At 43.5% G+C, this 50700-nt stretch carries 36 protein-coding genes; 9 read left to right on the top strand and 27 right to left on the bottom strand.

Annotation, left to right across the window (positions count from 1 at the left end):
* The 7 genes from L1D50_RS03190 to rppH form a co-directional block, all read right to left on the bottom strand.
* Positions 1–507: hypothetical protein (locus tag L1D50_RS03190; RefSeq protein WP_239965500.1), on the bottom strand; the 507-nt coding region annotated here is incomplete at its 3' end.
* A gap of 104 nt (positions 508–611) precedes the next feature.
* Positions 612–1502: a UTP--glucose-1-phosphate uridylyltransferase GalU gene (gene galU, locus L1D50_RS03185; RefSeq protein WP_239965498.1), complete on the bottom strand. Its 891-nt coding sequence runs from the start codon at positions 1500–1502 to the stop codon at positions 612–614.
* An 8-nt stretch (positions 1503–1510) separates the two neighbouring features.
* Positions 1511–2344, bottom strand: a complete 834-nt coding sequence (locus tag L1D50_RS03180; protein WP_128727923.1) for a thymidylate synthase — start codon at positions 2342–2344, stop codon at positions 1511–1513.
* Positions 2345–2357: 13 nt separating this feature from the next.
* The gene (gene lgt / locus L1D50_RS03175; protein WP_239965497.1) at positions 2358–3170 is read right to left on the bottom strand and encodes a prolipoprotein diacylglyceryl transferase; all 813 of its coding nucleotides are present in this window, start codon (positions 3168–3170) and stop codon (positions 2358–2360) included.
* A gap of 9 nt (positions 3171–3179) precedes the next feature.
* A complete protein-coding gene (locus L1D50_RS03170; protein ID WP_128727925.1) occupies positions 3180–3989 on the bottom strand; it encodes a sulfite exporter TauE/SafE family protein in 810 nt (269 codons plus the stop codon).
* A 47-nt stretch (positions 3990–4036) separates the two neighbouring features.
* On the bottom strand, positions 4037–6325 hold the full coding sequence (ptsP, locus tag L1D50_RS03165; RefSeq protein ID WP_239965495.1) for a phosphoenolpyruvate--protein phosphotransferase: 2289 nt from the start codon (positions 6323–6325) through the stop codon (positions 4037–4039).
* 15 nt (positions 6326–6340) lie between these two features.
* The gene (rppH, locus tag L1D50_RS03160) at positions 6341–6865 is read right to left on the bottom strand and encodes an RNA pyrophosphohydrolase (protein WP_010369331.1); all 525 of its coding nucleotides are present in this window, start codon (positions 6863–6865) and stop codon (positions 6341–6343) included.
* 439 nt (positions 6866–7304) lie between these two features.
* On the opposite strand from rppH, the gene mutH reads away from it, so the two are divergent.
* A complete protein-coding gene (mutH, locus tag L1D50_RS03155) occupies positions 7305–7979 on the top strand; it encodes a DNA mismatch repair endonuclease MutH (protein WP_128727927.1) in 675 nt (224 codons plus the stop codon).
* Positions 7980–8111: 132 nt separating this feature from the next.
* Positions 8112–8261, top strand: coding sequence for a hypothetical protein (locus tag L1D50_RS03150; RefSeq protein ID WP_161568699.1), 150 nt, complete (start codon positions 8112–8114; stop codon positions 8259–8261).
* 57 nt (positions 8262–8318) lie between these two features.
* Here the strand turns inward: L1D50_RS03150 and eno are convergent, their stop codons facing one another.
* From eno to rlmD, 5 genes are all read right to left on the bottom strand, one after another.
* Positions 8319–9611, bottom strand: a complete 1293-nt coding sequence (eno, locus tag L1D50_RS03145) for a phosphopyruvate hydratase (RefSeq protein WP_239965493.1) — start codon at positions 9609–9611, stop codon at positions 8319–8321.
* Between the two features lie 242 nt (positions 9612–9853).
* Entirely contained in the window at positions 9854–11488 is a 1635-nt protein-coding gene (locus L1D50_RS03140; RefSeq protein WP_128727930.1) for a CTP synthase, read from the bottom strand.
* A gap of 163 nt (positions 11489–11651) precedes the next feature.
* On the bottom strand, positions 11652–12470 hold the full coding sequence (gene mazG, locus L1D50_RS03135; protein ID WP_128727931.1) for a nucleoside triphosphate pyrophosphohydrolase: 819 nt from the start codon (positions 12468–12470) through the stop codon (positions 11652–11654).
* Positions 12454–14607 carry a GTP diphosphokinase gene (gene relA, locus L1D50_RS03130; RefSeq protein ID WP_128727932.1) on the bottom strand — a complete coding sequence of 718 codons (2154 nt, stop codon included), beginning with the start codon at positions 14605–14607 and terminating at the stop codon, positions 12454–12456. Before relA ends, mazG begins: the two co-directional genes overlap by 17 nt.
* 91 nt (positions 14608–14698) lie before the next feature.
* Complete coding sequence (gene rlmD / locus L1D50_RS03125; protein ID WP_239965492.1) at positions 14699–16018, bottom strand: 23S rRNA (uracil(1939)-C(5))-methyltransferase RlmD; 1320 nt, start codon at positions 16016–16018, stop codon at positions 14699–14701.
* A gap of 78 nt (positions 16019–16096) precedes the next feature.
* Here rlmD and barA point away from each other — a divergent pair, with 78 nt between their 5' ends.
* On the top strand, positions 16097–18862 hold the full coding sequence (barA, locus tag L1D50_RS03120; RefSeq protein ID WP_128727934.1) for a two-component sensor histidine kinase BarA: 2766 nt from the start codon (positions 16097–16099) through the stop codon (positions 18860–18862).
* Positions 18863–19522: 660 nt separating this feature from the next.
* On the opposite strand, the gene purF is transcribed toward barA, so the two are convergent.
* From purF to L1D50_RS03070, 10 genes are all read right to left on the bottom strand, one after another.
* Positions 19523–21055: an amidophosphoribosyltransferase gene (gene purF / locus L1D50_RS03115; RefSeq protein WP_128727935.1), complete on the bottom strand. Its 1533-nt coding sequence runs from the start codon at positions 21053–21055 to the stop codon at positions 19523–19525.
* An 18-nt stretch (positions 21056–21073) separates the two neighbouring features.
* Entirely contained in the window at positions 21074–21568 is a 495-nt protein-coding gene (locus L1D50_RS03110) for a CvpA family protein (protein WP_239965490.1), read from the bottom strand.
* A 61-nt stretch (positions 21569–21629) separates the two neighbouring features.
* Positions 21630–22256: an SPOR domain-containing protein gene (locus L1D50_RS03105; protein ID WP_138524462.1), complete on the bottom strand. Its 627-nt coding sequence runs from the start codon at positions 22254–22256 to the stop codon at positions 21630–21632.
* Between the two features lie 36 nt (positions 22257–22292).
* Positions 22293–23549 carry a bifunctional tetrahydrofolate synthase/dihydrofolate synthase gene (gene folC / locus L1D50_RS03100; RefSeq protein WP_128727937.1) on the bottom strand — a complete coding sequence of 419 codons (1257 nt, stop codon included), beginning with the start codon at positions 23547–23549 and terminating at the stop codon, positions 22293–22295.
* Between the two features lie 26 nt (positions 23550–23575).
* Complete coding sequence (gene accD, locus L1D50_RS03095) at positions 23576–24451, bottom strand: acetyl-CoA carboxylase, carboxyltransferase subunit beta (protein ID WP_010606271.1); 876 nt, start codon at positions 24449–24451, stop codon at positions 23576–23578.
* Positions 24452–24585: 134 nt separating this feature from the next.
* Positions 24586–25380: a tRNA pseudouridine(38-40) synthase TruA gene (truA, locus tag L1D50_RS03090; RefSeq protein ID WP_128727938.1), complete on the bottom strand. Its 795-nt coding sequence runs from the start codon at positions 25378–25380 to the stop codon at positions 24586–24588.
* A 142-nt stretch (positions 25381–25522) separates the two neighbouring features.
* A complete protein-coding gene (locus L1D50_RS03085) occupies positions 25523–30556 on the bottom strand; it encodes a FimV/HubP family polar landmark protein (RefSeq protein WP_239965489.1) in 5034 nt (1677 codons plus the stop codon).
* A gap of 289 nt (positions 30557–30845) precedes the next feature.
* Positions 30846–31862 carry an aspartate-semialdehyde dehydrogenase gene (locus tag L1D50_RS03080; RefSeq protein ID WP_239965487.1) on the bottom strand — a complete coding sequence of 339 codons (1017 nt, stop codon included), beginning with the start codon at positions 31860–31862 and terminating at the stop codon, positions 30846–30848.
* A 37-nt stretch (positions 31863–31899) separates the two neighbouring features.
* Entirely contained in the window at positions 31900–33024 is a 1125-nt protein-coding gene (locus tag L1D50_RS03075) for a 4-phosphoerythronate dehydrogenase (protein WP_239965485.1), read from the bottom strand.
* A gap of 83 nt (positions 33025–33107) precedes the next feature.
* The gene (locus L1D50_RS03070) at positions 33108–33428 is read right to left on the bottom strand and encodes a DUF6419 family natural product biosynthesis protein (protein WP_128727941.1); all 321 of its coding nucleotides are present in this window, start codon (positions 33426–33428) and stop codon (positions 33108–33110) included.
* A 532-nt stretch (positions 33429–33960) separates the two neighbouring features.
* Here L1D50_RS03070 and fadE point away from each other — a divergent pair.
* On the top strand, positions 33961–36414 hold the full coding sequence (fadE, locus tag L1D50_RS03065; RefSeq protein ID WP_239965483.1) for an acyl-CoA dehydrogenase FadE: 2454 nt from the start codon (positions 33961–33963) through the stop codon (positions 36412–36414).
* Positions 36415–36534: 120 nt separating this feature from the next.
* On the opposite strand, the gene L1D50_RS03060 is transcribed toward fadE, so the two are convergent.
* A complete protein-coding gene (locus L1D50_RS03060; RefSeq protein ID WP_239965482.1) occupies positions 36535–38793 on the bottom strand; it encodes a DUF5916 domain-containing protein in 2259 nt (752 codons plus the stop codon).
* A gap of 168 nt (positions 38794–38961) precedes the next feature.
* On the opposite strand from L1D50_RS03060, the gene L1D50_RS03055 reads away from it, so the two are divergent.
* Positions 38962–40950 carry a winged helix-turn-helix domain-containing protein gene (locus L1D50_RS03055; RefSeq protein WP_239965481.1) on the top strand — a complete coding sequence of 663 codons (1989 nt, stop codon included), beginning with the start codon at positions 38962–38964 and terminating at the stop codon, positions 40948–40950.
* Positions 40951–40959: 9 nt separating this feature from the next.
* Here the strand turns inward: L1D50_RS03055 and L1D50_RS03050 are convergent, their stop codons facing one another.
* Positions 40960–42033 (bottom strand): DUF6136 family protein, encoded by a 1074-nt coding sequence (locus tag L1D50_RS03050; protein WP_239965480.1) that lies wholly within the window; start codon positions 42031–42033, stop codon positions 40960–40962.
* Position 42034: 1 nt separating this feature from the next.
* The gene (locus L1D50_RS03045; RefSeq protein ID WP_128727946.1) at positions 42035–42628 is read right to left on the bottom strand and encodes an ATP-binding cassette domain-containing protein; all 594 of its coding nucleotides are present in this window, start codon (positions 42626–42628) and stop codon (positions 42035–42037) included.
* A gap of 274 nt (positions 42629–42902) precedes the next feature.
* Between L1D50_RS03045 and L1D50_RS03040 the strand changes: the two genes are divergently transcribed.
* Positions 42903–43562 (top strand): hypothetical protein, encoded by a 660-nt coding sequence (locus L1D50_RS03040; protein WP_128727947.1) that lies wholly within the window; start codon positions 42903–42905, stop codon positions 43560–43562.
* Positions 43563–44075: 513 nt separating this feature from the next.
* On the opposite strand, the gene L1D50_RS03035 is transcribed toward L1D50_RS03040, so the two are convergent.
* On the bottom strand, positions 44076–45311 hold the full coding sequence (locus L1D50_RS03035) for an MFS transporter (RefSeq protein WP_128727948.1): 1236 nt from the start codon (positions 45309–45311) through the stop codon (positions 44076–44078).
* A 169-nt stretch (positions 45312–45480) separates the two neighbouring features.
* Positions 45481–45996 carry an acyloxyacyl hydrolase gene (locus L1D50_RS03030; protein ID WP_128727949.1) on the bottom strand — a complete coding sequence of 172 codons (516 nt, stop codon included), beginning with the start codon at positions 45994–45996 and terminating at the stop codon, positions 45481–45483.
* Between the two features lie 180 nt (positions 45997–46176).
* Here L1D50_RS03030 and L1D50_RS03025 point away from each other — a divergent pair, with 180 nt between their 5' ends.
* The 3 genes from L1D50_RS03025 to L1D50_RS03015 all read left to right on the top strand — a co-directional run bounded on the left by L1D50_RS03025 (position 46177) and on the right by L1D50_RS03015 (position 50636).
* Positions 46177–46923 carry a transporter substrate-binding domain-containing protein gene (locus L1D50_RS03025; protein WP_128727950.1) on the top strand — a complete coding sequence of 249 codons (747 nt, stop codon included), beginning with the start codon at positions 46177–46179 and terminating at the stop codon, positions 46921–46923.
* Between the two features lie 105 nt (positions 46924–47028).
* Positions 47029–49356, top strand: coding sequence for an alpha-glucosidase (ygjK, locus tag L1D50_RS03020; protein ID WP_235956521.1), 2328 nt, complete (start codon positions 47029–47031; stop codon positions 49354–49356).
* A gap of 77 nt (positions 49357–49433) precedes the next feature.
* Positions 49434–50636 (top strand): iron-containing alcohol dehydrogenase, encoded by a 1203-nt coding sequence (locus L1D50_RS03015; protein WP_239965479.1) that lies wholly within the window; start codon positions 49434–49436, stop codon positions 50634–50636.
* The last annotated feature ends 64 nt before the right edge of the window (positions 50637–50700 follow it).

Genomic DNA, 50700 nt, shown 5'->3' with positions numbered 1-50700 from the left:
CAATAATCTACTACAATCAACACTTTGTATAGAAAAAAAGCGACAGTAAGCTTTTGCTTCTTGCGTTGATTTCAACCCTGAGATAGTTGCCCAGCTTCTATTATTAAAATCTTTTACAGCTATCTCAGCATCAGAAAATAGACTCGGAAGTCGGGTCTTGATGGTAGATAATAATGCTTGATGCCTTTTTAATTGCGTTGCGGAGTGCTTAAAAATAGGAAAAAGCTTGAGTTGTATGCTATCTATCGACTGCGATTGCTCATGTTGCGTTGCAGAGTAACGCTTAACTTTTTGTGCCGGACGAATAGCGCTTTGAACGTCCACAACATTTGCCTGTTGCTCTAATAGATTCAACAAGGTAGATAAGTCACTCTCTAAAAGACTAAGGCGCTCAACACTCTCCAGTTGTTGCTCGTCGAGCTGCATAACTGAGTGCTGATGACTACTACAACCCGATAGCATAGGAAATAGAGTGAGCAAGGAAAGAATAAAAAAGTGAATACGCACAGCGAGTTACAACTAAAATCCATTTAGTACCCAATACTACCTAAGCTAACTTGAATAGCCAAATGCTTTTATCGCAAAAATTCACCTTTTTAACTAAAGGTAATTCATTTACTTTTTGAAATAATTGATTTAATGAAAGAAGATAGTTCTTCACTAAATGCTTCTCGCCGTAAAGCATGCTCAACTATGGCTTTTAAATAGCCGATTTTACTTCCGCAGTCATGACTTTTTCCACATAGAGCGTACGCTTGTACTTCTTCTGCCTCCATCATCATTGCGATAGCGTCTGTTAATTGGATCTCACCACCTGCTCCCTCTGGCGTTTTTGCCAACATCGGCCAAATGGACTTACTTAATACATAACGTCCTACAATAGCCAAATTAGAGGGTGCAGCGCCCTCAGGTGGCTTTTCAACCATACTATACATTGACTTGGATGCACCAGGGGGAAGTGTTTCACCGTGTAGATCAACAACTCCAAATTGAGAGGTTAAGTGTTCTGGCACAGGCTCTACCATGACTTGACTAAAGCCACCCTGTTCGAAGCGCTCTATCATCTGAGCTAAGTTTTCTGTACGTAAGTCACTGGCAGCGGCATCAATCAACACATCGGGCAACATTACAACAAATGGCTCATCTCCGATCACCGGAGCGGCACAATTGATTGCGTGTCCAAGCCCCTTAGCCTCCCCCTGACGAACTTGAATAATAGTCGTATTTTTGGGGCAAATTGATTGTACTTCTTCTAGTAGCTGTCGCTTAACCCTCTGCTCAAGGGTTGCCTCTAACTCAAAGCTTTTATCGAAATGATTTTCAATCGAATTCTTACTTGAATGAGTAACTAAAACAATTTCTCGAATTCCAGCTGCCACAGCCTCGTCGACTACGTATTGGATAAGCGGTTTATCGACAATCGGTAGCATTTCTTTTGGTATAGCTTTAGTGGCAGGCAGCATCCTTGTACCCAAACCTGCAACTGGAATAACGGCTTTCATGTTAACTCCTAAATAGCGACTGGTGCTTTGATATGAGGGTGACATTGATAGTCTACCAACTCAAAGTCCTCAAATTTAAAGTCGAATATATCCTTTACTTCAGGGTTAATTCGCATTGTAGGTTTTGCATACGGTTCACGGCTTAATTGTTCTTCAACCTGTTCCATATGATTTAAATATAGATGAGCATCACCGAAAGTGTGAACAAAATCGCCAACTTCTAAGTCGCAAACTTGTGCAATCATCATTGTTAACAGTGCATAGCTTGCGATGTTAAAGGGCACACCTAAGAAAATATCTGCACTGCGTTGATAAAGCTGGCAAGAAAGCTTGCCATCTAGTACATAAAATTGGAATAACGTGTGGCAAGGTGGTAACGCTTGTTTGCCCATTGCTGCGTTTTCTTTTGGTGAATAGCTAGTATCAGGCAGAAGCGCAGGGTTCCATGCACTCACAATCAAGCGACGAGAGTCTGGATTGGTTTTGATTTGCTCAACAACATCTTTGATTTGGTCAACCACTTCACCATTTGGCCCCGTCCAAGAGCGCCACTGGCTGCCATAAACTGGCCCCAAGTCTCCTTCATCGGTTGCCCAGCCATCCCAAATGCTAACGCCATTTTCCTTAAGATATTTGATATTAGTATCGCCTTGCAAGAACCAAAGTAGCTCGTGAATAATCGAGCGTAGATGACACTTTTTCGTCGTTACAAGCGGAAAGCCTTCTTGCAGGTTGAAGCGCATCTGGTACCCAAAAACACTCACTGTACCTGTGCCCGTGCGGTCTTCTTTTTTTGTGCCATTATCACGCACATGGCGCATCAATTCTAAATATTGCTTCATTGTTCGCTACTCTTTAACTTTTAACTTGCCCAGTAGATGGGTTGCTACCTTCTCGCTTATATGCCCACACCATAAGGATAGTGCCTGCAATCACCATAGGGAGAGATAAGATCTGACCTTGAGAAATAAGGCCACCATACAAGCCTATATGTGCATCTGGCTCTCGGAAATACTCGATTGAAAAGCGAAAGACACCGTAACCTGCTAAAAATAAACCTGCTACACTGCCCGCTGGGCGCGGTTTTTGCCTAAACCATACCAGCATCACAAACAATACCAACCCTTCAAAAAACGCTTCATAAAGTTGTGATGGGTGGCGCGGCTGTGGACCGCCCGTAGGGAAAATAAATGCCCAAGGAACATCTGTTACACGACCCCATAACTCACCATTAATGAAGTTACCGATACGACCGGCAAACAGCCCAACAGGCACCATAGGAACGACAAAGTCGCCTACCGATAAAATCGAACGTTTATTTTTAAGCGCATACACGATAATCGCCGTGATAACGCCCAATGCGCCGCCATGAAAAGACATACCGCCTTGGTCCACCCTAAACAAATAAAGCGGGTTTTCAATAAAATGAGAGAATTGATAAAACAACACGTAACCAATTCGCCCGCCCAAGATCACCCCGAGCATACAGTAAAAAACTAGGTCGCCAACTTGGTCTTTATTCCAACCAGAGTTTGGTTTTTTTGCTTCTTTCCCTGCCCACCACATAGCGAACATAAAGCCGATTAAATACATAAATCCATACCAACGAACACTTAACGGTCCGATGGAAAAAATCACAGGGTCTATCTGTGGAAACTGCAAAGCCATAGCCTTTCCTTAATTCATTAACATATTGCCAGCGATAACAATGAGTAACGCCGCAAACACTTTCTTAATCGTTGTGACTGGTAAGTGGTGCGTAGCTTTAGCACCAATAGGCGCCATAAACCATGAAGTTGCCACTATACCAAACAAAGCCGGTAAATAGACAAAACCTAAAAATCCATGTTCAATATCCACATGTTGGCTGCCAGAGGCGATATAGCCAAAGGAGCCAAAGATTGCGATAACGATACCACTGGCAGACGCACATCCTATCGCTTTTTTCATATCAACAGAGAAAAATGTCAGTAGTGGGACGATTAATGCCCCCCCGCCAATACCAATCATTGCAGACAGCGCCCCCGTTACCGAGGTTAACATTGCTAATATCGGTCCTTGCGGTATAGCTCTGGTTGATTGTGGCGGTTTTCTGGAGCTCCACGCCATTTTCAATGCAATACCCACAACACTAACCACAAAAATAATTCTGACCAGTTTTTCTGGCAACATCACTGCGGCAAAACCACTCCCCAACGCGCCGACTGCCACACCTAACATCACCCATGGAGCAATGTGCCATGGAACATTGTCATTTTTATGATGCGCTTTTGCTGAAGATGTCGAAGTGAAAATAATGGAGGCGAGAGACGTCGCAATTGCAACTAACACCACTTGATCTGTGGGTATAACATTAAATTTGGTCAAGATAACAGATAAAATAGGGACTATCAGCAGCCCGCCGCCGATACCAAGCAGACCTGCCAAAAAGCCAACTGCACAGCCGAGCAAAGCGCAAAGTACAACGATGAGTATAATAGTTTCCATCAACAAGCTCTTATTCTTATAGCGCCGTAATGGTAGCGTAAATAGCCTTAAGAAGCACCCTTTGCTTGGTGGCTGGTATAGAGTAATTCTGCAAAATGATGCTCTATCATAAATTCTTTAATAATACGGCGCACTTGCTTAGATGAAGGTTGTGCTAAACAACTTTCAAGTAGAGCTTCCATATCCGTTACTTTGAGTCTACGTAGCACCCATTTCACTTTGTTCAGTGAAGAAATATTCATACTCAAACGGCGATACCCCATTGCAATAAGCAAGATTGCTCCCTCAGGCTCACCGCCTAACTCTCCACACAAGCTAAAAGGCAGTTCGTGTAATTCACACTGTTGTGCAATCTGATTTAACACTCGTAATACACTGGGATGATAAGGGTCAAAAAGATCCGCAACTTGTGCATTGGTCCTATCAACTGCTAATAAATACTGCGTCAAATCGTTACTGCCCACAGAACAAAAATCGACTTTTTTCGACCACTCAGGCAACAAGTACACGCTAGATGGTACTTCAAGCATTACGCCAATTTCTGGCCGGTCGATGGTGTAAAAAGGGTCAGCCCATTCGTCTTGCAACTCAAAACAAGCCTGCTCAATAAGCCCCATCGCTTCATCTATTTCCTCACTGTGGCCCACCATAGGCAACATAATCTGTAAGTTGCCAAGACCCGCGTTTGCTTTGATCATCGCTTTGATTTGATCTAAGAAAAGCTCGGGATGATCCAACGATACACGAATGCCCCGCCACCCTAAAAATGGGTTTTCTTCTTTGATATCAAAGTAATCTAGAATTTTGTCGCCACCGATATCTAAAGTCCGCATCACTACGGGCTCAGGGTGATAACGTGATAGCACCTCGCGATACCAGATTTCTTGCTCCGATTGTGTTGGGAATTGGCCTTTTTGCATAAACCAAGACTCAGTACGATAAAGACCAACCCCGTCGCAATAACTGGCACTTAATGTTTCAGTCGATAGATCAAGCCCAGCATTTAAGAGTAAATTTATACGCTCACCATCGAGTGTAATAGGCAGCAAATCATGTTCCGCTTCAAACTTATCATGCAGAATATTGTCTTTACGTTTAATTTCAACATACTCATTGACCAACATTTGCGAAGGCGAAATATAAAGCCGTCCAGAATACGCATCCATGATCATAGACTTACCATCAAACTGTAATAATGGAATGTCTTCTATGCCCCAAATAGCGGGGACGCCCATCGCGCGAGTGAGAATGGAGGCATGAGAGTTGGCCGAGCCATGCACACTGACTACCCCTTTGAGCTTTTCTTTTGGTACCTGCGCTAACATAGTTGGGGTCAAGGTATGGGCGATTAGAATCGTATTGTCTGGATAGTGTTTAACCGCTTGTTCAGTCGAGACTAAATGCTGGAGCACGCGAAGGCCAATATCATTAACATCAATCGCGCGCTCTTTGATATAAGGGTCACTCATCATATCAAACTGAGCCACAAGCTTTTCGATAACAAGCTTTAGCGCTGTTTTTGCGTTCCAGCCTTGTTGTATCTCAGATTCCACTTGTTTACCTAAACTCTTGGCATCCAAAAGTTGTTGGTAAACCTCAAACACAGCTACCGCTTCCTTTGGAATATCATCACTCAAGGTTTTGGCTAAAATATGGAACTCTTGCCGAGTCGCAGCCACTGCTTGATGAAACAGCTGAATTTGCTGTTGAATATTGTCACTATGCTGCGGTTCAATACTCGCAAAATCAATATGGGGCAACACCACATAACCATCACCTAAGGCAATACCAGGTGCACTCGATACCCCTTTTAACACCGAGGTTCTATGGCTGCTTGCATCTTGTTGAAGTAAAGTTTGGATCTCAGTGTTGGCAAGTTGTGAAGCCAATTGCGCTGAAAGCGTAATGAGAAAGGACTCTTCGTCATGGCTAAATACACGAGCAACCTTTTGCTGCACCACAATAACCCCAAGCACTTTTCGCTGGTGTACAACAGGCACTGATAAGAAAGCATTGTAGCCTTCTTCATTGACCTCGGGTGACAGTTTGAATCTTGGGTGTGATTGGGCGTGGGCAACGTTAATCGGCTCTTCACGCTGGGCAACAAGACCGACTAGACCTTCAGTAAATCCCATTCGGAATTTCCCGATTGCTTCAGGGTTTAAGCCATCTGTTGCCATCAGGATAAAATTATCTTGACTGTAATCGGCAAAGTAAACTGAGCAGCATTCAGTGTGCATGGCATCTTTAACCATAGTAACAAAGCAATTTAACGCGCTTTGTAGGTCACTTTGCTGTGCCACTGACTCAGCAATCGATCTTAACGTTGCTAACACCTGCTGCTCCTTTTTTTATCGTTTTGTGCGCCAGAAATCCTTCTGCCCTTGCTGTTCACGTTTACCAAATGGCATCGCAAACGGAGCGAATTCCTTCATCACTCGACGATAGACATCACGCTTAAACGATACAACTTGACGTACTGGATACCAATAGCTAACCCAGCGCCAATCATCAAACTCAGGGTGATGCGTACGTAATAAGTCTACATCTTCATCTTTACACCTAAGTTTCAATAAAAACCATTTCTGCTTTTGCCCGATACAAACTGGGCTTGAATCTCGTCTAATTAACCTTTTTGGTAGTTTGTAACGTAACCAATGTTTAGAACTTGCTACTATTTCAACATCTTCTGGCCTAAGTCCAACTTCTTCATGAAGTTCACGATACATCGTTTGCTCAGGTGTTTCCCCTTGATCTATTCCGCCTTGAGGAAATTGCCAAGAGTGTTGTCCGTAACGACGGGCCCAAAAAACCTGCCCCTGATTATTACAAATCACTATTCCGACATTGGCACGAAACCCTTCGGCATCAATCACCTTAGTGCCTCATTTATAAGTCGATTTTTAATGATTGTTCCACAACTCCCGCGTCACGGCAAATTTAATTCCATTCTATACCTAAATTATCTCAGCATACTCTCAAGTTACCCACAACTTGTGCATAACTAAGTATTTACCAGTTCAAATTACGAACAAATCCACAGATACGCACTTCAAACCTCAGGTTTTCCACATATTCTGTGGATAATTATGTTTATAGTCTTGTATTTATCCAAAGCCATAAGAATTCCAAGGCACACTGACTGTAGCAAAGAAAAAATAACTTCATATTTATCATATAGATAATGGAGTTATTGCTTTATTCAAAGGTTGAAATAATAAGCCGCACTTAAATTGAGTGTAAAATAACCAACTTACTTAGCTACATGATTTCTTTTATAATCGTGTTTTTAAGGAATAGACTCAGGAGTATCGCTTGCCATCAGTTACACCACCACGCTCTGTAGGCGAACTTATGCAGCGTGTTGAAAACATAGCCGGTTTAACATTGGGTGAACTCGCTCAGCAGCTCTCGTTTAAAACACCACAAGACTTGCTCAAAGAAAAAGGCTGGGTAGGACAACTCATAGAAGCAGCCTTAGGTGCTACCGCGGGCTCAAAGCCTGTGCCTGATTTTGAGCATATTGGCGTTGAACTCAAGACTTTGCCAATAGGCTATCAAGGCAAACCGCTAGAGACTACCTATGTTTCTGTCGTACCGCTGACTCAGTTAACGGGATTAACATGGGAAGCATCGAGTGTTAAAAAGAAATTAGCTCATGTTCTTTGGCTACCCATATTAGCCGAACGAGAAATTCCTTTAATAGATAGGGTTATTGGACACGGCTTCTTATGGCGGCCGGACGCGCATCAAGAACAGTTGTTACGAAGGGACTGGGAAGAGCAAATCGAGTTAATCGCTACGGGTCATGTAGAGCAAATCTCAGGGCATCTTGGAGAAGTCATGCAGATAAGGCCAAAGGCGGCAAATGCCAAAGCGCTCACCGATGCAATTGGGCCTAACGGTAAAATAGTGCAGACTTTGCCAAGAGGTTTTTATTTGAAAATCAATTTCACTCAATCGATATTGGCGCAAGAGTTTGGTGTTTAAAACCACTGTTCATTTATCACACAAAAGTACAAGTATAAAACAACCGACACCTTGTGTAGATTTGATTGGTATTTTTATAGAAGGAAAGGACAGTGAAATTAAAGCTCAAAAAAATCGATTAAAGAACTTAGTGTGAACAAAACACTTGTGACTAAAATAACGCCGGCTATTGCTGGGAGTAATGGTCCTGCGACGATGGGTGATGCTTGTAATTCACTTCAAGTCTGTTGGACATTTAGAAATGGCCAAGCAAATTGTGAAATTTGGGGTGACGACCGCTAGCAGTAAAAAACGCCAGTAGCTAAACTGGCGTTTTTACAATACATCAAGTAATGCTAATTACTGACCTTTGATTTCACTACGGCCTTTGTATACCGCTTTTTCACCTAGCGCCTCTTCAATACGTAGTAACTGGTTGTACTTAGCTACACGATCCGAACGACAAAGTGAACCTGTCTTAATTTGACCTGCCGCTGTTGCCACTGCTAAATCAGCAATGGTTGCGTCTTCAGTCTCACCAGAGCGGTGTGAAATAACGGCAGTAAAGCCAGCGCCTTGCGCCATTTTGATGGCATCAAGCGTTTCAGACAGTGAACCAATCTGGTTGAATTTAATCAAGATTGAGTTACCAATGCTTTCTTCAATACCACGCTTTAAGATCTTAGTGTTAGTAACAAAAAGATCATCACCCACTAGCTGAACTTTATCACCAATTTTATCTGTTAGGATTTTCCAGCCAGCCCAATCGCTTTCGTCTAGGCCATCTTCGATTGATACAATTGGGTAACGTGCGGCAAGATCAGCCAAAAAGCCTGCAAAACCTTCTGAGTCGAATGTTTTACCTTCGCCCTTTAGGTCATATTTGCCATCGACGTAAAACTCAGACGCTGCACAATCAAGTGCTAGCGTTACGTCTTTGTTCATTTCGTAGCCAGCTGCAGCAACCGCTTCTACGATCACCTCTAGCGCTTCTTCATTTGATTTAAGGTCTGGAGCAAAACCACCTTCGTCACCTACCGCAGTGTTTAGGCCACGTGACTTCAGTACTTTTTTCAGGCTGTGGAAGATTTCAGCACCCATACGTAGTGCTTCACGGAAGCTTTTTGCACCAACAGGCTGAACCATAAACTCTTGAATATCAACGTTGTTATCCGCGTGCTCACCACCATTGATAATGTTCATCATCGGAACTGGCATTGAGTACTGGCCTGCTGTACCGTTGATGTCTGCAATATGCTCGTATAGCGCCACGCCTTTGTCTTGTGCAGCTGCTTTTGCTGTTGCAAGAGATACCGCAAGGATAGCGTTCGCACCTAGTTTTTCTTTGTTTTCAGTGCCATCTAAGTCCAACATGATTTGGTCGATTGCACGTTGCTCTAGCGCGTTTTGACCTTCAAGTGCTGCCGCGATTTCGTTATTTACGTAGTTTACCGCAGTCAATACACCTTTTCCTAAGTAACGAGACTTATCACCGTCACGTAGCTCTAGTGCTTCACGGGTACCCGTAGATGCACCTGATGGCGCACATGCACGGCCCCATGCACCTGACTCTAGGTGTACGTCCGCTTCTACTGTTGGGTTACCGCGTGAGTCCATAACTTCACGGCCAATCACTCTAACGATTTTTGACATCTTGATTCCTCTTATTCCCAAAGTGGTGTGTGTTGCACTGCTTCTGTCGCAGGCGAATTCAGGGTCAATAAACCCGCTTTAAAGTTTGCCTTATCTCTGCGGCTTCGCAAAGTGAAGAATTTACACGTATCACATTGACGCGCTGGCAGATAAGAAAAAGTTTGGCGATAAACACTATAATTAGCGCCTATTGCAAAACCTTCTGCAACAAAAAAGCCGTGCAAGAGCACGGCTTTTTCTTATTACGAAGATGCTTTTTGGTGGCTGTATGCCGCCGCAACAAAGCCTTCAAATAATGGGTGACCATCGCGAGGCGTCGACGTGAACTCAGGGTGGAACTGAGCCGCGATAAACCAAGGGTGATCTTTATTCTCGATAATCTCAACTAGTTTCTTGTCTTCTGACAGACCAGTAAATTGCAGACCCGCTTTTTCAAGCTCAGCAACATAGTTGTTGTTTACTTCGTAGCGGTGACGGTGACGCTCGACGATTTCGGCATTACCGTATACTTCACGCACCTTAGAGCTTTCTTTTAAGTGGCAAAGCTGCGCGCCAAGACGCATAGTGCCGCCCAGATCAGAATCGTGATCACGTACTTCAATCTTACCATCTGCATCTAACCACTCAGTGATCAGACCAACTACTGGATGTGGACTTTCAAGATCAAATTCAGTTGAGTTAGCACCAGTAAGACCTGCAACGTTACGTGCATACTCGATTAGCGCAACTTGCATCCCTAAACAAATACCTAGGTATGGTACTTTGTTTTCACGTGCATACTTTGCAGCTAAAATCTTACCTTCAACGCCACGGTTACCAAAGCCACCAGGTACTAAGATAGCATCAAGATGCTCAAGTAATTCAGTGCCTTTACTCTCGATATCTTGCGAGTCAACGTATTCAATATTCACTGTCAAACGGTTTTTCAAACCAGCATGCTTCAACGCTTCGTTAACCGATTTATATGCATCTGGTAACTCGATATATTTACCGACCATACCAATTGTCACTTCACCAGTAGGGTTTGACTCTTGATAAAGTACTTGCTCCCACTCAGATAAATCCGCTTCCGGACATTCAAGGTAGAAACGACGACAAATGATGTTATCAAGCTCTTGCGACTTCAATAGCGCTGGGATCTTATAAATACTGTCTACGTCTTGTAGTGAGATAACTGCTTTTTCTTCTACGTTAGTGAATAGTGCAATCTTCGCGCGTTCGTTCGCTGGCAGTTTACGGTCCGAACGACAGATCAGAATATCAGGTTGAATACCGATTGAACGAAGCTCTTTCACTGAGTGCTGAGTTGGCTTAGTTTTCACTTCACCCGCAGGGCCTAAGAAAGGTACTAGTGTCAAGTGCATAAATAAAGCACTTTCGCGACCAAGCTCTGTGCCTAGTTGGCGAATTGCTTCTAGGAAAGGTTGTGACTCGATATCACCAACCGTGCCACCGATCTCTACGATAGCAACATCATGGCCTTCCGCGCCTTCAAGCACGCGACGCTTGATGTCATTTGTGATGTGAGGAATAACCTGAATAGTGGCACCTAAGTACTCACCTCTACGCTCTTTGCGCAACACGTCTTCAAATACACGGCCTTGTGTAAAGTTATTACGCTTGGTCATTTTAGTGCGAATAAAACGCTCGTAGTGACCAAGATCAAGGTCGGTTTCCGCGCCGTCTTCGGTTACGAATACTTCACCGTGTTGGATAGGGCTCATGGTCCCAGGGTCAACATTGATGTAGGGATCCAGCTTTAGAATCGTTACTTTCAAGCCACGTGCTTCTAAAATAGCGGCTAAAGAAGCAGCTGCAATACCTTTACCCAAGGAGGATACTACTCCGCCCGTTACGAAGATAAATTTTGTACTCATGCGAACCCTAGAAATTTCAGGAAAATTGGAATTTAAATAAGAATCAAGACGGGGCGATAGTATAGCAAAAGCACCCGGGCCATTCCAGCTAAAAATGACTTAGAGCGGTAATATATTTTATCACGAGGTCGTTTTCATTAACGACCCAAAAGTAAAATCGGTCTCAGTTTTTACTGCGTTGACGACGTTTCACAGTCTCCCAAGCAGCATCCATTTCCTCTAGGTTCGCATCTTTAAGTGACAGTGAGGACTCATTCAGAACAGCTTCTACTTGCACAAAGCGATTTTTAAATTTCTCATTGGCTTGACGTAGCAGCTGCTCCGGATCTCGTTTTATATGTCGGCTCACATTCACGGTCGCAAACAACAAATCTCCGACCTCTTCCGCAGTATGTTCAGAGAGTGGATCGACTTGCAGTGCCTCGCTCACCTCTGCGACTTCCTCTTGCACTTTATCCCACGCACCGTGGTAACTTGGCCAGTCAAATCCGAGTTTAGCTGCCTGCTTTTGAGTTTTGTAGGCTTTTGATAATGCTGGCAGGCTGCTCGGAATATCCGCCGCGAACGTTCCTTTTTTTTGCCCCTGTTTTTCTTGCTGTTTAATGGCGTGCCATTGCTGCTCAAGCTCGGCTTCGCTTAAGTTTTCCTGTTTTTCAAATACATGAGGGTGACGTCTCACTAATTTGTCATTGAGGGTTTGCACTATGTCTGCAAAATCAAACAACCCCTGCTCTTTTCCAAGCTGAGCATAAAAAATCACTTGGAACAGCAAATCCCCCAACTCTTCTTTTAAGTGAGCAAAGTCGCCTAGCTCGATAGCATCGGCAACTTCGTGCGCTTCTTCTAACGTATGAGGAACAATGGTTTTAAAGGTTTGCTTCTTGTCCCAGTCACATCCAGTGCTCGGGTCACGCAACTGCGACATAATTTCTAGCAGTTGCTCTATACCCAATGTTGCAGAACACTTAGAGTCGTTTGGCATCAAAAACACCTTCTATTTGCATCAATTTAGTCAGCAAGCGGTGCATAGCGGAAAGATCATCTACCTCAACCTTCATCATAAAAACCGCCACGTTTTTATCGTCTTGTGTCTGTACATTCATATTGAGCACGTTGACCTTTTCATTGGCAAGTACTGAACTAATATCTCGGATCAGTCCCTGACGATCGTGCGCTTCAATTTTTAATGTAATGGAATATGATGCTTTTACATCTTCAGACCAACTGACCGCAATCTCTCGCTCTGGATGTATATCTGTAATATGAGCGAATGACTCGCAATCGGAGCGGTGTACAGCGATACCTCGCCCTTGCGTGATATAACCCACAATTTCATCACCCGGTACTGGCTCACAGCATTTCGCCATATGGCTCATCAAGCTGCCAACACCATCAACGACCACTGCGTTTTTGTCGCCTTTACTGTGTTTTGGTGAGGAGATTTTTAACTTAGGTGTATCCTCAGGTTTATCCTGTACATAGTTCAAGAATTGATTGATACGAATATCACCAGCACCAATTGCCACCATTAGATCGTCGAGTTCTTTAAAGTTAAAGCGATCAATGGCGGGCTCTAAATCTTTATAGGTAATGTCTAGTTTTTGCAGATGGCTATCTAAAATTTCCTTGCCCGCTTGGAGGTTTTTGTCTCTATCCTGCTGCTTAAACCAGTGATGGATCTTGCTGCGTGCTCTTGAAGAATGGATATACCCCAGCGACGGATTTAACCAGTCACGACTTGGTGAAGCATTTTTTTGGGTAAGAATCTCTACCTGATCGCCAGTGCGCAGCGTATAAGTGAAAGGCACTATTTTACCAAACACTTTTGCTCCAATGCAGCGATGCCCGACGTTGGAATGAATGTAGTAAGCAAAGTCGAGTGGCGTCGAGCCTAACGGCAAATCAAAGATATCGCCCTTGGGCGTGAATACATAAACGCGGTCCTCGACAACCTGATTCTTCAGCTCATCTGCTATTTCACTGCCATCTACCACTTCTTCTTGCCACTGCAACAATTTGCGTAGCCAGCTAATTTTTTGCTCGTATCCTGAATTTCTGCCCGGCAATGCACCTTCTTTGTACATCCAATGTGCCGCCACCCCAAGCTCTGCATCTCGATGCATAGCCTCGGTGCGGATTTGAATTTCTACCGTTTTGCCCTCAGGACCAAATACCACGGTGTGGATAGACTGATAGCCGTTTTGCTTAGGCGTAGCAATATAGTCGTCAAACTCTTTGTTTAAATGCCGCCAACTGGTGTGCACAATGCCCAAAGCAGCGTAGCAATCTTGAATTTCATCTACCACCACACGCATCGCGCGAATGTCGAACAACTGTTCGAATTCATAGCTTTTCTGCGCCATTTTTTTATAAATGCTGTAAATATGCTTAGGGCGACCGTAGACCTGCGCTTTAATGCCCGCATCCGCAAGTTTTTGTGCCACCGAATTAACCATATTTTCCATATAAGCTTCGCGGTCTAAGCGCTTATCAGAAAGCTTCTTGGCAATAGACTTATACGTATCAGGATGCAAATAACGGAACGAGAGGTCTTCAAGTTCCCATTTTAATTGGCCAATCCCCAAACGGTTCGCAAGTGGCGCAAAAATGTTGGCAGCGGCTTTTGCAGCAACAACTCTTTCTTCCTCCGATGCTTTCTTAACCGCACGCAAATGGCAGATTTGCTCAGCAAGTTTAATCACTACGGCACGCACATCTTCCACCATAGCGAGTAACATACGGCGGATATTATCAACTTGTACCCTACCCGAGCTTTGGTGTGCCAACGTGCTAATAGTTTCCATATTCTCCACCCCTTTTAAAAGCAGGGAGATATTTTTGCCAAGCGTTTCCTCTACTTGCTCAAGGGACAACTTTCCAGCGACAAAATAAGGAGTTAAAAACGCTGTTGCTAGAGATTCGCTATCAAAATTTAAATCTGCAAGGATCTCTACCATTTCGATGGCATTGTTGAGATGCTCGGTGGACTCATCCACAGGACAGAGTTCATAGGCTCTTTGTAGCCATTCTCTTTGATCCTCAGACAAGTTTAAGATAGTGAGTCGCGCGTCAAACTCTAGTGGCAAAGTGGTTTGATGCGACTGCCGAGTAGCAACCATGTTTTGATACCTCCTTAAAATTATTTACCCGCCTCATTTTCGGATAAATTATCTAACCAGCAGCTCGAGCTAAAATGCAGCAGAGCTCTGATTATTTACACTGCTTTTTAAACAGCGCCATGGTTTCGATATGTCCAGTGTGGACAAACATATTCATTAACCCAAGCTTTTCTAGTTCAAAGCCAGCCTGCACTATCACCGCAGCGTCACGAGCCAGCGTCACTGGGTCGCATGACACGTATAAAATACGCGTAAACTGTTTTAACGGTAATTGCTGTAGTACCTCAAGTGCGCCAGGCCTTGATGGATCCAGTACTAACACATCCAAATTTGTATCGAACCAAGCAGCCTCTGTTATCGACTGGGTTAGATCAAAGCAGTGAAACTGAACATTACTGATTTGATTAGTTTGCGCATTTTGTCGAGCCATTGCAACCGATTGCGCTTCACCTTCAACACCAATCACATTTTTTGCTTGTTTTGCGAGCACCAATGAGAAATTTCCCACCCCACAGAAAAGATCGAGGACACTTTCATCGCTACTAAGTTGCAGCCAGCCTGTTGCTTGACGCAGCATGGCTTCATTTACTGTTTGATTCACTTGAATAAAGTTATTTAATTTGAATTCAAGTGTTAAGCCAAATTCACTAAGGTGATAGTGCGGCAACTGAGAATACACAACATCTGCCTCACCATCGTCAAACACAACCTGACAATTTTCCAGCTCGTTTTGTAGCGCTTCACGAGCCGACGCGGACAGCGGCTTTGTATGACGACACAGTACATAGTTATGGTTATCAGCTTGGCAAAGTTGGATATGACTGATTAGCTTAAATTCACTTAGTGACTGCGCAAGCACATTTAGCTTGTTAAAAATACGGTCAAAAGGCGACACCAATACGTCACACTGCGCTATTTCAACAATCTGCTTAGACTGACTCGCTCTAAAGCCGAGTTTCACATTTTTACTTTGTTTATCGTAAATACATGCCAATCGTGCTGCCCGACGATAGTGGCGCGGCACAGAGGTGATCGGCACTTGCCAAGGCAACAGCTCAATGTTGGCAAAACGCGCAAAAAGCTTTTCAACTGCCAGTTGCTTTTCATTGAGCTGACCATCAACACTCTGATGCTGCAAGCTACAACCACCACACTGCTGGTAATGCTGACAAAACGGCTTAACACGCTCTTTCGAGACGTTAAGTACTTTGGTCACCTTTGCTTCCAACAGTTTTGACTTAGCCTGAACAACCTGTGCCTTCACTCGCTCTCCAGTCAAGGCGCCTGTCACAAAGCAGACTTTACCTTCATGTCGAGCAACACCTCTCCCCTGATGATCCATTGACTTTATGTTTAATTCTATTTGCTTTGACGGCTTAGCAGCTTTCTTAGCACGAAAAATCTGTGCCATTGGGTTCCTCATTTGTTTGCTTATCACGTCGGTAAAAGATAATCTTAGTTACAGATTTCTCTGCACTTTTTTGACCCTATGACAAAATTAAACCTGCGTGACAGTATTTTACTACTCACTCTTTTGCCAACCCTTTTGGTTGGCTTGCTACTTGGTGGTTATTTTACTATAAATCGCTACGTAGAGCTTGAGGAAATTCTGATAAGTCAGGGAAATCGCATTGCAGATTCACTGGCCATGTCAGTTGAATATCCAATAGAAAAGCAAGATAAAGCACACTTGCACCGCATTTTAAGCCAAGCACACAATAAACACGCACCACTGGTAAAAAGCATCGCGTTGTTTGATAAGCAAAATCAGCTCATTCTTACTAGTAACTATCATAGTGAGTTCGACAAATTACATTATTTTGGTGAAGTACAAAAGTTACAAACCACCGAGGTCACTACACTAAAAAATACCTTTGTGTTTTATTCGCCGGTTAAAAACCATTTAGCCAAAAAAACCGATTGGCATAGCGCAGAGCCTGCTACACTCGCAGTTTTAGTAGTAGAGATCAGTAAAGATCAAGCACTAATATCGCAGCAACGCGCACTGATCTTGAGTGCTATTGTCATAATTTTCTCGTTTTTACTCAGTGTTATGTTGGCTATGCGATTATCACGCATGCTAACCAAACCAATTGCCAGTTTGATTTTGGCTACAGACAAGCTCAACGAGGGCAAACAAGACATCGCTATTAATGAGCCGATGCGAGGCGAATTTGAGCTATTGCGCCAAGGCTTGATTGTTATTGGTCGAAAAATGGCGAATCAAAAAGACGAAATGCAAAAGCACATTGACCAAGCTACTAGTGACTATCGCGAATCTTTGGAGCAGTATGAAACACAAAACATTCAGCTCAATATTGCCAAAAAAGAAGCACAAGATGCTAACCGCGTAAAATCTGACTTTTTAGCTAAAATGAGTCATGAACTCAGAACGCCACTCAATGGTGTTATAGGCTTTACTCGCCAACTGTATAAAACACCATTAAACAAACATCAAAAAGATTATCTAGATACCATAGAGTTGTCTGCAAATAGCTTACTAACCATCATTAGTGACATCTTGGATTTCTCAAAGCTAGAAGCAGGGGCAATGGAGCTAGAGAATATTCAATTCGAATTGCGCGACGCTGTTAATGAAGTCATGACGTTATTAGCACCAAGCGCTCATGACAAGCAGTTAGAATTTTCGATTTCGGTTAATCGCCAAGTACCTGACAATTTAATTGGCGATCCGACACGATTTAAACAGGTACTTACTAACCTTATCAGCAACGCCATCAAGTTTACGGAAAAAGGCTCTGTCAAAGTAGATATAAATCATCGCTTGATGGATGAGTCCCAGTCCTCATTGTTAGTCTCTGTTAGTGATACCGGTGTCGGTATTGCACAAGATAAACAGGACGCGCTATTTACGCCATTTGCTCAAGCTGACACCAGTATCACCCGCAAATTCGGGGGCACAGGTCTTGGTCTTATCATCACTAAGCATATTGTGGAGGCGATGAGTGGTCGTATTACTCTTAACTCCGCGCCAGGAAGTGGTACCTGTTTTTCATTTAATGCGGTCTTTGCCCTGCCAAACCGTCTCTACAACGACGATTTACCAAGTAAACCGCTGGAAAATAAACGCGTTCTATATTTTGAACCACAAGAACACACTCATTATGCGGTTATCGCCCAGCTACAAGCATGGGATATGCAGGTGACTCGCTGCATCACCGAAGAAGAATTTGATACTGCGTTAGCACAGGATTTTAACTACGATATTTGCTTAATCGGCTCTATGGCTAGCGTCGATCAAATGCAAACCGTCAAAAGTTATATCAAGCAAGCTCGCGGCTCTGCTGATTATCTATATCTAATGGTTAATACTGTATCTCACAATATGCGTGAAGCGCTTATTGGCAGTGGCGCAGACGCCTGTCTAAGCAAACCACTTAATCACAGAAAGCTATGTGAGATGCTTGCAGCACCTTATCGTTTAGACCATCCAGACATGAGTGCTAACGAAATTGAAGCCGCAAGCCTACCACTGAAGGTGCTCGTTGCAGACGATAACGATGCTAACCTGAAGTTGATCTGTACTTTGCTAGATGAGCAAGTAGAGGCAATTGATACAGCACATAACGGTGCTCAAGCGGTGAGTCTATGTAAATCCAGAAAATACGACCTCATATTTATGGATATTCAAATGCCTATTATGGACGGGATCAGTGCCTGTAAAAGCATTAGAGATTCATCCTTAAATGAGGACACGCCCATCATCGCTGTTACCGCTCATGCGCTTGCTGGCGAAAAGGAACAGCTGCTTAAAGATGGCTTTAGTAATTATATGACTAAGCCTATTGATGAAGACATGCTCAAGCAAATAATTTGTGATTACAGCGTTTCTTCTCCAGTTTCGAGACAAAAAAATACAGAGAATCATCAGCATAGTGTGCCCCCGTTTGATAGTAAGATGTTAGATTGGGATTTAGCGCTCCAGCGTGCCGGTAACAAACCCGATTTAGCATTAGAAATGCTCAATATGTTGCTTTCCAGTGTACCTGAAACATTACAGCAGTTGGAATCTGCGCAAAATGAAGAAGATATGCCTACGCTACTTAAAGTAGTGCATAAATTCCACGGAGCTTGTTGCTATACTGGCGTTCCGACGCTCAAGAAATTAGCAGAGACCATTGAAACAAGCTTAAAACGGGAAAAGTCACTCAGTGAGATTGAACCTGAGTTATTCGAACTCGTTGATGGACTCACTTTATTATTGTCTGATTCCAAGCCCATACAATCCAACTAATCGTTATGTTCGCACTCATTCTATTCGCTACTTTTATGTAAACAGCCATAGAAATAGTGAATAGATTGGAAGTGTGGCATATAGCTCCTAACACAGGACAACGTTTCCCGATGATTTACTTCGCTTTCTAGCAGCACTTTTTCAAGTCTTGTGACACACCTCACCCACTCTAGAAGCTCATAATTATATCCTCATGAAACGAATTGAAGGTGAGCTGCTCTCAGTTCCTACCACCGATATCCAAAAAGACAATTGCTTTATAAACAAGGACCGCTTAATTAGCTATCGCTAAAGGTTTATCTTTCTACTCCGGATTGGGGCTATCGGCAAGATGGTTCTGATGGTGTGTTTCGAGATGGGAAATCCGAGAATTAGGTTTTTGAATGATATGATGCATCAGATGACGCTGCTTTCGTTAGCTACGGTAATCACCATCTGTGCTTTACGTTAGCTGGTCATAGCGACATCTACAACAATTCAGCTGTAGGGTTCGCATTATCAGTCAAAAGCACAATAAAGCTTAGTTGGTGGGATAAGTTGAACTAAGCTCAAAAGTGCAGTACTAAAATCCCTTATCGATCCGAGTTCAAATTAAATTAAAAAACCCAAGTGAAACTTGGGTTTTTTCTTGGTGTAATGTCTATCACATCATCAGCTAGTTTAATCGCTTTCAGCGCTTTCTGTTTCTTGGTTATGTAATTCAAGGCTAGCAGACATCGCGGCTTCACGATTAGACTTTGCAGAGTCGTTGCGCAACTCATCAATGTGATTGAGGTAGTTTTGGTCAACATCACCTGTGATGTATTGACCATCAAATACAGAGGTTTCAAAACGAGAGATCTCTGGATTTTCTTGACCAACAGCTGCAATCAAATCGCTTAGGGATTGGTAGATCAAACCGTCCGAGCCAATACTTGCGTTGATATCTTCCACTTCACGGCCATGTGCGATCAGCTCTGATGCAGAAGGCATATCAATGCCATATACGTTCGGGAATCTTACCTCTGGTGCTGCTGAAGCAAAGTATACGTTCTTCGCACCCGCTTCACGCGCCATTTCAACGATTTGCGCTGATGTTGTGCCTCGCACAATGGAGTCGTCGACAAGTAGCACATTCTTACCAGCAAACTCTCTGTCAATTGCGTTAAGTTTACGACGTACAGACTTTTTACGCAGCTCTTGGCCAGGCATAATGAAAGTACGGCCAATGTAGCGGTTCTTAACAAACCCTTGGCGATAAGGAAGCCCTAGCACGGAAGCAATTTCAAGTGCGATATCACATGATGTTTCAGGGATTGGAATAACCACGTCGATATCTTTGTCGCCCCACTCTGTCGCGATTTTCTCACCGAGCTTGGTACCCATATTGACGCGAGTCGCATAAACAGACATCTTATCAATGTTTGAATCTGGGCGAGCAAAATATACGAACTCGAAGATACAAGGTGCAAGCGTCGTTTTAGCAGCACAGATCTGAGAGAAAAACTCACCATTTTCGGTTACGTAAATAGCTTCACCAGGTGCAACGTCTCGCACAAACTCAAAGCCATCCGTTGCCAATGCAACACTCTCTGAAGCGAACATGTATTCCATGCCACGCTCAGTTTCTTTCTTACCGAAAACAAGCGGACGAATACCGTGAGGGTCTCTAAATGCCAAAATACCATGGCCGATGATCATCGCGATACTCGCGTAACCACCAGAAACAATAGACACAACCTCAGTTACTGCCGTAAACATGTCTTCCGCGTCTAATTTCATCTTGTCTGTTTTGCCAAGCTCGTGCGCTAAGATGTTCAGCAGGATCTCTGAATCAGACGTAGTATTAACGTGGCGACGCGCTTGAGTAAACAAACGCTCCTTTAATTTTTCTGCATTGGTTAAGTTGCCGTTGTGCGCAAGGGCAATACCAAATGGAGAGTTTACGTAGAAAGGTTGAGCTTCTGCTGAGCTTGAAGAACCAGCAGTAGGATAACGTACATGACCAAGACCAATGTTGCCCTGTAGGCGTTTCATGTGTCTTGTATGAAATACGTCTTTCACTAGGCCGTTTGCTTTTCGTAAGCTAAACGTATTGTTGTCAATGGTAATAATGCCAGCCGCATCTTGGCCGCGGTGTTGCAAAACAGTTAAGCCGTCATAAATCGCCTGATTAACAGGAGATGTTCCGACTATCCCAACGATACCACACATTAAAAATTTCCTCGCCGATTAACGGTTTACTGAATCTAGAAAGCTCGAGTTATGTTCAAAATAGGAAAAGAACCACTCTATCACAAAGCCAAATTCAGGAATTAAGTTTGATGTTTTCCACCACTGCGTGTCTGGTGCACTGGTAAACGCATCAAGGAAAAAGAGTAAGGCGCTAACGACCAACACACCTCGAAGTCCACCGAATACAATCCCAAAGATCCTATCGGTGCCTGAGAGCCCAGTTCTTTGAACCAGTTCACTCAAGACATAGTTAACAAGCCCACCTAACATCAAGGTCGCAAAAAAGAGTATGGCAATTGCGGCTGCATTTCTTAAAAGGGGTTCTGAAATGAATGTTAGGAAGGTTGCGAGATATTGGTAAAAAATACTAGAGATGAAAAAAGCGCCGATCCATACGACAAGTGACATCGCTTCTTTGACAAAGCCTCGGAGCAAGCCAAAGATAGTCGATAAACCAACAATACCAAGAATGGCGTAATCAACCCAGATCATAGTAACCAATAAGTCGTTAATGTGGGGCGCATTCTAAAAGGTTTGGCATCTAAATGCCAGATCATTTTGTCACTTCAAATTGTGTCAAACGACCATTTAACTTAGTTAATTTCTTTAATTCTGGTAACTTAGCTTCAAGTTCAGCTTTATTTAAATCTGGTCCGACAAACACTTTTGTCAGTGTACCGTTGGGCGTTTTAACGGGTTTTGTAAAGGTTTTAAAGCCATTGTCAGCAAGCTTCTTCGTCAGTGCATCAACGTTCGATTTATGCGAAAAGCTACCAAGCTGAATAACATAGGCCATTTTTGAAAAGTTACCAGTCTCAGGACGCGTTAATTTAGCCACCTCAACTTTGTTGGTCGTTGCGACGGGTTTTGCCTCAACTTGTGTAGATGACATATCTGATTGCGGCGTATTGGCTAGCATTGTCTCTTCTGTACCCTCTAGCTTAGCATCATCGGCGTCAATATCTTCCACTGACTCAGAGGGTAACTCTGGTGCAAGCTTGGCTTGCGCATCCACTTTTTCTTGTAGATCAATGGTTTTGAACTCAGGTCTTTCAGGGATCGCTTGAAATCCTTCCTTGTAGTGGACCTTTTCACCATCAAGGATATTTGGAATAAAGATCACCGCAGCAACCACGACGATACTCGTCCCAACAAGGCGATTTATAAATACTGAGTTCACAACTTTACTCTCTACTAAACGTTAAATCTTTTTTGGTTATTTTCGCCAGTATTCCATTGCCTCAGCAACGGTAAAGAATGAACCAAATACCACCATTGCTTGTTCGCTTGCTAGCGTCTCAAGCTGAGCATCAAGTGCAGCTGTAACACTATCGAATAAGGTAACATTGCAACTTGAGTCAAGCAGTGGTTTAAGGTTTTCTGCACGCTCTCCACGAGGCCCTGAAAGTGAAGCTAGACTCCAGCTATCTATATATTGGGTAACTTCTTTCAGCACACTGGCTTTGTCTTTATCCGCAAGCATAGCGACTAAGGCATGAATTTTAAACCCTTTTTGCTTGAGTTCTTGTAACTTAGTTGCCAAATACCTTGCCGATTCTGGATTATGAGCAACATCTGTATAGACTAATGGATTTGTATTGAGTTGCTGAAAGCGACCTTCCACTTGCAAGTTGGCCAGACAAACCTTCACTTCATCATAGTTAGGTAGCAACTCAAGTTTAGCTAGTACTGTTAACGCTGTCGCAGCGTTTTGTGCTGGAATAGCGGGTTTGTCGAAGTGCCAATCAAAGTCAAGATATTGCCATCTAAACTGAGAATCTAGCGGGGTAAAATAAAAATCGCGCTTCGATAACACCATATCTGCCGCAATTTCGTTGCCATAATCTGTAACCGTGTGTGGAATATTTAAATCACCAACGATTGCAGGTTTACCACTGCGAAAAATGCCAGCTTTGTCATAGCCTACCAGTTCTCTAGTATCACCGAGATACTCTTTATGATCTAAGTCGACAGTCGTGATAACAGAGGCAAATGGCGAGACTATATTCGTCGCATCAAACCGCCCGCCTAAACCAACTTCAAGCAAAATATAATCAACCTTACAGCGCTTGAAAATACTGAGCGCACCAAGCGTACCAAACTCGAAATAAGTTAGCTGAGTGTCTTTGCGGGTGTCGTCGAGGAATTTAAATGCATCGATATGATACTGATCTTCAAGCTCTGCCCCATTCACTCGGACACGCTCATTGTAGCGTACTAAGTGTGGTGAAGCGTAGGTACCAACCGAAAATCCTTGTGCGAGCAACAACGATTCCAAGCACCTGGCTGTTGTGCCTTTACCATTGGTTCCACCAATTAGAATAATTTTGCTGAAAGGCTCAAGTAATCCGGCTTGCTCGGCAACTTGCGCTACACGCTCAAGTCCCATTTCAATGGTGGCTGGATGAATTGCTTCTAAATAACAAAGCCAATCATCAAGGCTTGATGATTGGCTAGGCTGTTTAACCGTCATAAGTTGAGTAGCTCAATTTGAAAAATTTACGCTACTCTATGCTCTTGTTCAGTGGAAGGCAAGTCCATAAACTTCGCTAAAATGCGCGCTAACGTATCGCGCATCTCACGACGGTCAACAATCATGTCAATCGCACCATGCTCTAATAAGAATTCACTGCGCTGGAAACCGTCAGGTAGAGTTTCACGTACTGTTTGTTCGATAACACGTGGACCCGCAAAACCGATAAGTGCTTTTGGCTCCGCCACATTGATATCACCAAGCATCGCCAGTGATGCAGAAACACCACCCATAGTTGGATCGGTCAATACTGAGATAAATGGCAAGCCTTTGTCACTCATTTTTGCCAATGCAGCACTTGTTTTTGCCATTTGCATCAATGACATAAGTGCTTCTTGCATACGTGCACCACCAGATGCAGAGAAACAAATTAATGGCATGTTATGTTCTAAGCAAACGTTAACTGCATCTACAAATCTCGCACCAACAACCGACGCCATTGAACCACCCATAAAGGAAAATTCAAAAGCAACAGCAGCAACAGGAATACCCTTTACGCGACCTTTCATTGCAACTAAAGCGTCTTTTTCACCACTTACCTTTTGCGCTTGAACGATACGATCCGAGTATTTTTTAGAATCTTTAAACTTTAATACGTCTTGTGGCTCATGCTCTGTGCCAAGCTCTTGACGATCTGCATCATCTAAGAAGCTTTCAAGGCGCTTACGTGCCGTTATGCGCATGTGATGATCACACTTCGGACATACGTTTAACGACTTTTCTAATTCCGCTTTGTATAGGATTGAATCACAATCTGTACACTTTGCCCAAACCCCTTCTGGGATCTCTTTTTTACCAGAAGATTTAGTGGTTTTAGGTAAGATCTTTTCTAACCAACTCATTTGCAACTCTCTATCGTGCTTTATTCTGTTCCGTCAGTAAAGACAGACATCTTTTCCCAATTAAATCATGATTTAGCTATAGGTGATATAAAAAACTGGTCTTAAGAGTATACGGTACTACATAAATACGACCGTTACACTAATTCCTCAGGCAAAAATAAAGGCCCTAGCGGCATCTTTTCTATTTGCCATTGTTCAGGATAGTCCACGTCAACTAAATACAATCCGTTAGGCTTTGCCGTAGCGCTTGCTAAGGTGCGGTCTTTCGCAACTAAAAGCTCCGCCATCCACTCAGGCTCTTGCTTGCCGACACCGATATCAAGTAAACAACCTGTAATATTTCGCACCATATGGTGTAAAAACGCGTTCGCTTTAATATCAATGACAATATATTTGCCAATGCGTTTCACCTCCAAGTGATGGATATTCCGAAACGGCGTATTAGACTGGCAATGTACCGCCCTGAAAGAAGTGAAATCTTGCTCCCCTATCATCACAGGGCATGCAGCTTTCATTCTTTCAACATCAAGCTCGTGGTGAAAGTGCGTTACACCACTGCGTAAAATGCCCGGTCTGTAAGTATGATTATAAATGACGTAGCGGTATCGACGAGCCGTTGCAGAAAAACGAGCATGGAACTCTGGGTCGACTTCTTTAGCAAATCGTACCGCAATGTCGTCAGGAAGCTGAGAGTTCATTCCCAGTGTAAAGGCGCTCATATCGCGAGCAGCATCTGTATCAAAATGCACTAATTGACCCGTTGCATGAACCCCCGCATCAGTGCGCCCCGCACAAGTTATCTCTACGGGATGATTACAGATATTCGATAGCGCTTTTTCTATTTCTTCTTGGACACTGCTGACATGATTTTGCCTCTGCCAACCACTATAATTTGCACCATTATATTCAATGCCTAACGCTACTCGCATACTTTTTCTATCGCAACCCATAACAAAAACGACATTTTATGCGATTGGCGATGTGAATTAAAGCGCTTAAGCTAAGAAGTAGATGATGATACCGACCAAACCAGGCAATTACTTTGTTTGGTCGGTATCATTGATGTGATTATTAAGACTCTGTAAGACTTGATTTAAGCAACTCCGCCTCAGCTTGCACTGAATTCGGACCGTTCTCAATAACATCGTTGAGCGTTGATATCGCCGAATCATAATCTTGAATTTCGATGTAAGCTTTCGCTAAATCTAGTTTAGCGGCAAACCCTTCATCCTCTAAATCAACATCCGTGGTATTTTCACCTGCTAATAGTTCTTCAAAATCGCCAAGCCCAACGTCCATATTTGCACCAACGTAAGGTTCAACATCGCCATCAAGGTCATCGCTTTGTTCAAGTAAGTCTTCAATTTCTAAGTAATCTTCTGTACCTTCGGCATCCGTTGGTAGCGCTTGGGCTTCCCCTGCGACCAATTCGTCTTGTAACAAGCTATCGAAGTCTACTTCAAAGTCTTCTGCATTTCCGGCGTCAAAATCACTGGGGTCGTCCAGTTCGCTGAGTAGAGCATCGAAGTCTGCTTGGGTAAAGTCAGCCATAAATTCTTTTTCAATTTCGGCTTCATCGACCTCTGGTAATTCAGATTCTGTTTGTGGCTCAGAAAGTAGAGTTTCCAAATCATCTTCATCGTTGAATTCAGACAGAGTCTCTTCGCCAAAATCTGCATTTAATTCAGGCAGCTCGTCTTCGATATCCAGTTCAAGCTCAGACTCAAGCGCGTCATTTTCTGCTACTTCGACCGGCGCTTTCGGCTCGTCTTCGAGCAAAGTTTCTTCGTCGAAGTCTGCAGTTAACTCTGGCAGCTCGTCTTCGATATCCAGTTCAGGCTCAGACTCAAGCACGTCATTTTCTGCTGCTTCGACTGGTGCTTCAGGCTCGTCTTCAAGCAAAGTTTCTTCGTCGAAGTCTGCAGTTAACTCAGGCAGCTCGTCTTCGATATCCAGTTCAGGTTCAGACTCAAGCACGTCATTTTCTGCTGCTTCGGCTGGCGCTTCCGGCTCATCTTCGAGCAAAGTTTCTTCGTCGAAGTCTGCAGTTAACTCAGGCAGCTCGTCTTCGATTTCAAGATCTGGTTCGGACTCTAGCGTGTCACTCTCAGCTTCTTCGACTGGTGCTTCCGGCTCATCTTCGAGCAAAGTTTCTTCGTCGAAGTCTGCAGTTAACTCTGGCAGCTCGTCTTCGATTTCAAGAGCTGGTTCGGACTCTAGCGTGTCACTCTCAGCTGCTTCGACAGGTGCTTCAGGTTCGTCTTCAAGCAAAGTTTCTTCGTCGAAGTCTGCTGCTAACTCTGGCAGCTCGTCTTCGATTTCAAGATCTGGTTCGGACTCTAGCGTGTCACTCTCAGCTGCTTCGACTGGTGCTTCAGGTTCGTCTTCAAGCAAAGTTTCTTCGTCGAAGTCTGCAGTTAACTCAGGCAGCTCGTCTTCGATTTCAAGATCTGGTTCGGACTCTAGCGTGTCACTCTCAGCTGCTTCGACTGGTGCTTCAGGTTCGTCTTCAAGCAAAGTATCTTCGTCAAAGTCCGCACTAAATTCAGGCAAATCATCTTCATCAAAGCCAGAAATTTCATCGTCTAGAAGATCGTCATCAAGCCCTCCTTCGATATCAAATTGGGCATCCTTGGATAACGCTTCTGATAATGCTTTTTCGGTTTCGCTTTGTGAGTCAGTAGTTTCAAGTTCTTCGCCCAGATCCAGTTCAGGATAACTCTCTAGCTCTGCGCTTGGTTGCAGATCTTCTTCGTCAAGAAATTCTTCCTCTGCCAATAAGTCCACTTCGTCATTAAGTGGATCATCTCCCAGCTCAATTTCGACTTCTTCATCCGAAAAGTCATCTTCAAGTTCAGCATCCAGCTCAAACTGCTCTTCGGCTTGAAGCTCCTGTAATAACTCATCAACACTTTTTAAATCAGGATCTTCAAATTCACTGTCTTCGTCAGCTTGAACATTCTCATCACTAAAATCTGCTTCATTGGCTAGATCGGACTGTAATGTTTCTTCCACCAATTCTTCAGATAATTCTGGAATAGCATCCTCGTCATCCAGCATACCCGATAAGTGCCCTGACTCCGTTTGCTCAGAGTCTGTTAAAGGCTGTTCAGGCTCGTCAGATTCTTCTCCAAGTTCTGGTAAAACATCTTCTGATGTTTCGTCAACTAATACATCTAGTTCGTCATTTGCCAGTTCATCAGATTCTTCTTCCAGCTCTGGCAAAACATCTTCTGGTGTTTCGTCAACTAATGTATCTAGCTCATCATCAGCCAATTCATCGGTTTCTTCTTCCTGCTCTGGCAAAACATCTTCTGGTGTTTCGTCAACTAATGCATCTAGCTCATCATCAGCCAGATCATCGGTTTCTTCTTCCAGCTCTGGCAAAACATCTTCTGGTGTTTCGTCAACTAGTGCATCTAGTTCGTCATTTGCCAGTTCATCAGATTCTTCTTCCAGCTCTAGCAAAACATCTTCTGGTGTTTCGTCAACTAATGTATCTAGCTCATCATCAGCCAATTCATCGGTTTCTTCTTCCTGCTCTGGCAAAACATCTTCTGATGTTTCGTCAACTAATGCATCTAGTTCATCATTTGCCAGATCATTGGACTCTTCTTCCTGCTCTGGCAAAACATCTTCTGATGTTTCGTCAACTAATGTATCTAGTTCATCATCAGCCAGCTCATTGGACTCTTCTTCCTGCTCTGGCAAAACATCTTCTGGTGTTTCGTCAACTAATGTATCTAGTTCGTCATTTACCAGTTCATCAGATTCATCTTCCAGCTCTGGCAAAACATCTTCTGGTGTTTCGTCAACTAATGTATCTAGCTCATCATCAGCCAGTTCATCAGATTCTTCTTCCAGCTCTGGCAAAACATCTTCTGGTGTTTCGTCAACTAATGTATCTAGCTCATCATCAGCCAATTCATCGGTTTCTTCTTCCTGCTCTGGCAAAACATCTTCTGATGTTTCGTCAACTAATGTATCTAGTTCGTCATTTGCCAACTCACCGGACTCTTCCTCCAGCTCAGGTAATGCATCCTCTTGTGCCTCATCTAATAAAGCGTCGATATCATCACCAGCCAGCTCATTAGACTCTTCTTCTAGCTCAGGTAATGCATCCTCTTGTGCCTCATCTAATAAGGCGTCGATATCATCGCCTGCCAGCTCACTGGACTCTTCTTCTAGCTCAGGTAATGCATCCTCTTGTGCCTCATCCAATAAGGCATCGATATCATCGCCAGCCAGCTCACCGGATTCTTCCTCCAGCTCAGGTAATGCATCCTCTTGTGCCTCATCTAATAAGGCGTCGATATCATCGCCAGCCAGCTCACCGGACTCTTCTTCTAGCTCGGGTAATGCATCCTCTTGTGCCTCATCTAATAAAGCATCGATATCCTCGCCAGCCAGATCACTGGACTCTTCTTCTAGCTCAGGTAATGCATCCTCTTGTGCCTCATCTAATAAGGCATCGATATCATCACCGTCAAGCGTATCCGGCTCTTCGTTAATTTCTGCTAACGCATCGTCTTGAACTTCATTTAACAGAGCATCAATATCATCGCCCGCAAGCTCATTGTTTGGCTCCTCAAAGTCGGGCAGTGCATCATCGTCAGCATCTTGGGCAGCATCAAGTAGCGCGTCGATATCATCAGCCTCAACTAAGCTTTCACTATCAAAATTGCCGCTAAATTCGGGTTCTTCATCTAGCGCACCATCAAGAATTGAATCGATATCATCATCGCTAGCAACAGCACCCTGTTCATCTGCAAGCTCCTCACTCAGGGCTGCAAGTGCATCATCGCTAACATCAATTTCTTCATCCTGAGATTCGTTGAACAAATCATCTAGATCACTGTCACTTAAAATATTTTGACTATCATCAACATCGAGCGAAACTTCATCACCAGCCTCATCGAAGCTCTGTTGCATAAAGTCTTCGTCATGATCATCACCAAACGAAATATCTTCGTTTAGTAAACTATCAAGTTCGTCTTGATCTAGCGTATCACTCCCTTCATCGAAGTCATCATCAAGTGAGTCAAAGGTAATTTCATCGTCTTCAGGCAAGATATCGTCATCTAACTGTACGCTTGCGCCCAGCGCGTCTTCATCGTCGCCCATTCCGATATCAAGTGGGTCTGGCTCTGGGTCAAACGCAGTCGCAGCGGTTGCAGCGCCCGCAGCAGCAGCGCCTGTAGCAGCGGATGGTGTTTGCGGAAGAAAATCATCGTCATCTGTTGACGCCTGAGATTGACTTTTCTTCCGGCGAAACATGACAAATCCAGCAATTGCTAATAGTGCTGGTAATGTGGCAAGTAACGCAATTCCAGCTGGCGAGCTAAAGAATGCGCTTAACTCGCTACTTTCTTGCGCTTTTGCCTGAGCCGCCTGCTGATCAATCATTTCATTTTGTAAGTCAATAACAGCCTTTAGCTGTTGTTGGATTTCGCTGTCTTTACCAAGTTGGGTACGAACCGTTTGAAGCTCGGTAGAAATAGCACCAAGCTGTTGCTTTAACTTATTGTTTTCGGATAGGATTTCTTCAACATTACGCACTGAGGACTTGAACTCTTTTTGTAAGTCCATCAGCCGCATGTCCTGCTCCATTTTTAAAGAGCGCAGTTGATTAGTCAGGTCTTCTTTTGCTTCTTCTACATCGACTTTACGAGCTTGCGTAACCTTTTTCTCAGCTTCGTTTATTGCATTTGGATTCAATAATCCCTTACGCTTCATTTCCCAAAGTTTGTCATCTTGATCCGACTTTTGCTTTGCCAACTCAGGGTTAACACTGCGAATTTCATTGATGGTAGGAATACGTAAATACGCCCCATCCTGCATATGGTTGAGGTTTTTATCTAGAAATGAATTAGGATTTTTATCGTAAAGCGCCTTCATCACCTGATAAATGGTGACCGAGTCATCTGGTCGCACTTTTTGTGCTATACGCCACAACGTATCCGTGGGTCTGATAGGCCCTATTGACCGACCTTGAGCCCCATAATCAACCCCTTTAGGGCCTTTTAGCACTACCCCCTCTTGGGTATATACTGGTGTGGCAATCAGTGCGAATACAAAGATACTAAATAAGGCTAAACCGCGCATGCCGATCCTTTACTCAAATGTTTAACACCCGTTAAACGACATTTTATTATTATGGCTTTGAAGCAAGCTCTATTCCAAATGCAAACTATAAACCAGATATGTTGGAATATCCATTGCAACGTATTGAAAGGTAACATGGTTATAATGCTTTTTACTGATTTTGGAATAGCAGATATAGGTGAAGAATAGTCAAGTATTTGACTTAACGGCAAACTTCTTGGCAGAAGTTTGCCGTTATAGCGCAAAGAAGTAAGCAAAACTCTGCTTACTTTGCGATATCAATGGATACTTATAGATAGCTTTCTATCAGGGCTTCTGCAATTTGGATGCTATTTGTTGCGGCACCTTTTCTGGTGTTGTCTGATACCACCCATAAGTTTAAGCCCAGTGGATGTGAAATATCTTGCCTTACACGACCTACATAAACGGTATCGTTACCACTTGCATCACTTACCGGTGTTGGGTAGTCGTTTTCGTCTTCAATTAACTCAACACCCGGCGCACCAGCAAGTAACTGCTTAATATGTTCAAGATCATAAGGCATGCGCGTTTCAAGATGAATGGCTTCAGCATGACCAAAAAACACAGGAACGCGAACCGCAGTCGGGTTAACCAAAACACTTGAGTCGCCCAAGATTTTTTGCGTTTCCCACACCATCTTCATTTCTTCTTTGGTGTAACCATTTTCTTGGAACGCATCAATTTGAGGAATGACGTTAAAAGCGATTTGTTTGCTAAACACTTCGTTTTCCATCGGTCTTGCATTCATTAAGTTTGCAGTTTGCTTAGCCAACTCATCTACCGCTTCTTTACCTGCACCAGATACCGCTTGATAAGTTGAGACATTAATTCTGTCAATGCCATAGGCATCATAAATTGGTTTAAGCGCCACTAGCATTTGGATTGTAGAGCAGTTTGGGTTAGCAATGATGTTACGATTTCTAAAATCTGCAAGACTGTCTTTATTCACCTCAGGAACCACTAATGGAATATCAAAGTCGTATCTAAAATGTGAGGTATTGTCTATAACAATACAGCCAGCTTCAGCGGCGATAGGTGCATATTTCTCCGACACGGAACCACCCGCTGAAAACAAACCGATGTGGGCATTAGAAAAATCAAACTCTTCAACATCCAGAACTTCGATTTTTTCACCCATAAAGTCAATTTCTTCACCCGCACTTCGGCTACTCGCGAGTGGATACAGCGTGTCTACAGGAAATTTCCGTTCCGCTAGTAATTCGATAATTTGCTTGCCAACAAGACCTGTTGCGCCAAGTACCGCAACATTATATTTTTGCGACATTATTTTTCCTCATTCTGTAAAATACCAACCACAGCACTTAACTCTTGTGCTCAGAAAAGCCAAGCTGGTAAAGCTTTTCACTGATTGGTGAGTCATTATTGACTGCAATTGTACTAAATTCTCGACGCACGGGATATGCTTTACGCAAGGTATCAAAGCCCAATGTGTTTAGCTGTTTTCTCATGATGCCATCATCACGGCGAATGTCATAAACAAGATGCGCTAAATTGATAATATCCTGCTCGTTGGCTGTGCGTTGCAACTGGCAGCCGGTGACACTTGGTTTAGGGAGAAAATCACTAATCGTTTTGCTGGCTGGTAAATCGAATTCCCGGCATACAGCTTCGTATAACATTTGCGTCCCTCGTGCCTTGCCTTCTAGCGTGTGGCCAGCAATATGTACAGATGCAAAGCGAGTATACTGCAGTAACGGTTGTAAAATATTCGGCTCATTTTCCCAAACGTCTAAGATCAGCTCAAGCGCTTGCCCACCCTCTACCGCATGCAAAAGCGCTTGATTATCGATAACATCTCCACGGCTTGCATTGACTATTACCGTACCCGGCTTTAATGCCGCTATCCGCGATGCGTCAAGTAGATGAACCGTTTTATGCGGACCCTGCTTAACTAATGGAACGTGAAATGTCACAATATCCGCGCGAGCCAAAGCTTCATCTAACGCTACATGTGAATCCAATGTCCCCGCTTGCTGCCTTACGGGGTCACACAATAATATCGTAAGACCAAGCCCTTTAAGCTTTGATGCCAAACACGCGCCAATATTACCAACCCCAATGATGGCAATCGTTTTATCTTGAAGTGGCGTGGAGGTTTCTTGTGCATATGCAAGTAGAGCGCTTATCACATACTCGGCAACAGCTATCGCATTACAGCCTGGTGCGCTGCTGAACGAGATATTGGCGCTGGCCAGCAATGAGGTATCAATATGATCAATTCCGATTGTCGCAGTCCCAACAAACTTCAGTCTATCTGCTTGTGCTAACAGGGCCTTGTTGACCTTAGTAACTGAGCGAGTCAACAGAATATCGACATTTTTTAGCTCGTCAGGTTGAAGGCTACGGCCATCAAACCGAGTTACCTCACCAATTTCACCGAAGAATGACTCAACTAAGGGCATATTTTGATCAGCTAATATTCGCATGCGGGTTTCCTGTCACCTATTGTCTCGAGTATTCAGGCGATAACGCATCGCCTGAGTCGAGTCTAACATGGCAAGGTAGGCGACTAATAATAAAACCTTTTATTTTGTGTCACCGCTTTATTGCAACCAAAGGCTATTGCAAAAAACATCACACAGCACACAAAAACGACCGCCCCTTTTAGACTTAACCAGCCACCTGAATCAAGTAAAGGGCAAAATGTCATGGCCAACACGTTAATACAGCACAGTAATAAAGCCCAACGGGTATAAGCACGATAGCCAAGCAACGCGGCAAACAAACTACTAAAAACATTAAAAAGTACCGCCTCAGGAAAGAGGTGGAAAGCAGATAACATAGCCGCAAAGGCCAAAGAAGTGATGATATAAAAAATACTCTGCTGCATTTTGTTTCTCCTTAACATGGACAGCAATATCAACCGCTACACTAGGTCGTGGCGGTAAATCCTAACTCACATAGCTACCAAGAAAATGGACTGCATTTGCTACTCCTTAGCAATTCTTAAAAGCACCATTTTGTCGCTATGCTTAACCCAATTGTAGAAACATTAACGTGTATTTCAATGCAAATCAGACATGAAGTTTTGGCAATTATAATGCACAGATAGCGAACTTCGCTGAAAGAAAATTCATGTGCATTTTCGCCACATTACACTACGTTCATTACACTTAAATATCGTTCAGTAATGAATAACGTTGAAAATTCTCTTAGGTTGTAGCTGGGGTGTAATCAATAACTTTTAAATTACTGGCATGAGAAGCATGACTCATTTAACACTCAGATTAAGTACAAAACGTAAATAATATGTCACAACAAGGCATCAACTAATTCGCATACAGGGTATGAAGACGCTTGAAATATCAGCGTTAACCAGCTAGTCTAACTGGGTGGTCAGACCTCTTATAAGGAAGAACAACATGACACTTATATTTGTTCTCGCGTTGTTAGCCTTGCTCAGCGCAGCAAGCTATCATCGCGCAAGCTGGAATACCGCTCTAGGTATTGCAGCAGTTACAATGCTAGTTGGCACCTTTGCTGGTGCATTTGGCATTATCTCTTGGTTAATTTTCTTAGCGATTGTTATTCCGCTTTCAGTAACGAACCTACGTCAGCAGTACATCGTGGCTCCGGCATTTAAAGCGTTCAAAAAAGTAACGCCGACGATGTCAGAAACCGAGAAGTCAGCGATTGATGCAGGTACTACTTGGTGGGAAGCCGACCTATTTTGTGGTAACCCAAACTGGGATAAACTTCATCAGTTTCCAAAGCCACGTTTGAGCGTTGAAGAGCAAGCGTTTTTGGATGGTCCGGTGGAAGAAGTGTGTGCCATGCTTAACGATTGGGAAGCAACACACGAACTGACGGACTTACCGCAAGACGTGTGGCAATACTTAAAAGACAACAAGTTCTTTGCGATGATCATCAAAAAGCAATACGGTGGTCTTGAGTTTTCAGCTTACGCGCAATCTTGTGTACTACAAAAGCTTACTAGTAAATCAACTTTACTATCGTCTATCGTGGGCGTACCTAACTCATTAGGCCCAGGTGAACTACTTCAGCACTACGGTACTGACGAGCAAAAAGAACATTACTTACCTCGTCTAGCCGTGGGTGATGAAATCCCTTGTTTTGCATTAACGTCACCGGAAGCGGGCTCTGATGCGTCATCTATCCCTGACTTTGGCGTGGTATGTAAAGGCGAATGGGAAGGTGAAGAAGTATTAGGTATTAGCCTAACTTGGAACAAACGCTATATTACTTTAGCACCTGTTGCGACTGTCCTTGGTCTGGCGTTTAAGATGCGCGACCCAGACGGTCTATTAGGCGATAAAGAAGAGTTAGGTATTACTTGTGCCCTTATTCCTACTAACACACCAGGTGTAAAAATTGGTCGTCGCCACTTCCCTCTAAATGTGCCATTCCAAAATGGTCCAACACAAGGTGAGAACGTGTTTGTACCACTCGATTTCATTATCGGTGGCGCAAAAATGGCAGGACAAGGCTGGCGCATGCTCGTAGAGTGTTTGTCGGTTGGTCGTGTTATTACGCTTCCTTCAAACTCTGCCGGTGGTATTAAATCCCTTGCAGTGGCAAGTGGTGCATATAGCCGTATTCGTCGCCAATTCAAACTGCCTATTGGTAAGATGGAAGGGATTGAAGAGGCACTAGCGAAACTGGGTGGCTATGCGTATAGCTCTGATGCTGCGGTGACTATGTCAACTGGCGCGGTAGATTTAGGTGAAAAACCTTCAGTAGTTTCTGCCATTTTGAAGTACCACTTAACCGAACAAATGCGTGCTTCAACCATCCATGCCATGGATATTCATGGTGGTAAAGGGATTTGTCTAGGACCAAATAACTACGTTGGCCGTGGTTACCAAGGTGCACCAATTGCAATTACGGTAGAAGGTGCAAACATCCTAACCCGTAACATGATCATCTACGGTCAAGGCGCTATTCGTTGCCATCCATTTGTACTGGCTGAACTTGAAGCTTGCTCTATCAAAGATAAACAAGAAGCACTTGATAGCTTCGATAAATCCTTGATGGGTCACATCGGTTTCACTATGTCGAACTTGGTAAGAACTAAGTGGTTAGCACTAACCGGTGCACGTTTCACCAAAGTACCATTTAACGATGAAACTGCGGTTTATTATCGTAATGCTGCCCGTTACAGTGCATCATTGGCATTAATGTCTGATATTTGTATGGCTGTATTTGGTGGCTCACTTAAGCGTAAAGAGCGTATATCTGCACGTTTAGGCGACTTATTAAGCTACCTATACTTGGTTTCAGCAACGCTTAAGCGCTATAACGATGAAGGTCGTCGTAAAGAAGACTTACCGTTTGTACAATGGTCTTGTCAAGAGCACCTATATCTTTGCCAACGTGCCCTTGCTGACTTAATTAACAACATGCCTTCTGCTGCATTACGTGGCCTATTGAAAGTGGTCCTGTTCCCATTTGGTCGTCCGGTTCGTAAACCAACCGACAAAATGGAACACAAGCTTGCTCAGTTACTTCAAGTGCCTAGCGAAACGCGTGATCGTCTTGCAACACACATCTACTTAAAAGATGAGCCTCTGTGCTTGCTTGGTAAGCAAGAGCAAACGCTAAAAGACATTCTTGCCGTAGAGCCATTATTTGAAAAGGTATGCCGTGGTACTGGTAAAAAGTTACCGTTTATGCAGCTTGATAAAGTGGCAGCAATGGGGCTTGAAGCTGGCGTGCTAAGCGAAGACGAAGCAGCGAAATTGACTGCCGTTGAAGCAAAGCGTCTTGCCGTTATCAACGTTGATGACTTTGACCCTGAAGAGTTACTTGCTGGTAAAGCAAGAACCAAAGAGTCAGCTAAGGCAGACGCAGCATAACTATTTTTGTTTAGGTAGTGTTACCCATACTACCCTAGCAATTAGCGTGGATATAAAGGTCAGAATTTTCTGACCTTTTTTCTTGGCAGATTAGAGCCGGGGGAACACAGCTCTAGTGATTTAAAATAAATATCGCACCTTAAACGTCACTAAGTCTTGCACTGGCTGTTGCCATAAATCGGCAACACTACCAAACCAATCTCTGCGCCCGACCTGAGACTTTTCAAGTGTCGAAAAGTTTGCACCTCCTCGTTGATACACTAAAAAAATGTCTGAATATGCACCCATACGATAACGCAGTTTTATCTGGCTCGCTAAGCGCCTATCGTCAAAACTGGTATCACCATGAATCTCGCGAAGCTCACCGTTGGTAAGTTGATAAATCGTCTTACTTTGCGCTTCAAGTACCGTCCACTGTAGTGAACCACTGAGTTCAAGGTTGTCAGTGATCCGGCCATTAAATTCAAATTTATTGGAAAACTCATCTCTATCGTATTCACTCAAGCGGTTTTGCCCGTTTGCCATTAGCCAGCCATCACCGCTTCTAAAGAAATTACTCAACTTAAGGTTCCAGTTATAATGTGGCATCCACGTCAAATCCACGGCGTACTGCTGTGCTGAGCCTGATATTCCTTCTTGGTCAAGCTCTATACTTGCAGCCCAAGAAAAATCCCCCACATAAGGGCTTTGATAAAATACCCGAGACTCCGTACGACTTGGCATCTCAAACATCTCTGTGCCTCGCCCTAAATTATCTTGTTTACCGCTGGTGTAATAATCTAGGCCGAGATTGAGCTGACCACCATTTGCCAGCAAAAACTGCGCTAAATATGCTTGTCTGGCTGCTAAATCTGTTCCAGCATTGTTTTGCTCATGCCTCAGTGTGAGTGACTGCTTTAATCTGGTAAACCAGCTGTCTTTTGGGTGCATCGCGTATTCACCATAAAGCTCACTCACCTGCCAGTCGTTTCGTTTCATATAGCCGAGATCACGATTATCAAATTCGTCATCCACTGCAAAGTAGCGCGCAGCGAACTTTGTCTGTAACGACTGTTGATACTCCGCCTCTAGCGATACACCTTGACCTGTAACACGTTGCTTTTGTGTTTCTACCTCAGTTTGTAATAGCGCGCCTTTGAAAGACCAAGTATCACTACGATACTGACCATCAAGGGCATAACTCATGGCATCACGCTCAAGAAACGGTCTGTCTGTTTTGGTTGCAAGCACACCAGCCTGCCAATCTTGCGTGCGATAATTAGCTCTTGCGGCAAAAAACTGCTTACCGATATCATCCGAAAAGTCCGACTCAGACACAACAAAAGTACCAAATTGTACCGACTTACCTTTATGTACAAATCGTAGCGCCGCATCTATGGGGGTGATTGCACGTGTACCATCATCACTTGATGCCCCTATACGACGGGTATGAATAAGCTTAGTGCTCTCAAGTGCAGCAACTTCAAACAGGCTGATATCTTGGGTGAAAAATGGACGTTTATCGGTGCGAAGCGTTTCCACGGCCGAATAATTCACATCAACATCATCGATATCCACCTGACCAAAGTCGGGATTCACGGCAAGACTCACCTTCTGATGATGAGAAGGCTTGTAAAACAAATCAAAGCCAACATCGGACTGGTGCTGACGCTCGGAAGGTGAAGTGCTTAGAGGTGCAAATTGAGCCTGATGTGCAAAATAAGGCACAAATGCCAATTGAGAATGTGCGGGGATCTGTGCTGTGATCTTTGGCATGGTCAGGAAGAAGTCGCTATTTGCTGTTGTATCCTCATGGTTTGCATAGATAAAATTACTTTTAAGTTCATACAGCTGTACCGAAACCCCAATGTTTTTAAGCCCCTGCTCATCTCCCGGCTGAAACGACACAGTATGCCAAGGGATCAATAATTCTGTGGTCCAATACGCATCGTCAATGTGATTGGCATAGTGCCAGTCCCCATCCCAATCGTAATCCACGTTTAAGCTTGGGGTTACAACACCATCTTGCGAGCCGCCACCTAATGTCACCGAGAATTGATATGCGCTACTGCCGTCACCTGAAAAGTCCACAACTACCCGATTGAAGTCAGCTTGCATAAAGCGGTCATGGATATTGAATTGTCGCTTACGCTCGGCTTTATTCTGAAAGTTTTTAATACCAATATAAACACCGTCGGCGGTTGCAAAGGCTTTTGCTGTAATTTTGTCATTGGCAGATGCCAAAGTTACAGGCACAACCTGAACAAATTGTTCAAAGTGCGTAGCAGAACCCCACTGCACTTCATTTAACTTACCATCAATCACGATAGGTTCCGCAAGTACAGCTCCTGCCATCATGGGATAACTTAAACCAAGCCAAAATTTATTGCTTTTATTCATACATACTTTCCTCAAAGTTATGCCTGCTATTGCAACAAACTTTGCCGTAAAAAGTTCTTAACTTTTTCTGAAGAAAGCTGACTTAACCTTTATAAACATTGACTTAATCTTAAGAAACGCTAACGTTATAGGAACAATTGGTTTTGATTATTGAAATTGGTACTCAGCGTGCAGACACAGGAAGTAGAGATGGTTTGTTTTGGACATTGGCAGTTTGATCTCCAGCAAGACTGCCTAACACATAGGCAAAGCCAAGAAACCGTAAAACTTGAACCACAAATGGCAAGGTTACTCGCGCTTTTTATTGAGCATCATAACGAAGTACTAGAGAAATATTGGCTTACTGAGAAGCTATGGCAACACGCGGTTGTCGAACCTAATAGCCTTTATCAGCTACTAACTAAATTGCGAAAAGTGCTTGGGGATGACCCTAAAAACCCGATTTATATCAAAACTATCCCCAAACGGGGTTATCGCTTTATCGCGCCACTTACAAGCCATGATAAGGTGTCTCAGCATACGATAAAACCCGTAAAAACAATAACCAAGTCCCACTTTTTCTCTTTTAGCGCCGTCGTTATGGCAGTGTTATGCTTTGGCGCAATCGCCTTTTTTAATCAAACACCGACTGAAAAAACACCATCACGCTACGAAACCTCGAGCCTTAGCCATGATCTAGGCCTTGAATTTGACGTTGATGCCCACCAAAGCCAAGATCTCATTGCCTACATTAAAGATTTTACTCATCTTGTGATTGCCAACAAACAAGGCTATCAATTAAATGCACACCACTTCGACTCTCGTATTAGCTTTCCAAGTTGGAGCCCCGACTCAGATAAGCTAGCGTTCTGGCAATATCAAGGTAGTGGCTGTCAACTTCATGTGATGACTGCTGCGGGGCAATTTTTCCACAGTTCTCAAATTATTCCCTGCCAGGTTGGTACTAAACCTGTTTGGAAAAATGATAAGGAACTTATTTTAACGTTCGGCCAATACAATGCCAAAGCAGCGCACCTTTACAGGCTAGAGTCCCATCAAATGGTCAAACTGCCACTCGCTTTGGCAGCCAATGAGCAGTTAAAAATGGCAATTCGAGGTTGGGGAGGCAAAACCTATTACTTAGTGCAAGATAAACAGAGGCTGGAAAGACTTCAAACACTCGATGGCACGGTTCATATAGAATGGCCTGTCCCTGTGACTTCCGTGGCATTTGATATTTATCATCAAGCCGTGATTGCGAGTCAATATGGCAGCTTGTCACGGCACTTTAGAGACGGTGACACTCAGGCTATAAAAGAAACGGAGATTGGCCTTTATACAAGCTTTTCGAGCGATCAACATGGGGATATTTTTGCTGCATTAGAAAGCTTCCAAGTTAATATTAAAGACCGAGACAACCTCCCCTTATTTTCAAGCTCAAGCATCGATTACCTGCCACTGACCAACAGCTTGGGGGAAACCGCATTTATGTCTAGGCGCAGCGGCGTATGCGAGGTGTATCTTTATCGCGATGATAAAATCAGCCAGCTTTCTTTTCATCAGGGGCATGAGTACGTTGGCTTTTTAGTATGGAGTCCAGAGCTAAACTATTTGGCCTCAAACCGTGATAACAGTTTAGTGATATACGACCGAAAACGCCCACTCACCCAGTTCGACTCTCAGCTGAGTCAGCCTGTCAAAAGCATGGGCTGGATTGATGAACAGACACTATGGGCTTATGACGGCGAAACTTTAAATCAATACAGTTTGTCTGGGGCGGTCATCAGCAGCCATCAAAGCGCAGCGAATTTTGTCTTTTATCACCCCAAAAGACAAACTTGGTTTGTGCTACAACAAACCCTACTACTTGAGTACGAGACGCTCTTAGAAAGCGACGCTGAAGCATTAAATAAATATACCCTAGACCAAAAGCAAACCAATCAATTTAGTAACTTAAGAATTCGCGGCAACGACATCTATTGGCAATCTGCTTGGTCAAAAGAGGATTACATCTGGCAACTCACATTGATGCCAGAACAACAGCCTACACTTAAAAAGGTCGGCCACCTGATTTGGCACTACGATATCGACGCCCTTGGCAATCTGCTCATAGCAAAAATGGAGAGTATCGAAGGCGATATCAAAAAACTGACTCGCCTACCAGAAGCTGCTAACTAATTATGATCATTACAAAAGCACATACGCGGTATAGCTCAGCACTAAGGTGCTGAGCCAAGTCATAGCTAAATGTTGTGGACCTTTTAATGCACTTAACACCAAAAGCGGCAAAAATGCATAGGGTAACAGACTCACAACAGTCAGTCCCAATAACATGTAGACAGGCACTGAAAAACAGACAGCAGCCGTCAGCACAATAGTCCAGATACTCCGCTTTGCTGGTTGCAGCTTATCTATACTTAACCAATATGCAGCACGATCGTAGATTTCAGGCTTGAGATCAATTGCAAGACTCGACCACCATAAAAGATTTAGAGTCACCAGCCCCGGAACATAATTTGCTTTTAGATCAGGTCGCTCTGCACTTAAGACCGCACCAAACCATACCACTAACACACTCATCACAATACGCCATAGCAGTACAAAGTAGTGATTGTAAGCAAAGCTCAACCAAAACGTCGTCAATCCTTTAACCATTACCGATAACGTCACTTTACGTGGTAGCACCGCAGCACAGCCGAACGCTATTAAGTTTACAGTAACCAAATACCAAGTGATTTCGATAACAGCAAAACTGATAATTGCCGTTATCAATAATCCAATACTGGTCCCCAAAGGCCGATAGACAAAGCAAAGGGCAACGAAGAATTGCGTCACCGCAAAAAGCAGTAATTGCCACGCTTGTGTGATTTTCTCAATTCCAATTGAATAGCATAGAATTAGCGTCATCAATAATAAAGGGTGAACAACAAGTACCGACAATCCATCTGCCACTTTTTGATGGATGGCACGATGCAGGATCGTGTGGTGGTAACTTCTGTGCGCTTTATCCAAAACCGCATCTCGAAACACAAATAGAATAAAGCTTTGCGCCGCAAGTAACCCCCATGCAATTTGTACCTGCGCCACTGGACTATCACTTTCAACTATTTTACCTATACCCATAAATAGTATTGCGATAAAGCCTAGCAGATAGATTTGAAACAGCGCAGCTATCATCAAGCCAAATTGTTGAAGTTGCTGGCCTATCGCCTGCAGCGACAAAGTAAGTGACGTTTTTCTGTAGTTGTAGTAATAAAACATTTTAACCACCCAGCTTCGGTGCTAAAGGAACAGAATGAAACCCGACTTGTAAAAATGGTTCGGGCTCATGACTTGTCATCAGCACCATACCTGCGTAGTTTTGCGTCAACTCAACGATATACTCGCAACCTGCCGCGTCCAAAGCCGCAGTGGGCTCATCAAGCAATAAATAAGGGGGGTTACGCATCAAAGCATTAATAAGCTGAAGCTTCTTTTTGTTACCAGAGGAGAGATCCGCGTAGCGCGTCGTTAAAAAGGCTTCAAACTGGAAGTCGTTTACAAGCTGAGAAGGAAAATCACATTGCCATGCGGTTGATGTGAGAGTTAATAGCTCTTTTGCACGCAAAAAAGCAGGAAAGGGAATGTTGTCTGACGCAAGTGCAACAAGTGTTTGGCGCTTATCGATTTTTTTACCTTGTAATAGAATATCGCCATTGAACGCATCATCAAGCCCAGCAATCATACACAGTAAGGTGGTTTTCCCTACGCCATTCGGTGCCGCTAAACAAATCCTATCATGGTCAAACTGTTGTGAATAGTTGTCAAACAGCACTTCTTTAGAGAAACTTTTACTTAAAGATTTTATCGTTATCATTTTGCTCTACAACTATAAATCCAACTAGAGATTTATGTTTAAAAATGTAATTGTCATAAAGCTTAAACTATTACAAAAGCCAATATTTATCACCTAGTTAGAACGGAAAACCTTGGCAAATACACGCCTTATTTTGTAACAAAGCCTTACACACTACAATTTCTAACACCTTTTAAACACCATAAAGTAACTCTACGTTTCTCAATCCGATATTCTTGCTCCGAAATCGCTAAGAGAAAGCCCACATTCTAAATATTGATAAAGGAGATCACCCATGAATTTTCGTTTACTGACTGCTGCTACACTCTCATTTTTAGCCATTGCTTGCTCATCAGAAGATCTTGAAACCGCAAATTTCGGGTCAGATATCGCCAAGAATAAATATAACTTAGTCAACGCCACCGATTATGAAATTGCTTTTCACTTGGCAAACACTGAAGTGGATGGCGATAAACGCAACGTTTCCGACGATAAATACCATGTAAAAACCCTAATATCGGGCTCTGAGCCAAGTAAAGTCACCCACGAGCATAACGTAAATAGAACTATCAGCTTTTATGCAAAGTCGGTGAACAAAGTGGGGATGGACGAACAAGAAGAAGTGAAAATAAGCTATGATCAGGACTATCACTTTGTTGTAATGCAAAATAGCAATGACACCCTAGATATCAAAGTTGTTAAAGCATCTAAAAACAACCACGACAATAAATTTACTGTGCGCGTGCTCGCTTCCAAAACAATGACTCTCACTATAAACGGCGCTGACATTGAATTTAAAAGAGGTGAAGTGAGCGGCTGGTATCAAGTGGAAAACTGCAATGAAGATATCATGATGGGTGACGAAGTTATTAGTCTTTGTAATGCTTCATTTGACCGCTCATATCTACTCGTAGTGGGCGAAACGGGTTTAATGAGTACAGTTTTAGAATATTAATCATCTACAACAGAGTGGCGGACTTACCCCACTCTTTTACATTTAGGTGGATCTGGCTTTGACTGAGTAGGGTCCATTTGATTTTTGTTCTCCAGAGCGGAGTTTAACCGCAATGCATGATTGACATTTCTACCGTGTTACCTAATAGGGAGCTGGAGTAAGGTGACTTTGCTGGAGCACAAAGTCTTTAGCGTCTGACTTACATAGAAATAACCTGAGCTGCGAATAATTAATGCCTTTCTAGCAGCTAGTTTTAGCGCTAACTGCGTTGAATTCACTTCCAATAGCCAGCTATTGGTGCGTAAATTCGCCTTGCCTACAGGATGTAGGTACCTCAGCGAGAGCAGGACGCGGAAGCGGTGTTATCCCTAAAACTCTCTGGCTAGACAAGGAAAAAACTAAGTTTTGCTTTAGCAACAATGAGTTGGAACATTCCTTATCCAAACCTCAGGTTAAATAGCAATCAAACGACTGTAAAAAGCAAACTTGAAAGCTAACCAGACCCTAATAGTGTTATAGAATTTCGGCAGCAGCCTTAGGTCTCAGCTCAGCAATGCGATAAAACCCAAGCGCGGTGATAGATACTAGGGTCATGATGATAAACAGCATCATGCCGGAGTAAAAATCTAATATAAGTCCACCTAAAATGGGTGCTAATGCATACCCTAATGAACACAAGCCAGCAGCACCAAAATAGCTAGCTTTCAGGTTATCTGGTGCCAACCTGTCAATATAGACATTGATGTTAGTAAACATAATCGCTTCGCTCAAACTCAACACCATCATCGCTGCAATCCATCCCCAGATATTTTGCACATCATTTAAGGCCATCATGACTTGTGAAATGATCAATATCACGCCACCCGCATAGAGCCTATTTTCAATACGCCAATTACGCATCAGATGTAGTAATGGAAACTGACAAACGATGATCACACTAGAATTTGCGATAATTAAGCTAGAAATTAACCAAGCCAGATCTGGGACCTCTGCACGTGTCAAATACTGCACTAAGCTAGAGTCGCATTGCGCATAGACTAAATAAACTAAGGTTGTAGCGATTAGTACTATTAAAAAGACTTTATCTTTTCGCAAGATCCCCAGCCATTTTGCAAACTTCGGTACCGACTGAGCGGCAGACTGCAAAGCGAAAGTCTGCACTTCACTCATTTTAGGTCTAAAGTAAAGCAATGCGAGCAACAAACCAATATACGAAATGCCAGTGTAAATAAAACTAAACTGCTCACCATTGAGCCCTGCCCATAAACCGTATAATGGCCCTAAAGCAGCTCCCACATTCACGAGGAAATAGAGTAAATGCAATGCAAGCTCTCTGTCTTTCGCGTCAGCAAGCTCTTCTGTAAGTAATGCTTTACTGGGCGCATCCCAGAGCGTTCTGGGTAGACAAGCTAAGAACACAGAGGTTGCAAACAACCACAACGACTCGGCCACCGCCAACAGTGAAAAGGAAATCACACCAACAAACACCGCCGTATAGAGCATTTTGGTGCGACCGAAACGGTCTGCGAGATTCCCCGTATAAAACCCCAAAAATACTGCGAAAGTTGCTGACACCGTCAGCAATAAACCGACCTCTGTTGCACTCAGCCCATAATTTTCGTAAAGAATAACAGCTAAAAATGGCCATACCATATAGTAACTAGCACGGACGAAAAAGTTACCAACAAGCATTACCCAAACTAAAGGTGTAAAGCGCTTTAACCGCTCGATTGCAGAGCTATTCTCCATTGATGTTCCTTAATTATTATTGATTTACGCAGAACCCTAATTCCTAAACCTTAGTTTAGGTCAAGCGTTTAACTGCATTCTATTATCTTGGATACTGGAACTCTATAAAGAAAAAATTTCATCCTTGAAATCACAAAGGGAGATAAAACTAACTCAATGCAATTAAGCGTTAAAACCGCTTAACGTAGAACACATTAAAAAAATCAAGACCGGGGTTGTGGTCGCTCAAACCAGCATTAGAATAATGCAGATATCGGATTCCAACTTTAGTACTGGGGTTCAAATTAACACTAAGTCCAATACGGTCTTCAAACTGATAGTGAACACCAATGTCTTTACCTGCAAATCGGGTATCACTGACGTAGGTCATGCCAATCCCGAACTCAAAATTTACTGGTTTTCCAGCAAACTCGGTCAGTGGAACACTGAGTACGGGTGACAAGGCGATCGCGAATGTCGTATCTGAGCGTGTTGGGTTGCCGTATTCCCAATAATTGGTGCTGAGCTCAAAATAAACATAAGTGCTTTCACCAAAGCCATAATCCGCTAATTTATAACACAAAGGGCGATACCCAAGCCTCAGCCCCTTTACATCACCTTCGCCTACCACATAATCAACCGCAACTTCATTAGCATGTGAGTAAGTAGACGCAAACAGCATAAGTAATAATAAAACTAATCGCATAACGACTCCTCTACGGTAAAAGTCATTCTACGCCGTTATTTAATTCTTAAAAGACACCAAAGAACCACATAATAATTGCCACTAAAGCACCAATTTAGAGTTTTAATCGGTACATTAATTTAACTAAAACCAATAACAAATTATGAGTTATACTATTAAAAACGATCTTGAGAATGTGGTATGCAGTATTTAATTGGGAGCGTTATAGGGTTATCTAGTATCTTCAGTGTCTTAGCCGCAACGCCAGCAAAAGTAGATATCTATACCGAGCATTTTCCCCCTTACCAAATAGAGCAAAAGAATGGCTCCATCACAGGGCTTGCGACCGACATCGTGCGCTTAATTATGTGGGAGGCAGAACTAGGCTATCAGATCTATATGGTACCATGGACTCGCGCTAAGGCTTTTTCAGAAAAGTCCCCTTATTCGTTGCTGTACTCTATCGCCAGAACAGAGCAGCGTGAAGAAAATCATGTGTGGATTGCACCGCTTTGCCAGCTAAAGATCGCATTTTATAAACGCGCGGATATTGCAAATGAGCAAGCATGGGAAATATGGAGAATTAAACAGTATGTTGTCGCGGTTGCGGCCGATCAACTTTCCGAGAATTATTTAAAAGCACATGGCTTTGTCGCCGATAAAAACATATTGTCAATAACCAACTTAGATCGAGCTGGCGAATTACTCGAAAGAGGCAGAATTGACTTTATTTTTGGCGCTGAAAGTTTCGTCGATCAGATGGCTGCTAGAATGGGTGTCACCGAGCAGTGGGACAAAGTGCTAGATATCCCAGAGTTAAGTAAAACCCTTTATTTAACCGCCAATTCCAACGCTCCTACAGAATATATAAATCGCTTACGTGCTGCCGCTGAACGAGTACAAATGCAACGCAAAAAGGTTGATGTCGGCTGCCACATTGACGAGTAATGCATCGTTTGCTACTGAACTTTATGCGTTGCTATGATAGCATTTAAAAAATTGTATACTTTATTCAAAATAAAAATGAAAGTTCTCACAGGAATGTTATTACTCATGCTCTTTGTAGCATGCAAAGCGCACGCGAACCCCAAAATCATCAACACAATTTCACGTTTTGGTCACCCTCAAGTGATGAAGCCCGCAGACAAGTTTGGTCATAGCCCATATTCTCCACTTTTTGATAACGGCGCATGGCATGGTCACTTACTTCCTGATAGCGCTGCACAATTCGGTGGCTTCACAGGTAACGCGATTATCACCGAAGAGTATTTAACGTATTTATTTGAGCGTATTGAGCGCCTACAGGTTTTTCATGATGATACCAAATTGCAATTTGATGCAACGCAATACAGCCTGCCTGGAGAGCTGGTGCAAACGCTCAGACATGAGCTCGCGACGGTGACGATCCGCTTACGCTTTGTAAGTGAGCGTGTTTCTCTTATTCAAACCACTATTCATACAGAGCAACGACTTACTTTAAAATTGGATGGCAAATTACTCCACCAGCTTAATGAACAACAAGCACTGGACCAACAATACCCTAAGCTCGCACCAACCATGATTGCCAGCGAAAGTGGGATCAGTACCACTTTTGGTCGTGTTCGCGATCCGTGGGCGCTTCTGACCTCTGGTAGCAACGAGTACTCAATTACCCGCACAATCCCTTTCAAAAATGTGGTAGAAAACAACCGTTATTATAGCGAGACGCAAACCTCTGGTGATCTGCAGTTTTATACCGCAATAAGCTATGTCCACAATCAACAAGAGCGCATAAAAACAGCAAAGGCCGTTGCCAAAATACTGTCATCCCCGGTTACGTATTGGCAACGCTCTATAGCTCGCTGGACGGGCTATTTAGCACGCTATCAAACCTTACCACGAGATAAACAAACATTAGCGATAAAAGCGGTTGAAACCCTCATTGGTAACTGGCGATCTCCTGCAGGGGCAATCGCGTTTGATACCGTATCGCCTTCGGTCACTGCTCGCTGGTTTTCCGGCAATTTAACTTGGCCTTGGGACAGCTGGAAACAAGCATCAGCATTGAGACTATTTGCACCTAATTTAGCCAAGGCCAACATTGATGCCGTATTTTCCTATCAAATAGCAGCGAACGATCCTGTAAGACCCCAAGATAAAGGCTTATTACCCGATTTAATTGGTTATAACCTGCCACCAGAACGCGGTGGCGATGGCGGTAATTGGAGCGAACGGAATTCAAAACCCTCGCTGGCCGCTTGGGCGGTGTTGAATACCTACCATGCCAGCAAAGACAAAACTTGGCTTGCACAAATTTACCCTAAACTTGTCGCCTATCGTGATTGGTGGCTGCGCAACCGTGATCACAACCAAAATGGTATTCCTGAATTTGGTGCAACCATAGATAAACACCATAATAATCAAGCGGGTGAATTATTATTCTATCTACATGAAGGAAAGCAAAAGCATGCCCGCTTTGGGCTAAAAGCCTATCGCGATGCGCAAACACAAGGTAAACAGATAAGTATTCCCGCACAGACCGCAGCGTCATGGGAGTCTGGAAGAGACGATGCTGCTAACTTTGGTTTTATCTCACCACAGCAGCTTGAGATCTATGTGAAACAAGGTGGTGATGCTAAAGACTGGCAAGTCGAGTTTGCCAGCAATAAGGACGCCCAAGGCCAACTGCTAGGTTACTCTTTGATGCAAGAATCTGTTGACGGGGCCAGTTATTTTTATTCTGACACCAAAAACTTGAGTACCATCGCCAATATCTTGGCTAAGCCACAGGAAGCCAAAGCCTTTTCAGCACAAGCAAAGCAGATCGCCGATTATATTAACCGCTGCATGTTCGACGATAACAGCGGATACTACTACGACATTCGCATTGCCGCATCACCGCTTGAAAATGGCTGTGCAGGGAAACCAATCATTGAGCGTGGTCGCGGCCCGGAGGGTTGGGCTCCGCTCTTTAATCAAGTAGCAACAGCGTATCATGCTAAACGCGTCTCTGAAGTAATGCTCAGCCCCAGTGAATTCAACACCTATATTCCTCTGGGATCTGCATCCCAGACCAACCCTGCATTTGGCGCAAACATCTATTGGCGTGGTCGTGTCTGGCTTGACCAATTGTATTTTGGCTTGATGGGACTACGCTATTATGGTTATGAAACTGAAGCGAACACTTTGCTTGATCGATTTATGCAAAATGCGGATGGTCTGATGAAAAACGCGCCTATTCGTGAAAACTACAACCCACTCACCGGTGAACAACAAGGCGCACCGAACTTCTCATGGAGCGCAGCTCATATTTTGCTGATGATAGAAGCATTTGAGATGGGCAAGCCCAAAAGGCCAATTAAAGAAGAAAAGCCAGTTTCGCAACAGATCACCACAAATTAGCCGAAAATTTGCTAGCAATCCAGTGATGATCCGTCTACATTTTTTAAATCATACAAAAACAAATTAGACGGATCGCAATGAGTTGGTTTTACCGTATTTACCATTTTGCCCTAAAGTGCATTGTTATTTTTATCGGGATCCCGAACCCCAAATTACATCAGGGAAAAACGGGGTTGTTGGACGCCATTAAGGCGCTGGGGTTAAAAAATGGAGATAACGTCTTAGTTGTGACCGACCAAGTGCTCCTCAAACTCAACTTGCATCAGATTGTGGAAAACACACTACGTGAGTCAGAATTAGTTACGCATTATTACGCAGATGTTTTACCCAACCCAACCATAACAAACGTCGAAGATGGTCTAAAGGTCTACCAACAGCATCAATGTAAAGCAATTATCGCACTTGGTGGTGGCTCGGTACTCGACACAGGCAAGTTGATCGGTGCTCGGGCTGTCAAGCCGAACAAACCGGTGACTAAACTCAAAGGGTTGTTTAAAGTCTTAAAGCGTCTACCGCCGAATATCGCGATCCCAACAACAGCGGGAACCGGCTCGGAGACCACCGTTGCAGCCGTCATTAACGATCCTAGCAATCACGCCAAATATGCCGCGACTGATTTTTGTTTAGTGCCGCACCATGCAGTGTTATTACCGGAATTAACCACAAGTATGCCCGCACATATCACCGCAACTACGGCAATTGATGCACTAACCCACGCCATAGAGGCACTACTGAGCATTAACTGTCTTGAATTTAGCAGAGGCCGTGCTCTTGAAGCCTGTAGAGCCATCTTTGAATATTTACCCAAAGCACAACAAGATCCACAGAATTTAGAAGCGAGGGCGCAACTACTACTCGCTTCCCATTACGCAGGACAAGCTTTTACCAGAACCTCCGTCGGCTACGTACATGCAATCTCACACCAATTGAGCGCTCAATATGGTACGCCGCACGGACTTGCTAATGCGGTGTTACTCATGCCCGTGCTAACCTGGTATGGCGAGCGCATTAACCAGCAACTCGCACTCATTGCCAGATACTGTGCTTTAACCTCATTAGACTACCCCATCGAACGCCAAGCGGATGACCTGTTGGAGCACATTAAGCGCTTATTACTTGATCTACAGATCCAAACCACGCTCGCCGAAGTACTCCCTGACGATGCGGCGCTACTCGCAGAACTAGCGCTAAAAGAAGCACATCCAGATTATCCAGTGCCCCATTTTATGGATCCCAGTGCCTGCCAACGTATTATAAAAGGTATCGCTCCTACGCCTTAGTGGCACTCCGTTTAGTGATTGGATTCAAGGGATTAAAATAAAGCCAAGCTTTTCAAAACTTTGC

Source organism: Pseudoalteromonas sp. Isolate6, from assembly GCF_022398435.1.
Taxonomy (GTDB): Bacteria; Pseudomonadota; Gammaproteobacteria; order Enterobacterales; family Alteromonadaceae; genus Pseudoalteromonas; species Pseudoalteromonas galatheae.
The sequence above is the reverse complement of the archived record's forward strand: the minus strand, read 5'-3'. Positions and strand labels throughout refer to the sequence as shown.

Bases quoted from the DNA above. Each gene is read 5' to 3' on its own strand.
- galU (WP_239965498.1), bottom strand. From the start codon at position 1,502: ATGAAAGCCGTTATTCCAGTTGCAGGTTTGGGTACAAGGATGCTGCCT.
- L1D50_RS03180 (WP_128727923.1), bottom strand. From the start codon at position 2,344: ATGAAGCAATATTTAGAATTGATGCGCCATGTGCGTGATAATGGCACA.
- lgt (WP_239965497.1), bottom strand. From the start codon at position 3,170: ATGGCTTTGCAGTTTCCACAGATAGACCCTGTGATTTTTTCCATCGGA.
- L1D50_RS03170 (WP_128727925.1), bottom strand. From the start codon at position 3,989: ATGGAAACTATTATACTCATCGTTGTACTTTGCGCTTTGCTCGGCTGT.
- eno (WP_239965493.1), bottom strand. From the start codon at position 9,611: ATGTCAAAAATCGTTAGAGTGATTGGCCGTGAAGTTATGGACTCACGC.
- L1D50_RS03140 (WP_128727930.1), bottom strand. From the start codon at position 11,488: ATGAGTACAAAATTTATCTTCGTAACGGGCGGAGTAGTATCCTCCTTG.
- mazG (WP_128727931.1), bottom strand. From the start codon at position 12,470: ATGCCAAACGACTCTAAGTGTTCTGCAACATTGGGTATAGAGCAACTG.
- relA (WP_128727932.1), bottom strand. From the start codon at position 14,607: ATGGTTGCTACTCGGCAGTCGCATCAAACCACTTTGCCACTAGAGTTT.
- rlmD (WP_239965492.1), bottom strand. From the start codon at position 16,018: ATGGCACAGATTTTTCGTGCTAAGAAAGCTGCTAAGCCGTCAAAGCAA.
- barA (WP_128727934.1), top strand. From the start codon at position 16,097: ATGACAAAATTAAACCTGCGTGACAGTATTTTACTACTCACTCTTTTG.
- purF (WP_128727935.1), bottom strand. From the start codon at position 21,055: ATGTGTGGTATCGTTGGGATAGTCGGAACATCTCCTGTTAATCAGGCG.
- L1D50_RS03110 (WP_239965490.1), bottom strand. From the start codon at position 21,568: ATGATCTGGGTTGATTACGCCATTCTTGGTATTGTTGGTTTATCGACT.
- folC (WP_128727937.1), bottom strand. From the start codon at position 23,549: ATGACGGTTAAACAGCCTAGCCAATCATCAAGCCTTGATGATTGGCTT.
- accD (WP_010606271.1), bottom strand. From the start codon at position 24,451: ATGAGTTGGTTAGAAAAGATCTTACCTAAAACCACTAAATCTTCTGGT.
- truA (WP_128727938.1), bottom strand. From the start codon at position 25,380: ATGCGAGTAGCGTTAGGCATTGAATATAATGGTGCAAATTATAGTGGT.
- L1D50_RS03085 (WP_239965489.1), bottom strand. From the start codon at position 30,556: ATGCGCGGTTTAGCCTTATTTAGTATCTTTGTATTCGCACTGATTGCC.
- L1D50_RS03080 (WP_239965487.1), bottom strand. From the start codon at position 31,862: ATGTCGCAAAAATATAATGTTGCGGTACTTGGCGCAACAGGTCTTGTT.
- L1D50_RS03075 (WP_239965485.1), bottom strand. From the start codon at position 33,024: ATGCGAATATTAGCTGATCAAAATATGCCCTTAGTTGAGTCATTCTTC.
- L1D50_RS03070 (WP_128727941.1), bottom strand. From the start codon at position 33,428: ATGCAGCAGAGTATTTTTTATATCATCACTTCTTTGGCCTTTGCGGCT.
- fadE (WP_239965483.1), top strand. From the start codon at position 33,961: ATGACACTTATATTTGTTCTCGCGTTGTTAGCCTTGCTCAGCGCAGCA.
- L1D50_RS03060 (WP_239965482.1), bottom strand. From the start codon at position 38,793: ATGAATAAAAGCAATAAATTTTGGCTTGGTTTAAGTTATCCCATGATG.
- L1D50_RS03050 (WP_239965480.1), bottom strand. From the start codon at position 42,033: ATGTTTTATTACTACAACTACAGAAAAACGTCACTTACTTTGTCGCTG.
- L1D50_RS03045 (WP_128727946.1), bottom strand. From the start codon at position 42,628: ATGATAACGATAAAATCTTTAAGTAAAAGTTTCTCTAAAGAAGTGCTG.
- L1D50_RS03040 (WP_128727947.1), top strand. From the start codon at position 42,903: ATGAATTTTCGTTTACTGACTGCTGCTACACTCTCATTTTTAGCCATT.
- L1D50_RS03035 (WP_128727948.1), bottom strand. From the start codon at position 45,311: ATGGAGAATAGCTCTGCAATCGAGCGGTTAAAGCGCTTTACACCTTTA.
- L1D50_RS03030 (WP_128727949.1), bottom strand. From the start codon at position 45,996: ATGCGATTAGTTTTATTATTACTTATGCTGTTTGCGTCTACTTACTCA.
- L1D50_RS03025 (WP_128727950.1), top strand. From the start codon at position 46,177: ATGCAGTATTTAATTGGGAGCGTTATAGGGTTATCTAGTATCTTCAGT.
- ygjK (WP_235956521.1), top strand. From the start codon at position 47,029: ATGCTCTTTGTAGCATGCAAAGCGCACGCGAACCCCAAAATCATCAAC.
- L1D50_RS03015 (WP_239965479.1), top strand. From the start codon at position 49,434: ATGAGTTGGTTTTACCGTATTTACCATTTTGCCCTAAAGTGCATTGTT.